Below are 57671 nucleotides of genomic sequence, written 5' to 3'. Positions count from 1 at the left end.
ACAATATCGTGGGACTATTTTTGATAAAGAATTCAAACAAATGATTGAAGAGGTTAATGATGCCAGAGATAATGAGCATCTAGTATTCAATTACTATACTGAAAAACTTTGGAAGGAGATATCTCAATTGTCACAAAAGACAACTAGTTTCTCTAACGCTTATTCAATTATTGATATTCTAGGAAAAAATAAAGATGCCTTCTTTTAATTTAAAGAAGACATCTTTTTTTGATTAATTCTAATAACCTAAACTAACGTTGTGATTAGCTTTATTAACAATTTTTACTGAATTGAGACTGTCGAGAAATTTATTCAATTTTTCGATGGTTTCTTTTGGATTGTAGACAAAGTCTCTTGAATAATCGAGGTTGATTTTTTGACCATTTTTCAAAACTACATCTAAGCTGTTTTGGCTTTTAGCAATGGCGATAGAACTAGAGAATAGTCCTAGAGCTCCAGAAAAAGGAACTGCCATTGGTGTAGTGGCCTGTTTTAAATCGCCATTAACAGTGATTGATTGAATGTCCTTAACGGAAAATGATTTTAAAGGGCTTGATAGAGGCAATAGCATCATTAAGAGAACATTGTCAGGATTATTAACATCGTTGTATTTAATGGTTCCGTCGTTAACTTGCCAATAGTTGAATAATACTGATGAAGCTCTCCAATAGTGTCCCAAGAACACTAATAGAAAGAATGCTGTTCCAAAAATAAAACCGATACTACCTGATGAAAAGATATCACTAAACATGAATCCTATTACTAAACCCATTATAAGACTTACAATAAGAGGTCTGAAACTAACTTTTTTCCCGAATTTCAACATAATAAACATTCCCTTCAAAATACTTTAAATGGCCTGAATATATGACTAAAACTTTGGTACTTTTGATAGCTTAAATATACATCTTTATTATAATACAAATAAAAAAATATCATGAACAACCGTTAATTTATTCTTGAATAAAAAATATTAAATTAAAAATTTAAAGGGTTTCTTTGATGAGGCTCTTGAGTTTGCGAGATTTTCAAATCGAAAATTTTCTGGTTTCACCATTAGAAAAACCAATTTCTCTATTAGCAAAGTTGATGTGGTGAATGTTTTCAGGATTAATGAGACAAGAACGACTGATTTTAAAGAGAAAATCATACTTGTTCTCTAGGTCAGCTAATTTTCCATAAAATTCAAATTTACCATTAGTTGAAAAAATATTGAGTCGATGAGGAATGTCAGAAGCCTCTACAAAAATAACTTCGGATTTGTCTAAATTGTAGACTTGTGTGCCGACTTCAAAAGAGAAACCTCGTTTTTGGACAGTTCTAGTTTCATCAATTAACTGTTGGGCATAAGTTAAAGTGTCGTAGATTTCCTGACGAAAATTCTCCAGTGGCTGATCCTTTTCGATGAAGTCTATTGCGGCAACTTTTCGTTTTAAAGTTAAAGGTGCCAGTTCATCGTGGGTGGTGACAAAAATAATTTTTGCTTGAACATCAACTTTGCGAATCTCTTCAGCCAATTGGATACCATCAATTTTATTCTGTAAGTCGATATCTAAGAAATAGATACCACTTTGAGGTTCTTCTTTCTCAAGATAAGTGAGAACATCGTTGGGATTGTTGGCGGTTAATTCGATTTTGAATAAGTCACTGTGAAAAAGGATATAGTTTTTAATCAAAGTATGAAGTTGTTCAAGTTGAGCAGCATCGTCTTCACAAACAATTATTGGATACATAAGTTAATCCTCCTTGGTGATTAAAATAATATTGAAACGGAACCATTTTTGGCTTTGGTTAGATTGGATGAATAAATTAGAATATTTTTTTCGAAGTGTCCTGATGTGTAATCTATCAAAGTGCTTTTTCTCTTCTGTTGCTGTATTAGGCTGATTGGCAATGGAATTATAAATTAGAAAAGCCAATTGTTGGCCTTCTTGGTTAATACTGAGGTAGATCTCACCGTTATCTTGTTTTTGTGTGAAGTAGATAGCATTATCAATAGCGGTGTCGAGTAGATTGATAAAATCAAAGATGTTGATAGGTAAGTCGTCTAGGTCTTGATTGCAAGTAAAGTGGCAGGCAATATTTTTTTGATTGATAGTGTTGATTTTACTGATCAAGAGACTCTTCAAATAGGAATTGTGAACATTTTTAATATCTTGAAATAGATCCATCGACAGATTATCCAAATAACCATCAGAGTAATTTTCCAATTTGTCTAAAGCTTGATTCATCGCTATGTTATCTTGTTCATCAACAACAGTTTTTAAGCTGAATAGCAAATTTTTATAATCGTGTTTAAAATGACGTAATTTTAATTGGTCACTTTCCAGTCGGTCAGTATAAATTTTGAGATTTTTAACTTGTTCTTCAGCAAATTTATCCTGGTAGGCCTTGCGATTTCGTAGTCTTCGATAAAGGAAAATCATGATGACGAAAATGGATTGGATAATGATGAATAATAGAGTTCCTAAAATGAAATAAGGGTAGTTTTTAAAACTTTGAACGAGAATTAAAATAGTAAAAAAGATTAGATAAACGTACCCTAAAATGATGGTTGTAAGTGGTGTCTTCTTATCTAAACGCTTATTTATATTGAATAAATTGTAAATTAGAATAAAAATAATTGAAATGACGATGATTGATAGATAAATGATAGTTAATTGAGGAAAAGAATTGGCATCTAAATTATCAACAGTAACCAGAATGGCGAAGATAGTCCCAGCTACAAAAATAGCTATGACTTTAACTGCTGCGGTGATAATGAAGACATTGAGCAAGTAATAGTCAATATCTTTAGATTTGCGAAGGTAGAAGTAAGTGAATATATCCAGTGGCGGCTTAGCAAAGGGAAGCAAACTTTCTATAATTGTGAAACCGATAATGAAACTAGGATAGAGAATTAACTTTTTCTTATTAGAAAGGCGATTTTGATAGAGATTACTGAAAAGAAAGAAGAAAAGAAACCAGTTGGAGAAGATGGTGAAAATTCGTGGACTAATAATTGACATGTGCATCACCTCCTAAATCAAGTAGTGTGATGTTGAGATTGAACCAGTCATTATTTTTCCGATATTGAACGAACAGATTGGGATACTTCTTTTTAATATCTTGAACGTTGACCATTCCTAGACCGGAGTGGTTCTTTTTGGTGGTGAAACCCTCTTGCATCATAGTTTGAATTTTAGTTTCGGAGTGAATCGTGTTGTTGATTAAGAAGGATAACTGTTGTTTTTCTTTAACGATAGCGATTTGAATCTGAGCACCGGTTTGTCCTTTAGTAGCCTCGATGGCGTTATCGATTGAAATACCTAAAAGTCGAACGAGGTCAAAAATATTAATATCAACCTCCTCAATGGTATTGCGACATTCAAAGTGACATTTGATATTATCCTGATGAATCAGGGTTAATTTACTGATAAAAAGACTCTTCAAATAGGGATTTTGCACGTTGTTTAGATCCTTGAATAATTGCATTGAAAGATTGTCGAAGTAACCGTCAGAGTACACTTCTAGTTTTTCTAAAGCTTGTTTCATTGCGGTATAATCACCATCACTGGCAACAGATCGAAGTGTTGCGATACCATCTTTGTAACTGTGTTCGAATTCACGAAGATGAAGATGATCTTTTTCAAGTTGGTCGGTATACATTTTTAAATTTTTTAGTTGTTCCTTCGTTAATTCTCTTTTGTACGCCAGTTGTTGCGTTTGACTAGCTTTACCAAAGAGAAGCGCGATAAAAACACATTGAATAATAATGAATGCGAAAACACCGATAGTTAAATCGGAATAGGCCTTATTTTCTTGAATAAAATGCATAAATACGTAAATTGCTATAAATACGTAAATTGCTATAAATAGATAAATTAATAAAAAACTGAGAAGCGATGAATGATCAATCTGCCATTTTTCTTCAATATCAAAACGTTTATAAAGAAAGATGAATACTACTGCGGTAATAAATTTGATTGAAAAGCTGGCGACTACAAAGAGCAGTATGCCTGAAATTGCATGAGTGGAGATCTTATCTGCAATTATTGTATCGGCTAAGGTTTCATAAATTAAACGTATTAGGGATGATAATAGAAGGGGATTTATTAGAGTTAAATTCCATTTTTTATGATGCCAGAGAACTAGATAGACAAAGAAAAACGTGATTAGATATGAATAATCTTTCAAAAGCATTTCTGACAAAAATGACACTAAAATGAATGCCAGTAAATAATATTTTTTAAAATGAAATAGTGAATAGAAAACACTATAAAAAATAAGCCATGCCAATAATTTTCCTATAGTGTAGATTATTGTCCCCACCTGTAATACACCCCTTTATATCGATATATTAATTATTGCATAATATTTAAAGGAACAATTTTTTTGTCGCGAAACGCACGAAATTCATTCATGAATCAAAACTCCCCAATTCAGGATATTGTTCACACTTATCTTTAAAGTAGTGCTATATTCTGGTCAATTAAATGAGAGGAAGTAATATCATGAGCTTTACGATAGGCAAATATATAGTGGGTATTGTGGTAATATTACTTGGTATTTATCAACTTCTTAATTCACGTAAGTATGTTCATGAGATTCAAAAAGACGGTAGTAAGACCACTTCTCATTTTGTAGGATATGCGGTGTGGTCTAGTTTCGTCGTTGGAATATTGATTATAGGTATGGGGATGTCAATTTTATCTATGAGATAGTTACGTCTAAAAAGTAATACGCAACAAAACAATTTCAAGTTGTTTTGTTGCGTATTTTTGTATCTCGAAAAATGGTCTTTTGATAGCATAAAAAGAAAAAGGATGAATCTCATGCGAAGAGGCTTTCGATTGTTGGCGTTAAGTTTAATAGTCTTGATAACTGGCTGTAGTGAGCAAGTAACTGGTAATGATTTGCCTGAAAAAATCAATTTAGAAACTAATTTTAAAACTGGTCTCGAGCAAAAACGATACGACTGGCGACGTCAAATTAGTCAAGTTCGGACAGTTAAACGGCAATATTCTGAAATTACCGATAATTATAAAGGTATTACTTTGGACCAATTCAAACGTCAAAATCGTTATGTGGTTAAAGGAAAAGTTTTAAATTTACAAAAAATCAAATGGTTATCACCACAGCCGGAAACTAAATTAACTTTAAAAATCGATCAGGTAATTAGTGGTAATAAAGGATTGAAAGGGAAGAGAGTTTATTTAAACTTTCCTGGTGGTTTTGGTCGCGAACGTGATATTTACGCCCAACCGACCAAACCAAATAATGAGATATTTTATCAGATTCCTAATGCACCGATACCGGAGATTGGTTCCAAGGTTATTTGCGGATTATTAAGTGATGAACATCATACTAATTCGCAGCTGGATCAACTCTATCTGTCAGATGTCGAACATACTTTTTGGGTAAAAAGAAATGGGCAGTATGAATTGAATAACCCGGCTTTTAAAAAAGTTAAGCGTGATTTAGCTATTTTTCAACTAACAAAAGAATTTAATCGAGACAATATCAGTAAATAAGCTGTTTTGTTTTAGGCGATAGATCTAATTTTTCAGGTGGAAAATCATTTAAAAAGATTTTTAATTTACCAATTGTTTCAGCGGGATGATCAACGTAATCGCGTGATAGATTCAAATTAATAATTTGACCATTATTTAGGAGTAGTTTCACTTCTACTGGATAGTGCATCATGACCATGAGGTTGTATAGAAATCCACCTTCAGTAGCAACAAATAGTGCTGATGAAAGTAAATCATTGGTCATGGGCAATCCAGTGATTTGAATCGATTTAATTAGTTTTTTATCAATTACTTTATAGGTGTTCAATTTAGGGATCAGCATGAGTAGAAGACGTTTGAATGGATTGCTTTTATCGTTATAACGGATAAATCTGTCACTAGAGTCCCAGTAATTAAAGATAGTTGGCAAAACAATTAGGTAGTGACCGATAAAAACTATTCCAAAAACGACAATAGCAATTCTGATACCTAGAGTTTTAGAAATATTAAATCCAAACAGGCTGCCACACAATAAGGCCCAAAATAGACTCATCAATAAAGGCCGATAATTTAGTCTTTTTCCAAATTTCAGCATAAGAGATCAGTTCTTTCTAAACCATATCCATACCCAATTTGCCCCTAATTTACCATAATTATTTGGTTTAGGTTTCATAAATATAAAGGACATTCTGTATAAGAAATTCGTTAGAGAATCTTGCTTAAATAGTTGCATAGCGGGGTATATTTCGATACTGTGTTAGTGTACTAGTACAGTGAGGACGTGTATCTGATGGAATATATCGAAAACATACCAATCTATTTACAAATTAAAGACTACTTGGAGGAAAAGATTATTACAGAGAGTTATTCACTGGGGGAACAAATGCCTTCAGTTAGGCAATTGGCCTTGGAATTGGCAGTGAATTCTAATACGGTTCAGAAGGCTCTCAAAGTAATGATCGAGGAGGGCGTCATTATTACATTACGTGGTAAAGGCAATTTTGTAACTGAGAATGCGGCAATAGTTGAAGAATTGAAGAATCAAATTGTTAGTGAGACCTTCGATTCAACGTACGACAAGCTACATTTATTAAAAATGAACAATCAGGAAATAACCAATAGTTTTTCAAATTACGTGAAGCAAAAGGAGAAAAATTTTGAGTAATGTATTGAAAATTGAAGAGCTCAATTATAAAAAAGGTGGCAAAAAGATTCTTGAGGATGTCAATTTAAAATTAGATAGTGGCAAAATTATTGGTCTCTTGGGTGAGAATGGTGCTGGTAAAACTACTTTGATGCGAATAATTGCCGGTGTTAATTCTGTTTCAGAAGGCGTTATAACGGTAAATGGAAATACTAAAAAAATTCTCATTAAAGAAAATGTTAGTTTGAGTGATCATCTTGATGGGTTTAAAGCTACTAACAAAATCAGTGAAATAGTACATTTTTATAATGCAGTTTATCAAGATTTCTCAATTACAAAGTATGAAGATATTGCTAATTTCTTAGGATTAGACATGACTAAGAAGTTAGCGGCACTGTCTACAGGTACCAGAGGAAAACTGGTTATTGCTTTGACATTGGCTAGATCAGCTAAATTGTATTTGTTGGATGAGCCTCTAAGCGGTATTGATAGTATTTCACGTAAAAAAATCATTAGCAGTATTATTCGCTGGAAAGACGATGATTCGACCATTATTATTAGTGATCACTATGTTACAGCTATCGCCAGTTTATTAGATGAAGTAGTAATTATTAAAAATCAAAAAATTAGAGATTTAATTCCGGTTGAGCAAATTCAATCTGACTATCATTTGGGAATTGAAGCATATTATGAAAAAGTTTATCTAGGGGAAATACAATGACAAGAATGCGAACCTTGAATAACCAATTATTCTTCAATCGTTGGAAGATGATTAATCTAGTGTTCCTAATTAATTTGATGGCCTTTGGTATCGTTATGTTAATAGATGTGGTATCTAACAAGATGACTTTCAAATTAGTTATGTTTGATAAATGGTATATGTATTATATGTTGCTTACTTTCGTTGCTTACCTTGTCACTTGGGTATTATTGGCGAAGGATAACGAGCAAGTACTTTTTAGTAGTAAATATCGGATGATTCCAATCACGGAATGGAAATTATATCTCAGTAATATGTTAAGTTCCCTTTTAGCATTGATTTACTTCTGGTTTTTAGAAGGCATAGTTAATACTATTTTTGGTTCCATTCAAGCAAATCATTTTTTAGTTGGTAATGCTTTAACTAGTATTTTATACACGAAAGCATATTATAAGCTACCTAATGTAGATATGACTGTCAGATCCTTTATTATAGGTTTTCTTTCGATTACTTTGGTTTGGAGCATTGTTACATTAGTACATTTTTTAATCAGTCTAATTTCTGACAAATTTGCTTTGAAAAAGAAGAGGGTTATTAAATATGTTTTATATTTTTTGATTACCTACATCTGTCTTATGATTTTCAATTCCACAGTGTCAGGTGTCTTCGTTTTAATGTATGGTGATGGTTTCAACGTTTTAGAAAAAATAAACAGTATGTTGCTGACTAGTATCTTTATATTTATCGGTTGGATCGTAGTTTTGACTTTAATAAATATCTATTTGTTAAAGAAACATATTGAGACGGATTATTAGGAGGCCAGTGATGAATAGTGCTTTAGGTGTAAGCAAACATTTAATATGGAATAAATTTAAGTTAATGAGTTTTATTTTGTTAGTTAATATCATTGAGTTGGTTCTATTAGTGCCCTTGGATTGGGGATCGATGTTTTTACAAAGTTATCCCTTAGGTAAAGTGATTTTTAGTTCACTGATAGTTTATTTGTTAGGGGCGTTATTCCTAATAAGGGAGAATGAACAGGTCTTTCTTAATAGCAAGTACAGTTTGATTCCTGTCACAGAGATAAAAATCTATTTTAGCAATTTGATTACAACCTTTTTAGCTTATTTATATTTTTGGATTTTAGAAACGAGTATTTTTTTAACAGCTTTTTGGATTATTGATAATGATAGTTTGATTTTTCATTTGCAAAGTATTGTAAAGATGGGACAAATTGATTTAATAATTAAAGCTATTACTATGTCCTTACTAGCAATCATATTAATTTGGACCTTAAGTACCTTTGTTCATTTGGTGTCACAATTGTTACCATTACAAAATCAGAAATTAACTACAGTCATTTTTTATTTGTTGGTCGCCGCGATGGTCTTTTATATTGGTTACATTAATATATGGAATTTAGATACCATGCGAGTTGATTGGTATATTGAAGTGAAAAATCATATTTTTGGTAGGACAGTGGGTTTTGATTTAATTGGAATAGTTGTCCTTACTGTTCTTAATATAATGATATTGAAAAAGTATAGTTCTATAAAATAATATTCGTTCATGATTAAGAAACCCTATATTGAGGTAATTATTTTATTTTCTGATGGGGAATAAGGTAATATGGAATCAATCTAAGAGAAAGGAAGAAATATATGTGAAGTTCAATAATGATTTTTATAAGAGTAAATATTTTTGGCTAGGATTGGTTGGAATTTCTTTCACTGCGGGTTTTCCATGGAGTAATGTCTGTTCAGTTCAGGGGATCTTTTACTTAATAATTATTGTTATAGGGGCTACATCAATGATCGGATCAGTTTTTAATTTCTCTAGATATTTTTCATAACGACTGCATAACGATGATGAATGCAGTAAAATGGAATTAATGAAAGAAGCTGATTCCATGAATGGAAAAATTATTGGTATTTTAGCAATTTTAATTGGAATTTGGCAAATAGCCATCGCTCAAAAAATGTATCAAGATATCAGAAGAACAGTTAAACAACCTAAACTGAGTATCTTTTTTGGAGTGACGGTTTGTCTAATTATCGGCGTTATATTCTTAATGATTGGCGGATCCTTACTGCGATAAAGTAAGTAGAGATTTTCAATCATCAGCGTGATGAATCTAGAATGATTCGTCACGTTTTTTTTATGCTTTGACAACCGATAAGTGCGTGCAAAAAAACCTGATTCGACAATATAATCTGGGTGTGATCAGGAAAGAATTGGAATTAAATTTTGAAAGAAGGTAATTTCTATGATCAAATTTGGTAAAAGAGTAAATTATAGACCCTTAATGATTAGTTTGGTTTTAAGCTTGTTGCCGGGATTCATAGTTTCAATGACGTTAAATAAAGTTGGTGGTTTGATATTGGGTGTCGCTATCTTCCTTATATCATTTATCGGCTATTACTTTAGAATTCTGCCGGTTCTTTTCAATTATTGGGAAGTTGGAAATGGATATGTTCAGTATATCGACCTAAACAGTAATTCAGAACGTTTTAAGGCTTTGTTACTACCATTTTCAATTCACGCGAAGACGATTGATTTTAATTCTATTAAGTCGGTAACTATTCAAGGCAATTTATCTGAATCAGAAGAAATGCCAATGGCAATTCCATATAGTGGCTATCTGGCCGTTATTACGGCAGTTCTTTCAATTATCCATAATCCAGTCGATATAACTTTTATATTGACCGATGGAACTGTAGTTACTGTTAGTGCTGCACGTGACTTGGCTTATGGAAAAGATAAAGCTATTGAAAAGTTAGAGGAAACATTTGATCAAATGTCAGTGGCTAAGATCAAGGTTATTGATCAAACCAATCATAAGGTTAAATTGATTTAAAGGATAAATTGAAGATCATTCTCGTGTCCTTAATGGTTATAATTTAATTAATGAAAAGGGTGTGGGAGAAGTGAATTTAGCCAAGAATATCGTTAAATATCGTAATAGAAATAAAATGTCGCAAGAACAGTTGGCTGGAGCTTTAAATATTTCTAGGCAGTCGATTTCCAAGTGGGAAACGGGTGAAAATTTACCCAGTATTGATAACCTGATTTCTTTAAGTGGATTGTTGGATATTTCTTTGGATGAGTTGATAACTGGGGAACCGTATCTCCATTTTCCATTCAACTATGGTAAACCCAAAAATCATTGGCCACAGATTATTTTAGTGATAGTAATGGTTATTTTTACGGCAAGTTTAACTACACTTTTTGGTAGAACTCCTTTAATAAAAATATTTGATATTATTTTTGGGATTTTAATTTCGTATACTTTTGTGACAAGAATGAGTTTTTATGATTTTAAGAGATATTGTAATTATTGGACTTTACAAAAAAGTGGAATCACTTACGCGGTAGATAGTGAAGACGATATTTCTTTTGGAAAAGATTTCCTTATGCCATTGATAGGGCTTTTGAATATACGTTCAACTAAATTCATATCGTATAAACAAATTAAGAGTATGGAAATATACCTAAAACTGTATGGATATAACCCTAGTAAGGAACTGACGTTAATGGGTGGTGCTGGTATTTCGGCAAGTTCCATGGTGGAACAGTTCGAGTTGAGAATAACTTTATTGGATGGTAAAAAAGTTAATTTGAATCTCAATCAGTATTATTGGAAAGACAGTAAGGAACGAAAGATGTTGGGTACGATTGTTACTTTTCTCAAGCGAAAGCATTTTGAATTCATTGATAAACAAGGAATTGCTGATCTTTTACGAGATGGTGATGGCAGTTTGACTCAAGAACTCTATGAACAACGAGATGAAAATTAAAAAAGAACGCTAATTTTAGCGTTCTTTTTGGTTACCACCATTTGATATAATTAATTTCTTTTTTTCGAATCTGGTAGCCATGTTTTTCATAAAATTGATGAGCAGATTCTCTTTCAAAACCGGAGACTAAACGGATTCCCAAGCTGCCTTCGGATTTGGCCCATTTTTCAGCGGTTTCTAATAAGGCTGAACCAATTCCGATATGTTGATATTGGTTATCAACGGCTAAAGTAATAACGTTCTTGAGACTTTGATGATAGGTGTTTTCATAATCACTCATCTGAATATATCCGACTACTAGTTCATCCTTGCAAGCCACGAATAATTTGCTATTAGGTAAAGATAGAATTTTGGCGACTTGGTTGATAGTTTCGTCTAATGGAAAATCATATTCTAGACTATCGCTATTGATACGGTGAATTGCTTTGGCATCATTAATATTTGCTTCTCTAACATTCATTTTCGGTCTCCCAGCTTGATAATATTTAGTTATGTCCCATCAAATAAATTGCTAAAACGACGAAGAAAGTAGAGATAATCTCTAAATACCAGATAAGAATTACCTCAGATCTAGGGAATTTATGATGAGTTCTCATGCCCGTACGAACTCCCTCAATCATTAAGGCGACAGGCGAATAGACACAAAGGGCAGTTAAACTAAAAGCAAACATGTTGACCCAAGCGTGACCGGCATTCTTTTGAACAAGGCTGAGTGAAAGTGTACCCATTAAAATAATCGTTGGAGCTACTTCAATTGTTTTACGCATAATCGTTTTCCCCCATAATATCGTTTATCCTTATTAGGCTCTCAATAGATATTTTTAGCAACCAATTTTGAACGAAAAATCAATTTGTTCTATACATCGATTCACACGACCATTAAATAGGTGGTTAAGGACAGAAATAAGATAGAGATTATGGCTAAATACCAAATGAGACGTAATTCGGAACGCGAAAATAATTTATATTTTTTCGCTCGAATAGTTTCTACTATTAAGGCTACGGTTGGATAAATACATAGTCCTAATAAACTAAAAGCAAAAGGATCAATCCATGAGTTTCCATCGGATCTTTGAATAAAGCTAAAGATTAATATGATAAACAGAATAAAAGTTGGACTAACTTCGATAATTTTACGCATGAGGATCGCCCTCTTGAGATAATTCTTCATTTTCACCGCTATTAAGCATCCAGAAATTTTTTTAAGCAAACTATATCGTTTAAAAAGTGAATTCGTTTTGTACATTGTTTAAAATGTAAAACATGTTATACTAAAAATGTAAAAAGAGTTTGACATTTTTACGGAGAATACAATGAAAAATATAATTAAACAAAAGCGAAAAGAATTGAAACTATCACAAGATGAGTTGAGTAAACTAGCAGGTGTGACTAGGCAAACTGTTAATGCCATTGAAAATGATAAGTATGATCCTTCTTTAAGCCTAGCTTTTCAGTTAGCCGCTATTTTACATATTCGAGTCGACGAATTATTCAGATTTGGAGATGAGCGTGATGACCAATACTAAAAAATATTTCTTCAAGAGAGCTATTTTAGTAACTCTTTTAGCAGTATTCTTTTTACTATGGTTATTGTCCAAAGTGACTTTGAAACAGGATCTATCACCAATTTTCTTTATATTGATAACCGTTCTTTTTATTTATCAACAAAAGCGGTTAGATAAAGGTGGCAGCACGAATATCTTTAAAATTGCCCGAGATGGTTTTCCTCAAGGGTTAAAACATGATGATGAACGTGAAGCCAAGAATGCTTTAACAGCTAGTTTCTTTAGTCAAAGATTTACGGCTGGTTTCATTGTTTTAGCAATTGGAATCTCATTGATTCTGACAAGCTATAAATTGATTGACGAAAGTATCTTTAATATCAATGCCTTTGGCATTTTAGGAACAGCAATATTGATAGTACAAGAGTGGAGTTTCTACTATGAATATAGCCGCTTGGACAAATAAATAATTAAAAAAATAAGAACGACTTCTATTAAGATATTCCAAACATATCTAATAGAAGTCGTTCTTTTAATTTATATTTTTAGTTCTTTCTTATTGAAATTATCCATATCGTTGATCAGCTTATTAACTTTTTCAATACTGCCAACGTAAACGCCACTAGCTAGTGGATGTCCGCCACCGCCGTATTTTTCAGCCATGCCGTTAATTGAAATTGACTTAGAACGTAAATTGACGCGGAAACGATTCAAATCTTTTTCGCTGACAACGATCCAAGTTTTAACTTTATCAATTCGACCAATTAATGGAACTGCGTGATCAAGTTCGCCATCGTCTAAATGGAATTGATCCAAAGTATCTTTACGAATCACAATGTAACCAAAACCGGAATCGGTTATCTGCAAGTTGTCTAGAATGTAGGCTTCCAATCTAGCCACTTGCAGAGACATCTGATCTTCTTGCAAACTGATTTTAGAAATATTGATCCCCGTTTTAGCTAATTTAGCAGAAGTAATCAATGTACGATAACTTGTCTCACCATTTAAGAAGCGAACAGTATCACCGATAATTCCTGAATATAGCTTGGCCGCAATTTCTTTAGTGAGATCGAATTCAGCAATCTCTTCAGTAAAGGAAAAAATCATTTCAGCACAACTAGAGAAAGTGTCGTCGACCCAATTCATATCACCGAAGGGATCAACATTGGGATGATGATCAATTTTAATGATTTCAGCGGCCTGTTTATAAGCACCATCATTGTCGATTCTTCGAGCATTGGCAGTGTCGACCGTGATAACCAAGGCATCTTTAAAAGTAGAGTCAGGAATATCCTGCATTTGACCAATCCAATTTAGAACTGGTAAATCAATTCCAGTGACATAAATATCTTTTTGAGGGAAGACTTCTTGAAGAATGGCAGCTAAGCCAGTTTGTGAGCCAATCGCATCTGGATCTGGATTACGATGTCTAAGGATAATAATTGTATTATACTGTTCAACCTTTTTTAAAATGTCATTGATCATAAGACTACACCCCAACGATTATTAAATTAATTATGAATCAAACTTACCTAAAATTAACCTTTGAACGTTAGATAAGTCAATAAAAAACTCTAAATAAAAGAATATCCTAAAGGATACTATATCACTTAGTCTAACGACGACTTACAAAAATGTAAGGAAATGTAAGAAGAATCGCACGACCCAAATTACCCGAGCAGTTATGATAGATATATCAAATGGAGGGAAGAACAAATGCAAAAAATTGTCGATGTACAAAACGTTGAAAAGATTTATGGAAAAGCTGGGGAAAAACAATTCAAAGCTTTGTCCGATGTTAATTTTGAAGTTAAGCCTGGCGAATTCGTTGGAATTATGGGTGCTTCAGGTTCAGGTAAAACAACTCTTTTAAATATCCTATCTACATTAGATACACCAACAAGTGGTCAAGTTGAGATTGCTGGTGAAGATATTACTAAATTAAATAACAATCAAATGGCTGATTTTCGTGCCAATAAAATTGGTTTCATTTTCCAAGATTTTAACTTGCTAGAAAATTTAACAGCCTATGAAAATATTGCCTTACCATTAGCTTTACAAAATACTGCTGTTAAAAAAATTAAACCAGCTGTTCAAAGTATTGCTGAAAAATTAGGTTTAACTGATATTTTAAATCATTATCCAACTGAATTATCAGGTGGTCAAAAACAAAGAGTTGCCGCCGCTCGTGCTTTGGTTCATGAACCATCAATCGTCTTTGGTGACGAACCTACCGGTGCTTTGGATTCTAAGAGTGCTAGAGCTTTACTAGATACTCTAACTAAGATCAACCGTGAAGATGACGTTTCAATTCTTTTAGTAACACATGACCCATTTTCAGCCAGTTTCTGTGATCGTATTTTATTCATCAAAGATGGTGAAATTGGTCAAGAACTAAAGAAGGAAGAGAATTCACGTGCTGAATTTTATCAAGAAATCCTAGATTCACTAGGAACATTTGCAGAATAGGGGAGGAAAATATGTTAAATAAATTAGCTTTGAGCGGAATTAAGCATCGTCTCCGTGACTACACCGTTTTATTTTCAGGTTTGATGATTGCATCAGCCATCTTCTATATGTTTATGTCTCTAGCAACTAATCAAGCCTTTCTAAGTTCTAATTCTCCAGCCGCTGCTACTAGCTTTATCTTCGGTTTCGGAATTGTTCTACTAGCAATTATCACGATTGTTTATGTTAATTACGCTAATACTTTCTTGTTGAGTATGCGTCAAAAAGAGTACGGGATGTTTATGATGCTTGGTGCCAAGAGTAGTAAGATCTCACGTATGATTTTCGTTGAAACATTCGCCATCGGTGCCATTTCAACCTTGATCGGTTCAGCTATTGGTGTTTTAGCTACAGGCTTTGTTGGTCGTTGGTTGATTAATTTACTAGATATGAAAGTTAAGCATTTTAGTAGTTTTTATTTACCAGCTTTACTTTGGACTTTGTTGTTCTTTATCATAATCTTTATGTTTTCCGCTATTAGAAATTCAGTATCTCTACGTCGTACTAAGGTTCTAACTTTATTAAATCGTGACAGCCAACCTGTCAAAATCAAACGTAACGGCGTTATGAAAGCAGTCCAAGCTTTACTTGGTTTAATCTTGCTTGCAGTTGGTTACTTCACCATGTACTTTTCTGGTCATAATCCTGGCTTTATCTATCTGGGTATTCCAATTGCCTTGGTAACAATTGTTGCTGGTACTTACTTTACAATCAATGCTTTCGTAACAGCTATTATTGTGATGCTAAAGAGAAACATCAAGTACTCACAAAAAGGTTTGAATAATTTTACTCTTTCACAATTAAGTTTCCGTATTAATGATTACACTAAGATCCTTTCAATGGTTTCAATCATGTTTGCTTTAGCTTTAGGTGCTATTACTGTTGGTTTAGGCTTCAATAACCAAATTGATAACGTCGTAAATGGTCAAAATTATTATGATGTGCAAGTAACAAATCCTAATGCTACACAAGAGAAAAATATTAAGCAATTGAGTATTCAAAAGAAGGATACTTATAACTTTAAATCTGATGGTAAAGATGTTTACTATCGTAGCAGTCAATTCAAGAGTCAACCAATTGGTTATGCCAACATGAATGTTGATACGATGATTTTCAAATTGAAGAAATCATCTAATCCTGCTAATAACTCTAATGCTAGATATGAATTAATGAATACACGTCTTCCAAAATATAGAACTATGGAAGCTAAGTTTGTTAGTGATGCTCAGTACGCTGCCATCAAAGGCCAAGAATCAACAACCGTATTGATTAAAACTACTTCGTTCAAGAATAATTTACCAACAATCAAACAAATTTCAAAAGACGAAATTAAACGTTTCCCAGAACTTAAAAATGCTGGTGGCGATAAGTATTCTGCTTATACACTAGTTAATGGCTTCTTCTCTGGACTAGAGTTTATGGGCTTCTTCTTAGGAATTGCTTTCTTAGCAATGTTAGCTAGTTGTTTGATGTTTAAGATTCTTTCTGGAGCTAATGGTGACGTTAAACGTTACAACATGCTTTATAAGATTGGTACAAGACAAAAAGTCTTACGTAGTACGATCAATAAAGAAATTGGTGTGTTGTTCTCAGTTCCAGCCATCTTAGGTATTATCCATGTATTAATTGGTTTACAGCTATTTGTTAAACTTTTGTATAAACCTTATACGAATATTGAGATACCATTCGCAATTTTCTTAGTTCTATATTTAGGCTACTACTTCCTAACAAGATATCTTTATAAGAAAATTGTTCTTAAATAGCAGTTTCAGTTCCTTCCGGGGAACTGCGATCGACGGGTATACACCTATCGATCGCAGCTTTCCGGAAACGGAAAGCACTTCCCCCCAATAAATAATTTCAATCGTTAGACATTTCTAACACCCTTAATAAAGTAGAGTAGGGATCACTCAACAAATCCTCAAATCTACAATTCAAAAATAGCAAAGTCACGATGGTGATTTTGCTATTTTTTTGCGAATTTTGTCCAAAAACGTCTTGCTCGAAAAAAAAATATTCTAATCTCTTTATATTATTTATGGATATGATAACATTAATCTAATGGTATTTTGAAACTATATTTTAAGAAACACAATGTCCAATAGTAATTTCACAAAAGAAATATTAGTTGCCAAAATAGAAAATACAGATTAAAATTTTCTTAATAAACAAAAAGAAAATTTAACAATAAGGAAAGGGGAACTAAATTATGTCAATGATTGAATTCCGCGACGTGCAAAAATATTATGGAAATTTCCACGCATTGAAAGATATCAATTTAAAAATTGATAAGGGGGAAACCGTTGTATTAGTTGGTCCCTCTGGATCAGGTAAAAGTACACTGGCTCGTACAGTCAATGGTCTAGAAACAATTCAAGAAGGACAATTGATCGTCAATGGCCGTGATATTTCCGACAAGAAGACTGATATTAACCGAATTAGAAAAGATGTAGGGATGGTTTTCCAACATTTCAATCTCTATGCTAACAAGGATGTACTAGAAAATGTGATGTTGGCTCCAAGAACTGTTTTAAAGCTTAACGAAGAAGAGAATAAGAAAACAGCGATGGCTTTATTAGACCAAGTTGGCTTGGCTGACAAAGCTCATAACATGCCTTCACAAATCTCTGGTGGTCAAAAACAACGTGTTGCGATTGCTAGATCACTGGCTATGAAACCTCGTTGCATGCTATTCGACGAACCAACAAGTGCCCTAGATCCAGAAATGATTGACGATGTATTAGGTGTTATCAAATATGTTACTAGTCAAAGTGATATGACATCATTGATCGTTACTCATGAAATGGGCTTTGCTCAAGAAGTTGCGAACCGTGTTATTTTCATGGACAACGGCCAGATTCTTGAAGATGATCCAACAGATGTTTTCTTCAAGCAACCAACTAATGATCGTGCAAAGCAATTCCTAAGTAAAATTATCCAACATTAAGGGGGAATTAATGATGAAACGTCTAAAATATCTAACTCTAATTATCACTTCATTGCTCCTAGTGTTGGTTCTAAGTGGCTGTGGTTCAAAACCACTGTCAGATCAAAATGTTCTAACTAACGCTAAAGAAAGTAAAACTATTACTTGGGGTGTTAAAGCTGATACAAGATTGATCGGTTTGGTCGATGTAAAAGATGGCAAGGAAAAGGGATTCGAAATTGATTTAGCCAAGGCTATCACTAAGAAAATGTTAGGCAAGGATGCTAAGGCAAAGTTTGTTACAGTTACTTCTCAATCCAGAATTCCGCTATTGAAGAATGGTAATATCGATGCCATCATCGCTACAATGACCATAACGCCGGAAAGACAAAAAACGATTGATTTCTCTAACTCATATTTTGATGCTGGACAGTCAATCCTAGTCAAAGAGAATTCACCAATTAAAAAAGTTGAGGATTTGAATGATAAAACTATTATCGGTGTAGTTGGTTCTAACTCAGTTGAAAATGTTAAGAAGTTTGCCCCAAAAGCTCGAGTATTACAGTTACCTGATTATGCCCAAGCTCTAACAGCTTTGAAGTCAGGTCAAGGCGATGCTTTAACAACCGATAACGTTATCTTAGCTGGTATGGCCGTAAACAATCCCGGTTATGTCTTAAGAGGTAAGGCCTTTACTACAGAACCATATGGTATCGGGATTAATAAAGGTCAAAAAGATTTTAGAGAGGCTATCGATAAAGCCTTAAGTGAAGTAGAAAAAGATGGTACTTACAACAAATTAATCATGAAGTGGTTTGGTAATGTACCTGGATTCAATTACAAGGAGGTGCTACGTCATGATTAATCTTTTAACTCATAATTGGAACTCCTTTATCACTGGATTCGGTTGGACTGTTTTATCCAGTGTGTTGGCTCTGTTCTTCAGTTTAATTATTGGTTCGTTAGTAGCCATCCTTGAGGTACTTCCGAATAAGTTTTTAAGAATCATTGGAAAAATTTATGTGGAGATTTTCCGTAATATTCCACTGTTAGTTATTACAATGTTTTTCTATCTAGTTATTCCGCTTTACGTAGTCAAAATTAACGGCTTCACAGCGGGAACAATAGGTTTAACGATTTATACATCAGCCTTCATCGCTGAAACAGTTAGAGCTGGTATCAATTCGGTTGATATCGGTCAGATGGAAGCTGCTCGTTCGCAAGGGATGACTTTTTGGCAAGCTATGCGTTATATCGTTTTACCACAAGCCTTCAAGTTAGTAATTCCACCATTGGGTAATCAATTTGTTAATTTGGTTAAGAACTCTTCAGTTCTAGCCTTCGTAGCCGGGTTCGATTTGATGTATCAAGGAAATGCGATTGCATCGCAAACTTTCGACACAGTTAATACTTATTTGATTGTCGGATTGTTTTACTTGATCATAACTTTACCAATCAGTTACTACATGCAATATCTCGAAAGAAAATTAGCTTAGGAGGAGAACATTATGCAAAATTGGATGAATGCTTATTCATGGGTCAACATCAGATTTCTTCTCCAAGGTTTGGAAGTCACGATTTTGATCTCCGTTATATCGGTGTTACTGAGTTTTATTATCGGCTCGGTTTTGGGAATCATTCGTTATTCGAAAATTCGCTACGTTTCCAAAATTGTCGGAGTAATCATTGATGTAATCCGTAATTTACCATTGCTACTGATTATCTTCTTTGTTTACTTCGGTTTACCAGCCTTTGGGTTTAAGCCAGATACGATTCCAGCCGCAATTTTAGCGATGACCGTCTTTGAATCAATGATGATTGCTGAAATTATTAGATCAGGAATTATGGCGGTTGATATTGGTCAAATGGAAGCCTCTCGATCAATGGGAATGACTTATATTCAAGCAATGTGGCACGTTGTTTTACCACAAGCCTATAAGAAAATGATTCCAGCAATGGTTAGTCAATTTATTTCTTTGATCAAGGATACTTCTTTGGCCACAATCATTGTGGTACCAGAATTAATGCAACATGGACAAGTAGTTTACGGACAAAATCCAAATTACATTATTCCTGTCTTTGTCATGATGGCTCTAATGTACTTCGTGGTCTGCTACGCCTTGTCTTTATTGTCCAAGTATATTGATCATAAAATGGCTTAATTTAAATTATTAGTTGACAGAATAAAAAAAGCCGTTTATAGTGAGTGTCAATCAAATAAACAAATATAAGTGTCTGAATCAAGTAGTGATGTATCTGGGCGTAAGAAAGCCGGTGGTTGATGCGAACCGGTCAGGATGCATTTATGAAATACCAGGCATGACTTGGTTTTCCAAGCGGAAAAAGAGATCCGTTATTCTCAAGAGTGGAGAGGTGTTTTTTGAATACTTCTCAAGCTGGGTGGTACCACGGTAAATCGTCCCTGTTGCATAGTTGCAGCAGGGACTTTTTTTATACCAAGGGGTAAGTAAAATGATGATAAATACATGCGGGGGCAATCCTCGATATTAATTCTTCAAGAAAATTAAAACAAAATTTGGAGGAATTAATTATGAATAAGAAGAGTATAAATTTTAAAGAAGCCATCATCATGTTGGCAGTAATGTTAGTTATTTTGGGAGTAGGGGTTATCAAATTTGGACTTTCACCACAGACTCCTGTTCTAGTAGTAATCGGATTATTAGTTTTATGGGCTAAGCTTCGCGGCAGCAGTTGGGATGATATTTCTGACGGAATTGTCAGTGGAGTTAAAAATGGTATCATTCCAATCTTTATCTTTATTCTGATTGGTACTTTGATTGGAACTTGGATTGCAGCCGGAATTATTCCATCAATGATGGTAGCTGGTTTCCATATGATTTCCGTTCGTTGGTTTATTCCATCAGTATTTCTAGTTTGTGCTTTGATTGGAACTTCAATCGGTAGTGCCTTTACAATTATTTCAACAATCGGGATTGCACTTTTCGGTATGGGACAAACTTTAGGCATGAATCCTGCTTTAGTAGCTGGAGCCATCATTTCTGGAGCCATCTTTGGTGACAAGACTTCACCACTTTCAGATTCAACTAACTTGGCCGCTGCCATTGCGGAAGATGATTTATTTGCTCACATCAAGAATCTAATGTGGACAACAATTCCTGCTTTTATCATTTCTTTAGTACTTTACGCAATAATTGGTAACAGTGGTACTAATGCCGGTATGGGCAAAATTAATACAACATTGAATGTTTTAAATAGTAATTTCGTAATTTCATGGTGGGCCATTCTACCAATCGCATTGTTATTCATTTGTGCCATTATGAAAATTCCTGCTATTGCAACTTTGATTTTGAACGTTACTGTAACTGTAGGTATGATCTTTATTGAAAAACCAAATACACCAGTTAAGGATATTGCCGGTTTCATTGAAAATGGATTCGTATCTAAAACAGGAAATGCCAGTGTTGATGCTTTATTAACTCGTGGAGGAATTACTTCCATGATGGGTACAGTCTCATTGATTTTTCTAACATTGTCTTTAGGTGGACTATTAATGAAGTTTGACGTTATCCAAACAGCCATGGCACCATTGGCAGAACGTCTTAAGACACCGGGATCAGTCGTAACGGCGACAATTCTTTCTGGAATTGGCGTTAACATCTTTGTTGGTGAACAATACTTATCAGTTATTTTACCTGGTAAAGCCTTCAAAACAACCTTCAATAAACGTGGTTTAGATAATTTAGCATTAAGCCGTGTACTAGAAGATGGTGGTACAGTAATCAACTACCTAATTCCATGGGGCGTTGCCGGAGCCTTTGCGGCCAATACCTTAGGAGTACCAACATTATCATTCTTACCATTCTGTTTCTTCAGTTTACTTTCACCAATTCTTTCTATTATTAGTGGATTCACAGGAATTGGTTTAAGAAAGCTTCCTGAAACTGATAAGGCGAGCAGTGACAAAGTAGTTACAGCTTAATTAATCTAAAAAATAGAGCAGAAATGCTCTATTTTTTTGTTTTTAGATTTGACAGAATGCCAATTAATCGTAAGCTTAAGACTGTTAAGCTTAGAAAGACAAGCAAATTTAGGGAGATTATTATGAAGAAAATTAAAATAGCTATTTGGGGAATTAACGTTGTTTTAATTGCAGTTATTCTTTTTCTAGTTTTGGGAAACGGCTTCAAGAATAATGACAATAAAAATGATTACAGCACTTATACTGTTCAACGAGATAATACTAATTATTTCAATGGTATTGTCCAAGAAACTGACAAAAAAGTAGTTAGCGATGAACCCAAATCACAAGACGAGACTTTAGTCGCAACACATGTTACGAACGGTCAACGCGTTACTAAGGGTCAGGTACTATTCAGCTTTTACAAAGACATGAGTAGTGACATCAACAGTGTTAACGCTGAGATTCATCAGGCACAATTGGCCATTCAAGAGTACAATTCATCAGATAAAAAGACAGATGATCAGATTGAATTGAGCAAGAATCAAGAGATGTTATCGGAAGCTCAAGCTAAGCTGGCTAAACTTAATCAAGCACAGAACCGTCAAGTAACAGCACCAATCGATGGTACTTACTATAAGGATGATACGGGGCGTGAATTCATTTATGGTGCTCCAGTTATTCAAGGTAACGTCAACGAGTATAGTTTGGATAAGATCAAGGTTGGCGATGACGTAACAGTAGTTGAGAACGACGGAACTAAGATTTCGGGTAATTATGAACAAAAGGATAGTATTCCTTACAGTACACATAATGTTTCTTACTATCATTTCCGCGTTTCAACAGAAGAGAAGTTGCCATACGGGATGCACGTTCAATTGAAGACTGAATCAGACGGTTACAAAATTCCAGAAAGTGCCGTTTGGTCTGGAGATACAGTTTATCTTTTGAAGAATAATAAAAAACATAAACGTACACTTGCTATGACGAAAAAGGGTCACTATTACTATGTAATGGACGGAATTAAAACTGGCGACAAATTAGTTTTGAAATAGGACGGTGGAGTAATGCTAAAAGTTACTAATATAGGTAAGACTTATGGCAAATTCACCGCTCTGGAGAATATCAATCTGGAAGTGGCTGATGGAGAGTTTCTAGCTATCATGGGTCCTTCTGGATCAGGTAAATCAACTTTGATCAATATCTTAGGATTATTGGATCAAAGTTATACTGGTGAATATTTGCTGAAAAATAAAAATTATAAAACGGTCAGTGATAACTTTCTGTCACGTATTCGAGGCGACCAATTAGGATTCGTCTTTCAGAACTTTAAATTGTTGACGACTTATAATGTTTACGAAAATATTGAAGTACCGCTTATTTATAGTAAGAAAGAACAAAATAATAAGCGTGAATTAATTGAAGATGTGATAGAAAAAGTTGGTTTGAAGGGGAAAGAAAAGAATCTTCCTTCTGAATTATCCGGTGGTCAACAACAAAGGGTTGCGATTGCCAGGGCTATTGTCAATCATCCTAATTTGGTAATTGCTGATGAACCAACAGGTGCCTTAGATTCAAAGACCAGTAAGGAAATCATGGATATTTTTACTAAACTTAATCAAGATGGCACAACGATTATCATGGTAACTCATGATAGTGAAGTAGCTGAATACGCTATGAGAACTGTATATATTCGTGATGGTCGTCTATATAACGATGAAAAGAGCGTGAAAAAATCATGACAGATAAAATTTTGATCGCTTTTAAATCCATTGGGAAGAATAAGAATCGTAATTTTCTAACCATGTTAGGAATCATTATTGGAATTGCCAGCGTTATTTGTATTTTGGCAATTGGGGATGGCTTTGCACATACTGTGACTAAAGGTATGGGTAATCACAATACTCGTAACAAAGTCGTTATTATGTACCAACCAACCACAGATGATAATACTGATGGAGGATTCACTAATAATGATGAAGCCGTTTTGGAGAAAATACCTGGAGTTGAACAGGTTAAATTAGCTAGTAGTGTCGTTGAAGCGGGTGCTAAAGCTCAATATAAGACTAAGAATGTAACAATGAGTTTGAATAAACAACCCAAACATTTGAAATTAGCAAAAGGTGATTATTTTCAAATGAGTGGAGCTTCAAACGGAGTTTATATTTCAGAAGATTTGGCCCACAAATTGTTCAAAAAGAATGTGCTAAACCGTTTGATTTCAATTGATGGCACAGTTTTTGTTGTTCAAGGAATTTATCACATCAGTGATATGAATTATCGTCCAGATGCTTATGTTTCTAAGACAATCTTTAAACAACTGTTTGCTAACCAAATTTCCAAAGATGAAGCTCGTTTGTCAGTTGCACCTAAAGCTAATAAGAAATGGATTGGCAAAAGAGCAGTTAAACAAATGAAAAAGATGGGTGAACAAAAGAATATTGGTACCTATGAAGTTTCTAACCCTGACCAAGTAAGTAAGCAATTTACGAAGATTTTAAATGATATTACTTACTTCATTGCCTTCATTGCTGGAATATCATTATTGATTGCTGGTATTGGAGTTATGAATGTGATGTATATAACGGTGTCAGAACGTCGTAAAGAAATTGGAATACGTCGAGCTTTCGGTGCTACTTCGAATGATATTAGAAATCAATTTTTGATTGAGAGTGTCGTTTTATGTGTAATTGGGGGAGTTATCGGAATTATTTTCGGATACTTATTAGTAGCGATAATTAATGCATTCTTACCATTCAAAGCCGTTATAACGGCCTATGCATTAATTCTCTCCTTATCAGTATCGACTGCAGTTGGTTTGATCTTCGGATTCATTCCATCAAATAAAGCTGCTAAATCAGAATTAGTAGGACTCTTGAAAGAAGAATAGGGGAAAATATGAAAAGATTATATGAATTAGATAAGGTGTCACGCTTCGGGATATTCCTGATATACTTCTTTATGACAGTTGCTAGTATGCTAGTGACTGATTCTAATTTGAGCCAGATGCCAGCAATGGGTAAGTATTTGAAATTAGTTCTCTTTGCTTTAGGAGCATTGATAATTTTTGCAATTATCTATGGTTTGTTTGTCCTATTGTTAAAGAATAATAATAATTACAAACCAGCTTTATTAGTTAACATGGCGCTATGCTTGGCTCTAGATGGATTGTTGTCAGCAATAGTTTATCTTATTGCTGGTAAAAGTAATATTTGGGTCAACGGGATTGTTGGGTTTATTAGTTTAGGTGGATTAGCACTTCTTAACTGGAAGACTTTAGAAGTACCACAGTCTGATAAAATCAAAATCACAGTTTTAACAGCAATCGTGTTTGTTCTGTCATTATTTTAAAAGGTGAGATAAATGAATGATTATTCGCAAATTAAAACAGAGTTAGATCGTTTAAATATTCAATTTCAATTAATCGAACATCCAGCTGTTTTTACGGCTGAAGAAGCTGATAAATATGTTGCCAATATTCCTTGTATGAGAACTAAGTCATTATTTTTAACTGATAAGAAAAAGACATCTTATTACTTAGTTTTTGTAAGAGATGATCAACGATTGGATATGAAAAAATTTGCGCAGATAGTAGACAAAAAGCATCTCAAGTTTGCATCGGATCAATCTTTATTAGAAAAATTGAGAATTAAATCAGGTTCCGTTTCTATTTTTAGTTTGTTGAATAATGAGACTAAAGATGTACAAGTTTATTTTGAAAAATCAGTTGTGAGTGGATTGCCATTGACCTTTCACCCGAATGACAATACGAAAACAATGTTGTTAAAACCAGAAGATCTATTTAAATTTTTGAAGAGTATTGGATTTTCTTATCAAATAGTTGAATTGTAAAAAGTCAGGGCAGATTGTCTTGGCTTTTTTGCTACAGTCCATGCGATAATGCCGGTAAAGGGGTGAGATGATGAAAAAGGTACTTTTGTTTTTAGCTTTAGCAATGCTAATTTTTCCATTGTCTGCGTGTAATAATTCAAAACCATCTAATGCTGACAAAGCGGATACCTCAGTAAAAGAGACTGGTTTAAATAAAAAAACGATTAGTCAAAATAGAGTTGCTTGGCAGAAGAAAACTTCAGGACTCAAGTCGGTCTATAAAGATGGTTATTCGGGAGATTATATTGGTGTAGCTTTTAACATGAAAGAATTGCTGAATCAGGCCTCCAATGATAAAAATTATGCTGTTGTTGAGGGGACTATTTGTAATTTAGAATCGATGAAGGGTCCCAAAGGGGTGTCACTGACTAAAACGACCATCTATGTCGACAAAGTCATCAGTGGGAAAAAATCTCTCAATAGAAAAGTTATTCAAGTTCCATTAAAGGGTGGAATAATTTCCACGGATGATTATTATCTTGATGCCACTACTAATAAAACTAAGCAAAACTTGCTAGTACAAGAGAAATTAGCACCATTGCCCAAAATTGGTGCGCAAGTAATTATTAGATTAACGAAAGTGGATTTTAGTGAGAAGAATTCATTTAACAATTATTTAGAGAAAGCACATTTTAGTACTCAAAAGTCATATCAACCAATGTTGGAACGGTTCAATTATTGGATCAAAAATCCGAGTGCTAAAGAGTTTGTCTTGGCTAATAGTTTATACGAAAATCAACAAGAAATTTCTGAAGAATATCGTGCCGCACAGTTCCAAAAATTGACCGATCAACTCAACGAAAAATTTAATAAATAAAACTTTTTCCTTATGAATTTCTAACAAATAATTCTGTATTTTATATAAACAAAAAGCGGTACAATAACGCTTTCTTCCGTGCGATAATTGGTGCGAGGAGAAATTGCGATGAGAAAAACACTAATGATTTTGACCTTGTTAGTATTCGTATTACCGCTTTCCGCATACAGTGTTAATACAATTAAAAATTCTTTCTATCATAATTCTAAAGATAGTTACATTACAATAAAAGAAAACCAGCGTAAATGGAAAAAGCAAACTGCTAAAGCTGATATTGTTCACAGTGAAGGTAATAGTAGGGAGAAAGTTCCTGTTGGAATTTCTTTGGATAATCTAAAAAATTACAATAAAGCTGTTATCAAAGGGACTATTTATAATTTGGAAAAGATGCGGAGCCCTAAAAGTATGGCTTACACCAAGGCTTCAGTTCATATTGATAAAGTTATTAGTGGCGACAAGTCTTTGAAAAATAAGATCGTCTATTTAGCTTTAGATGGTGGTTTAGTTTCATTTGACGATTGGTATAGTGAAAGTAAGCATAAAGCGTATGGTCACAATATGCTAGTTAAGAATGATGAATTTCCTTTGCCTGCAATTGGATCCAAAATTATCACAGGTTTGATTCCAAACAACTTGGATGAGCCGATTGAATTGAACAATGATTTAAAACGAAGTGGTTTTACTAGTAAGAATTCCTTTGCTATCAATACACCACAGTATAATTTCTGGGTAAAAGAACCTAATGCCAAAGAGTATCGTTTAAATAATCCGACATTACGTAAGAAAACCGTTAATGGTGATTATTTGGCAGAATCTTTACAGCAATTGACCAAAGAAATTAACAAAAAATTTAATGACGAGAAACCAAAAGAGCACCGGTAATCATAGATTACTGATGCTCTTTGTTTAGTTATTCATTAATTCATTTAGTAACTCTTTAGCTGATTCGTGAAGGCTGTCTTTAGATTTGTCGTAGCCTAGATGAGTGTAAATTTCTCCAACGTAAACTTTATCTTGATAGAGTTTATTGAAGACTTTGTCGATAATTGGACGTGTACGTTCTTCTTCCTGTACTGGTCCAAATGGATTGGCGAAGAAAGTAGTACTCATTCCAACTTCATCTGTTGTTCCCAAAGCCTTACGTTTTCCAGAAATGAAAGTAGCTTTAGCTTTTTCTTCATCAGGGAATTGATGCAATCCAATTTCGGCATCGTAATTATTAGCGTAAACCCACATGTCGATGGAATGATGTTCAACCACATGTTTGTAGGTATTAGCAGGTAAAATAACACGAGCGTTTTTCAATTCTGGATTCAAGTAGATACCTCGATCCATATTATTGAAAGCTACGGAACTGCTTAGATCATCAAGACGGACGAATGCACCCGTTTCAGTACCTTGGGCATAAACATTACCTTTTTCATCAAAGGCAAAACTACCCATGTCGTCAAAAATTGTCTCGATGTTAATGATTTCATCATCAGCAACTTCTTGTAGAGCCTCGATGGATTCAGACTTGCCGGCACCAGAATCTCCGAAGAAGACAACAGATTTAGTTTTACCATTTGAAAAACTAATTTTAACCATTGAACCGTGAATTGGTAGTCGATCTTCGTAAATCATATGGAGATTATGAAGAGTTAAACACATCTTCTTCATGTAACCGAAATAAGTTGTTTTATCGTTATAAGGAACTTCGCCGACCCAGATATCGTTAGCTTCATCATGATAATAATGACTGACGCCACCTTCAGTTTCACTTAAACCAAATAGTAAAATTTCGTCTGGCTTTTGGCCTGCAATACTTTCTCTATCAGCGACTTCGAATAAGTTGGCTAAAGCAATGCCACTGACGAAATAGTCACGATGGAAGTAAATGAAAGTTAGACTCTCACCAATTTTGGCAGGGAAGCAATACCAATCTTGTTGAGTACCATCGAATTTTTCAAGAGGATTGTCGAGTACTTCGCTGAAAGTACCCTCACGTTTATTACTCTTAGTATGCATCATCATTGGCGGACGAAGCATTAGGGTATCTAGGAATCTGATGCTTTCGAGTGATTGATATTTTTGAGGGGTATTCCATTTAATAGTTTGGGTAAGGACACAAGCGTTAGTTCCAGCATTTACTTGACGATAAGTGCGGTTGGTAAAGCCTTGAAGTTTTTCTTCAATTGCACGGTAAAGATGAATAACGACTTCGTTAAAGTGATTATCAATATTCATGAAGTCACTTTTGGCAATGGCGCTATCATGTTTATTGATCAAAGAGACTCTGAAGTAGGAACGGTAGTATGAATAAAAATCTTCGATACTTTTCAGAATTTGTTCGTTACCATATTTTTCATAGTTATCTTTATCGTCAATCAAAATGGCTTTCAAAATATTGATATAAGTCTTGGCATCTAGACCTTCGACCTTATTGGTAACAGCTAATTGGCTTTCGTCTAAATATAAATGAACAAGATTGTAAAATCCCTGACTATTAATTAGTTGAAAAACATCTTGAATGTATTCTTCATTGTAATTAATCACAGCGACTGAACGGTCTGGATTTATGTAAAAGGCGTTAGATTCAACGGCCTTGGATGATAATTCTGACATACTAGGTTCTCCTTTCAATTCGTGAACTTAGGTAACAGTTTATATTAATATTCTGTAAACTGGTAGTACAAAATTAAAATCAATTTAATAAAAAATGTAGCTTGTGACTGATACATAAGGAAAAATATATAGAAAAATATTTTATTCGAAGAAAAAAGTTATTTTATTAGAAGATATGTAATGCTATCAAAAATTCCGTCTTCCACAAAAATTGAAAATGCTGGTGGAACGCTGTGGGCATTTTGGATCTTCAAGATCAGCCTCATTGTAACCGGCAAAGCCGCTAACAATGACCTCACAGCTGACCGCATTTTCAACTTTTGTTCCAGACTAGTAAACGGTTCTATTTATTATTTTTATAATAAAAAAAGCAGCATCCATTTAGAAAACAATAGGACGCTGCTTTAAATTTTAAAATTGTTTATTCACCTAAGATTTGGCTGTAACTTGTAACGGTATTAACACCATTATCACGTTCAAGCATTGTTAAGCTTGAGTTCTTAGGACTTTGTGTTAAGTCGAATTTACCATGACCATAACGCTCTGTAATAGAACGGATAGTTGTTCCATGTGTAACCAATAGAATCTTGTCACCATCTTTAGCAACTTGATCAATCTTTTCAAAACCACGATCAACTCTAGTCCAGTATTCCTCAGCGTTTTCAGCATCGTGGAACGGATCAGCGTCTTTCATGAAGTCTCTTGTAGCATCAAGTCCATATTTAGAAAGGATATCACCAAAAGTTCTTTCACCATGTGGTTGACCAACGATGAACCAAGCTTCAGAAGAATTCATACCTTCGAAGTAGCCGTAGAATTGTTCTCTGAATTCCATTAATTTAGTGGGATTAAGTTGTTCACGGTTCTTATTGTCATCAACGATCAACTTGCAAGTGTCAATTGCTCGACGTGCGTCTGATGAAAAAGCAGCATTAAAGTCAACATCTTTTAAAGCTTTAGCAGCTTTCTTAGCAACTTCTAGACCCTCAGGTGCAAGGGGAGTATCAGACCAACCTTGCATTTTATTGTATTTATTAAACCAAGTTTTACCATGGCGAATCATGTAAATTTGGTATTTAGCCATTAGTGCCCTCCTCAAAGTTTGTAAGTTAATTTTACTACACTAGAGAAGAGATTGATTGTATTTTGTAACTCGGTTAACACCATTATCACGTTCTAGCATTGTTAGACTGGCATTTGCCGGTACGTCATTTAATTCAAAATCACCGGCTTTGTAGCGATATGCTAATCCTAAAATAGTAATACTGTGAGTCACTAATAGAATTTTGTCACCATCTTTGGCAATTTGATCAATTTTTTTAAATCCACGTTCGATTCGATTCCAATATTCAGTGGCATCTTCAGCATCGTGTAATGGATCAGCTTCTTTAACGAAATCCATTGTGGCATCAAAGCCATAATTTTGAACGATTTGAGCAAAGCTTTTGGCATGATGTGGTTTACCTATAACGAACCATGATTCATCAATTCCACGACCTTCATAGAAGCCATAAAATTGTTCTCTAAATTCTGACAGTTCCTGAGGTACTAAATTATTTCGGTTTCTTCTGGTAATAATACGACAAGTGTCAACGGCTCGTTTCATATCCGAAGTCAGTGCAGCTGCAAAATCAACATTCTTCAGTGATTCAGCTGCTTTTTGTGCGACTTCAACACCATCATTAGTTAAGGGTGTATCGGACCAACCCTGCATCTTCTGATATTCGTTGTACCAAGTTCTTCCATGTCTAACTAAATAAATTTGATATGCCATTATACATGCCTCCTAGCACAACAATTCTACTATAAACGAAGCTCATCTTTAGTAATTTTGCTTGTGATTGTGTAAAGTAAACTTATGAGTGGATTTGGAGGTAATCATATGAAAATAGCTGTAATTGGAGCAAATGGTAAGGAAGGTTCCTTAATCGTTAAAGAGGCAAAGGAACGAGGATTGGATGTTACTTCTATCGTTCGCAATAGTAAGAAGTCGCCAACTGATAAGTATTTAGTTAGGGATGTTTATAGTTTGCAAGCCGAGGATGTTAAAGATTTTGACGTATTAGTTGATGCTTTAGGTTTCTTTGGTCCTAATGTTAAAGAATATGTACCAGCCACAAAGCATTTAATTGAAATTTTGAATGGTAGTGCAACAAGATTATTGGTCGTTGGTGGGGCAGGATCGCTCTATCTTGATTCAAACCATACCAAACAACTTTATCAACAAGATGATTTTCCTGAAGCTGTTAAACCTTTGAGTGAGGAAATGGGTAAGTCATTAGATGAACTACGCCAGAGCTCAATCAATTGGACTTTCATTAGTCCAGCGGCATCTTTTGATGCTAAAGGCGAACGTACAGGTAAGTACGTTTTAGCCGGTGAAGAATTGACTTTTGACAAAGATGGTAAATGTGAAATTAGTTATGCAGATTTTGCAATTGCTATGGTTGATGAAATTATTAATGCAAAACATCAAAAAGAACGCATTAGCGTTAGATGGTAGGTAAAAAGATGAATATCCTTGTAACTTATACCAGTATGACAGGACGTAATGAGAAAATTGCAAAACATTTAGTTGATTATTTGGAAAAGCATGACGCTGATGTAACTTTAGAACAAATGATTGAGACCGATGCTTTTGCTTTGGACAGCTATGACGCCGTTATAGTTGAAACATATACTTATAACGATGGAGAAGTTCCCGATGAAGCACAAGATTTCTATGATGATCTAAAGGATGTTGATTTGAATCATACGAAGTTTGCTGTCTTAGGTTCTAGTTCAAAACAGCACATTCATTTTGGACGTGCAGTCGATTATTTCACTATGCAACTTAACTCTAGTAATGGTGAACAAGTTGCCGATTCCGTGAAGATTGATCAAGATCCTGATGAGGATGATTTCAAACGAGTTGATCAATTAGCAGATTATGTTTTAAAAAGCTTAAAATAACGAAATAATAGGCGAGATAATCAGGATTGATTATCTCGCCTTCTTTTTTATACGTAATTTTGAAATTCAGTTTTGTTGTGAACTTTCTCGGAGAAATCAGTAAAGATCTGTTTTGATAAATCAATTCCACGGCTCTTTGTGATGTACCAGGATAGGACTTGAATAGGAAGTCCACCCAAGAATGGAACTTTGGTTTCATCAGCAATGTTCATCAGATTCAAAACTTTTTCTGAATTGTTTGGTTGGTCAGTATAATTGATTTCAAAAATGTGTTTAGTATATTGACTCTCATATCTGATCAACGAATCAGCTTTACTTTTAACGTTTGGTTTAGCATTAGTTGTAATGAAGAATAGTCGGTGTTCAGGGTTGATTGATAGATAAGGACCATGCATGAAGGCTTCCAGTTCATTGCCATCTGCTGGAACACGAACAGTTTCTGTGAATTTAGTTTCCAATTCTTTAATTGATCCCACGCTAGGACCATAGGCGATGCCAGAAAATTGATAAGCGTTTTGAAAGTCGGATTCATTTTCCTTGAAGAAATCAGTTGTTTTAGTAATTGTTTCATCAAAATGAGCGACGATATTCCTGAATTCCTCTAGTTCTGTACTTTCTTGATCTGTAGAGATTAGACCTTTTTTGACACCAACTCTCAATCCCAAAAGCATCAGACTCAAAACAGTAGCAGTAAATCCTAGTGAGACATAACCAACTTGTTCACGGCCAGTAAGTATATCAAGTGTTCTTTGACAAGCATCTGATAACTCTTTTCCTGGTTGACTAGTTACACCGATAGTATAGATGTTTTCTTCAGATAATTTCTTGATAGCATCAATGGTTGAAGTACTTTGACCACTTTGCGAAATACCAACAGCAACCTCTAAATTAGGGTCAACCATGTCGTAATTGCTGTAGTTATAGGGTTGTTGCAAATCAACAAGCACATTGGCCTTTTTCTCGATGTAATATTTAGCGCTTAAAGCGGCGTTATAGCTAGAGCCAATTCCTAATAACAACCAAGATTGGCTAGTTAACAATTTGCTGTCAATTACAGCATCAATTTGTTGAGGATAGGTATCCAAGATTTTAGTCATTACTGAGGCTTCTTGATTTATGTAGGTTAACATTGTTGGGTTATTCATTGTTTTTTCTCCCTTATATATAAATTATTCTGTTTTTTTGGCGCCACACGATTCACGAATTATTAGTTCTGGAAAATGGGTTTCTTCTGTATTTTCAAGCACATCATGATTCATTAATTGAAATAAATAATGAAGTGCTATTTTTCCCAGAGATTCGTTATGTTGGTTGACGGTTGTTATTCTAGGTACCATGAATTCACCATTAGGAAAAGAATCACAACTACCGACTGCAATATCATCAGGGGATTTTAAATTATGATCCTGTAAAGATCTAAAAATACCCCAAGCGACACGATCGTTTATGGCTACTACTGCATCAGGTAAGACTTCAATCGAATCGAATAAATGATTCATACCGTCATATCCAGATTGTGAATAATAGTCATTAAGAATAATCAATTTATCATCAATCTGAGAATAAATATTCATGATTTTTTTAAATGCTGTCAATCTCTGGGTAGTAACCTTAATTCCAGGCTCACCGCCAATAAAGGCTATCCTTTTATGTCCAAGTGCTAATAAGTGTTGGGTGATTAATTCAGCGCTGAGGAATTGATCTCTTTCTACAAATAGAGCTTTGCACCCTTTTACTTTTTGACCAATAATAACGATTGGTATTTGCTCATTTAATTCATTTAATGAATTTAAGTAGGTCTTATCGACAAGATCACGGTCAATTTCACCACCTAATAGTAAAACTCCATCAACATGTCGTTCAGAAATGTTTTTAAAGGCTTCAATCTCCAATTGGACATTGACTTCTGGAGCGTTTTTACTGGCGGTCATAGTGTTGATTAAGAGAAGCGTATAATTATTTTTACGACTGATGACTTCGATTTGAGATATTAAATCAGTGAAGTAAGGATTGTTGATGTCTGATACTACCACGGCCAAAGTTTGAGTTTTGTTGGAAACCATACCACGAGCTAACATGTTAGGCTGGAAATTATTATTGGCTATTACTTTTTTGATTCTTTCACGTTTTTCTTTGGAGACGGAAGGACTGTTATTTAATACACGGGAGACCGTAGAGACTGATGTATCAGCCATTTTGGCTATTTCTTTAATAGTAATATTATTTTTCATAATTATAACCTCGTTGAATTAAATAAAGTGTAAAACAAACGAAAACAATAGACAAGATAAATTTGGTAAGGTTTCCAAAAACATGGTTGACATAATTATTGCATAGAATTAAGATTTAATTGTATTTGAAAGCGCTTAAACAAAAATAGGAACGTTTCCAAAAAAGGAAAAGCATATGAATAAAGACACAATATTGGCCATTGATATAGGAGGAAACAAAATTCTAATTGGTGAAACTGATTTGAATGGTGAAATTTTAAATAGAATTAAACAGCCATCTAATATTTCTTCTCAAAGAGCTGCCATTGAACAATTAATTGATATTATTGATGAATACATGGATAATTATGTTGTTGGTAATATCAAAGCAATATCTATTGATACAGTAGGACGGGTTAACAGCTATGATGGTATTTGGTATGAAATAGATCCCACTAACAAAGAGAAAATTAACATTTCTGAAATAATTCAAAGTAGATTTCAACTTCCATGTTATGTATTAAATGATTTGGTGGCAGCGACAGTAGCTGAAAATTTGCTTGGAATTGGTAACGCTACCAAAAATTTTATCTATTTAAGTATCGGAACTGGTATTGCGGGTAGAGCTGTTACTGATGGAAAAATTATTTTTGGCAAGGATTATGATGCTGGTGAATTTGGTCATATGGTCGTGGATTCGGAAAGCAATGTCAAATGTATTTGCGGTCGTAAGGGATGTGTAGAGCCATTGGCTTCAGGTCTGGGCATGTCTAACAGAGCTCATGAATTATTAGAGGATTATAAAACCAACCTAAAAGTATTACCAAATGAACGAGTATCGGCTAAAGATTTATTTGATGCTTATGATCTGAAAGACCCTCTAGCTTTAGTAGTTGTCAATCAATCGCTCCAAGCCACTAGCAATATGGTTATGAATCTTGTGAGAATTATGAATCCTCAGGCAATTCGATTTGGTGGTGGAGTAACTACTGGTGGATGGTATTTAGAACATTTACAAAAATTCTTGGAACCACAAACAATGCGATTTGTTAAATATGGTGTTAAGAATTCAAAATTAAATCCTAACTTAATAACTTTAAAGGGATGCGCATTATTTGCTATCGAAAAGCTAAATAGTAAGGAGCAAAGAATATGTCAACAGTCGATAAACTATTAGAACAAACTAACTTGCTTCACCAATTAATAAAAATTCCTGAAGGTATTGATTCAAAAGAAATGGTTAAAAAAATTTCTAGAAAAAAAGTAATTGGTCCATCTAAAGAAAACGAATGGAAGCACGTGGGTAGAGGTAGTTTGGAGAAAGAATCAGACGGTGGTTTTATTTTAGAATCTCCCACAAGATTTGATACATGGGCTCCAGGAGATCCTACTGATGGAGATTATGTTGGCTATGGAAATACTAAAGCAACGTTAATGATCGACCATGAAAACTGGGAAAACTATAATCGCATATCATTTGTGATTGATTCTGAATGCACCAATGTCATTAATCCTAATGTAATTTTTGAAATTCATAATCAAGGTAAACAAAGAATACCTGATCAATACAATCGAGAAGGTTATCATGTTATCAACTTGAGTAATCATTTAAAAAAGACGTACTTTTTGAATATATCAGATTTACCAAGAGATGAGATTACCGAAATTGATTTTAATTGGGAAGCTAACGGTTCTTATATGAACATTTCGGGTAAATATAATGTCAAAATTAAAGAAATTGAGTTACAGAAAATTGATGATTATGTAACTACGCAAGGCTGGACACCAGATGGTATTAGTTACTCTCATGATGGTTACGAAAATGGTGAAAGCAAGATTGCGGTAATAAATGATCGAAATGATAGTAATGAATTTTCTATTATTGATGCTAATTCTAAAAAGAATATTTATAACGGAAAAATAAGACAAATTCAAAATGATATGGGAATTTTTAAGGTGCTGGATTTTTCTGAAGTAAAAAAATCTGGAGATTACCAAATCGTATGCGGAAGTCTAGCAACAAGATCATTTAGGATTGGTTCATATAGAAATATCTGGGAGAATACTGTTCCTAAGGTCTTGAATTTTATATATGGAGAACGTTGTGGTTTTCCGATACCGGGAATTCATGGGACCTGTCATGAAGATGTAGTGGCTCAAAAAGATAATAAAACTATTAGTTATAATGGAGGTTGGCATGATGCGGGTGATTTATCACAACAACTAATTCATACAGCAGAAGCAACTCAAGCCTTATTTAAGATGGCTGAGAATGTTAAAAATACAAAATTATCAAAAAGGTTAGTTGAAGAGGGATGCTGGGGAATAGATTTTATTCTCAAAACGGACTTTGGAAAAGGATTTCATGCTACTAGTGCTGGAGTATCTAGGTGGACTGACAATAAGATTGGAACGATGGATGATGCTACTGCACGTGTCCATGATAATCCTTATGAAAATTTTCTGTTGAGCAGCATTTTAGCTGATATTGTTCAACAGAATAATTTGGATTTTGAGATGCAAAAACGCTTGGCCGATTTGGCAGTTTCATATTTTGAAGTGGCGTTGAATAAATTTAAACGAAGTCCATATGAAGAAGAACCGGTCATGTGGGAACATACCTACAGTACTTCTAAATCAATTTATGATGCAACTATCGTTATTGCGGCAGGTCACTGTTATCAAATAACGAACGATGGACGATATTTGAGTGTACTGATTGAATTTATGAATCGTATGATAAATTGTCAGGAATCTGATGGAATTACTTTAACTGATAAGACTATCCTAAAAGGAATGTTTTACCGCGATGCTAAACATAAAGTATTTCAACATTTTAATCATCAGGCTCGTGAGGCCTTGTTTGTCCAAGCTTTTGAGATATCCTTGAAGCTCCCTGTATCGGATGTTTTACATGATATTTGGTGTGAACGTGCAAGAGATTATGGCAGTTATTTATTATTCCTAAAGAAATTCACTTATCCTTATCCAATGATTGCAAGTGGCGTTTATTTTGAGACGGAAAATTTGGATAAAGAAAGTTTCAACAAACAGCATCTCTTAATTGATAACACTGCGTATCAAGATTACAAAGAACAATTGAAACAAGGAGTACAAATTTCTAAAGGACTTTATGTTAAAAGATTTCCGGTCTGGTTCTCTTTTAGGGGTAATAATGCTGTACTTTTATCAATGGGGAATTCAGCGGCAATTATGGGAAGAGTTCTTAAAAATAATGACTTGCTAAATTTAGCCAATGGACAATTACGCTGGATTATAGGGAATAATCCGTTTGATCAGTCATTGATGTTTGGCGAGGGTCATAATTATCAACAAGAGTACTCCACTTCATCAGATGATATGATAGGAGAATTACCTGTAGGAATTGAAACAAAGGGTAATAAAGACGTACCATATTGGCCACAATTCAATAATGCAACGTATAAAGAAGTTTGGATAGTTTCGGCTACGAAATGGCTATCCACCGTTTCGGAACTTTTAAAGTAAAAAATTGGAAATCTTAAATAGATTTCCAATTTTTTATTTATTTAGTAAATGAGCTCCACATGATTCACGTATTATTAGTTCAGGCAAATCGTTTGTTTCAATTGTTTCGAAGTCCTTGTTTTCAATTAAATTAAACAAGTAAAACAGTGCAATTTTTCCAAGTTTTTCATTATGCTGATTAACAGTTGTAATTCTGGGAATCATAAACTCACTACCTGGAAATTCATCACAGCTACCAAGGGCAATATCAGTAGGCACTTCTATTTGATGATCTTGTAAGCAACGGATAGCTCCAAAAGCCACTTGATCGTTAATGGCCACTATGGCTTCTGGAAGAGGCTTTCTGGAATTAAGCAACTCAGTTATAGCGTCATATCCCGACTGAGTATAAAAATCCGTTAAGATAACTTGCTGATTTTTAGATGGAGAATAGATATTTAGAACTTTTTTAAACTCGTTAACCCTTTGACTAGTGACCCTAATGCCGGGCTGGCCTCCGATGAATGCTAAATTTTTATGCCCCAAAGCTAATAAGTGTCTAGTAATAATAGAAACACTCTGAGATTGATTTCGTTCCACGAACGTTGCATTACAACCGTTAACCTTTTGACCAATAATAACGACAGGAATGTGTTCGTTCAAGATATTTAAGGCTTCGATATAATTTTTATTAATTTCTTCTTTATCAATTTCCCCACCCAAAATAAGAACGCCGTCAACCTTACGTTCCTCAATACTTTGAAAAGCGTCAATTTCAATTTGCACACTATTTTTGGAATTATTACCAGCAGTCATGGTGTTAATTAATAGAAGTGTGTATCCAGATCTATGAGCGATCTCACCGATTTGGGAAAGTAAATCAGTGAAATAAGGATTGTTAATGTCTGAAATTACTACTGCTAAGGTATTTGTTTTTCTGGAAACCATACCACGAGCCAGCATACTTGGTTGGAAGTGTGTTTGTTCAATGATATTCTTGATTTTTGCACGTTTAGCAGGAGATACAGAAGGACTATTATTTAGAACTCTAGATACAGTAGATACTGAGGTACCAGAAAGTTTGGCGATTTCCTTTATTGTTATGTGGGCCATGTGAGTCACTCCAATCTATAAGAATAATTCTAGACCTTATATAATATCATGACAATAATTTTATTTGGTAATGTTACCAAATATATATTGACACTGAATAGTAAGGTGATACAATGAATTTGTTGAATGAAAGCGCTTATTTCGACTATTAAACAATTTGGAAACGTTACTATATAAAATTTAAGGTTCAAAAAGACTTATTGATATTATAAATTGTGAGATTGAATAATTAGCACATTAGGAAAAATTTTTACTTTAATATTACTAAGGTTTCAAGCTCTAAGGGTTAATTTACAAAATTATATTTTTACGACAGAATTTTATTTTAGTAATGAATATATTTTTTTAAAATTAATTGGTAACGTTACCAATTAATAATGAAATTATTTAATTTTGAATCTAAAAATTGGTTATACGGAGTGAAGGTTCCAAATTGTATAAGAGGATAACAAATTATGTTATTGAGAATAAACCTTAAAGTTTCGAAATAAGTATAATTCTCAGAACTAAATGAGGAAAAAATAAGAGGAGTTTTATCATGAGTAAAAAAATGGGGCTAGTTTTGATGAATTTATTTCAAAACATTTGTTGCCTATTGCTGAAATATTAAGTCAGTTTAAACCCTTGAAGGCTATCCGTGATGGTATTGCTATGAGTATGCCATTAATCATTGTTGGATCAATCTTCTTAATTGCAGGGAGCTTTCCTATTGATGCTTGGACTACATGGATTGCAGCTACGTCGATTCGTGGTATTGCAATAGCAGATTTATTTAATAAGATTGTTAATGCTTCATTTGGCCTATTGGGAGTTATCAGTTGTTATGGTATTGCATCTAGCTATGCAGCATATCATGAAACTGATGGTCAATCAGCTGGTATTATCGCCATTGCTTCATATTTCGCCATTACACCTAGTATTTTTACTAGTGGTAAAGTGATTTCAGAAGGAATGCCTTATGATTACCTTGGTTCGAAGGGATTATTCATTGCCATCATTATTGGTTTAATTACTGGTGGTATTTTCCAATGGTTTATTAATCATGATATTCAAATTAAAATGCCAGAAACAGTGCCTTCAGCTGTATCAAAAAGTTTTAGTGCATTGATTCCCGGAGCTGTAATCATTTCATTGTTTGGTTTAATTTATGCAATCTTTGGATGGTTAGGTTTAGGAAACGTTCATGATTTATTACTCCATGTATTATCTAAACCATTAGGATTTTTAGGTGGAACTCTAGGCGGAACATTGATAGCTGTATTCCTAAACAGTGCTTTCTGGTTCATCGGTATTCATGGTTCAAGTATTGTTAATAGTATTATGTCACCAATTTGGTTAATGAATACTGATGCTAACCGTGTTCTTTTTAAAGCTGGTAAATTAACTTTAGCTCATGGTGGAAAAATTATTGCCGCTCCATTTATTGATAACTTTGTTTACATGGGTGGTGGTGGTGCCACTCTTGGATTAGTATTGGGTATTGCAATTTTAGTAAGTATGAAAAAGGCAAGTAAACAACTACAAGTTTTAGCACCAATTACTGTAACTCCAGGTATTTTCAATATTAATGAGCCAACCATGTTTGGTATGCCTATTGTTTTGAATACGAGTTTGATAATTCCTTTCCTAATTGCACCAATGTTCAATGCATGTACAACTTATTTTGCAATGGCCATGGGAATAGTTCCATTATGTATCGGAGCGGTTGTTCCTTGGACAATGCCTCCAATTATTTCCGGATTCCTTGCAACAAACAGTTTTATGGGATCAGCACTTCAGGCCTTTAATCTTGTTATTGATATTCTAATTTATCTACCATTCTTAATGGCACAAAATAAGCAACAAAAGATTCAAGAAGCTGCAGCCGAAGGCATAGATTTATCTAAAGAAGCATAGAAAATTAAGCTCTAGTAAATGGAGAGGAAGATAAAAATGGGAAAATTAGGGGTATCTGTTTATCCTGAAAGATCAACTTATGAGAAAGATATGGCATATCTAGATTTGGCTGCAAAGTATGGCTTTAAAAGGGTCTTTACTTCATTACTAGAAATAAAAGGTAATAAGGATGAAGTTCTATCAGAGTTCAGGAAGGTAGTAAATCATGCCAATTCCTTGGGTATGCAAGTAATTATTGATATAAATCCAGGCCTTTTCAAACAATTAGGAATCAGTTATGACAATTTATCTTTTTTTCATGATTTGGGAGCCTGGGGTATTAGATTGGATGTAGGTTTCAATGGTTTGGCAGAAGCTCAAATGACGCATAATCCATATGGACTAAAAATTGAAATTAATATGTCTCAAGGTACTAAACAAATTGATAATATCATGTCATTTTCACCTGATAAAGATAATCTTTTAGGATGCCATAACTTCTATCCACATCGTTTTTCAGGTTTAGGAGTAGATTTTTTTAAGCAAACGACAGAGTCATTTAACAAGTATGGAATTAACACGGCAGTCTTTGTTAATTCTCAAAATGCCACATTTGGCCCATGGCCAACACAAGATGGATTACCAACAATAGAAAATCATCGTGGATTAGAAATTGCAACCCAAGTTAAACATTTGGTACTTATGGGTTCTATTAATGACATTATTATTGGAAATGCTTATGCAAGTGAAGATGAATTAAAAGAAATGAGTGAAGCCTTTAATTCGCTTTATCCAGTTATAAAAGTTTCTCCCATTTCTGATATAACTCCGTTGGAACGTGCAATAGTATTTGATAATCAACATACATATCGTGGAGATCGTAGTGAGTACATTATAAGAAGTTCTGAAATGCGTATGAAATATGCTAAAGAGGATATTCCAGCACATAATACTAGTGATATCAAGCGCGGAGATATTTTGATTGATAACAATGATTATGGACAATATAAAGCGGAAGTAGAGATTGCTTTGCAATCGATGCCTAACGATGGACGTGCAAATGTGGTGGGGCATATAACTGAAAAGGAATTATTCTTGCTTGATTATCTAAAACCTTGGAGTAATTTTAATTTGAGTAATGAAGATAAATTATAGAATCTATGGAGATGTTGAATTATGGAAAAATTAACAATAATGTTAGCTTGTGGAAACGGTATGTCAACAAGTTTACTTGCTAAAAGAATGCAAGATGCCGCTGATAAACAAGGATTAGATGCAGTAGTATTTGCGGGAGCAGTTAAAACAATTCCTAGTGAAATGGATAAGAAACATCCGGATGTAGTATTGATTGGACCTCAAGTAAGATATGTAGTTCCTGAATTGAAAGAAAAATTAGATGTACCCGTTGAAATGATCAATACTATGGATTACGGAATGATGAATGGTGAGAATGTCTTGGAAACTGCTAAAAAACTTGTTGCAGCAAGTAAGTAATTAAATTAAGAAAAGAGACTAATTGAAATGGAATATGCAGCTGAACTTTTTCCAGTATTATCTGAATATAATAATGATTCCCTAGGTACATTATCTAAATTAAAGGATATGGGTTATAGAGGAATTGAAATGTTTGGTGTGTCAAAATTTTCAGCTGATGAATTAAAACAAATAATCGATCAAAGTGGCTTAGTATTAACAGGATATCAATTACCATGGAGAGAGATGCAGGCGTCAACTTTAACCTCTACGATTAATTATCAACAGAGACTTGGTAATAAACATTTAATTATTGATGCTTTAGGTGGTCCATGGGAATCAGGTCACAAAGTTACGGAAAATACTGTTGAAATGTGGAAAAAGCATACTAAAAGAATTAATGAAATCAATAAGGAACTGATTGATTGTGGTATGGATCTAACATATCATACGCATGCATACGATTATGGTGAACCAATAGAAAATACGGTTCCATCCTTGGAAATTTTATTAAAGTATATAGATGATAGTGTGGGAATTGAAGTTGATACAGGAAATTGTATTGAAGGTGGCCAATCACCTGTGGTATATATAAATAAACTAAAAAATCGAGTTCAATTTGTACACTGTAAACCATATTCCAAGTTGTTACGATATGATGTGCCTTTAGGATCAATTAAGGATGAAAATAAATGGTCTGACATTAAAAAAGCTGCCGAATGTAGTGGTACTGATTGGTTAGTAGTTGAGCCGGAATCAACAAAACTAGGAAATATATTTGATGTAATGAATGATTCGTTAAAAGAATTAATTAAGTATCAATAGTATTTGGTGGTATTTTGGATAATACAAAATAATTAATAATAGGACATATCAAAATGCCCTATTTTTTTGTCTTGTTTAGGCTTTTTTACTCCTATATCATGTAGATATACAAGTAAAAAGGGGGTTAAGGGGATGGAAACCATCATGGTATTAATTTTGATGGCATCTTTAGTTGCTATTTTTGTTTATGCTTTTAAATGGTTTAAACATAGACAAAATACTAAAGTCAGACAACGTGATCAAAAGAAATTATTGATTAGTGTTGCTATTATGGTTATTTCTTTTATCGCAGTTGGAGTTACAGGAGAGAGTACGGAAAAGAGTTCTAGTTCCGATAGTTCCGCTAAGACGGAGAAGGTGTCTAAGAAAACCGAATATGTAGGCAAAGACAAATACAATATTGCGAAAAAAGAGAATGTGGCTTTGATTGCTAAAGAGAAGAAATTGTCTAAGCAAGAAGATAAACTACAGAATCAACGGGATGATATAGAGACTAAAGAGGCCGAGGCTAAGCAAAAAGCTGAAGAGGAACAAGCCGCTGCTAAGAAGCAAGAAGAAAAGCAGGCCAAGGAAGCTCAGAAACAACAAGAGGCCGCTCAAAAGCAACAACAAAAACAGGCTCAAGAAGCACAACAACAGCAACAAACTCAGCAGCCACAACAAGAACAATCGCAACAATCTAGTTCTCAACAAGGGGATATGAACACAGCCAGTTCGGGAACAATTATTGGTAATTCAAGAAGTCACATTTATCACGTGCCTGGTCAGCGAGGATACAATATGAATTCGTCTAATGCTGTCCGTTTCAATACAGAGCAAGATGCTATCAATGCTGGTTATAGGAGGTCTAAAGTCTAATGAAAAAAATTACTAAATTATTAGTTTTGTTGGCGTTAGTTCCTTCTGTAACGGCTTGTGCTAATGAAAGTCAGGCTGCGGAAAACAGTCATAGTAAAGTAGAAATAGTAAAGAACTATTCTTATCAAAAGAAAACTAAGAAATTAGTAGCTAAGAATAAGAAGCTTAAGAAGTCAATTGAGTCGTTGCAAGATAAGATTTCAGATGATCAAAAATTTATCGATAAGCATAACAATAAGACAACTCAAAGTACATCTAATACATCTGATTTAGCTAATCTAGATTATAATGGAACTCAAGAAATTATCGTCAATGACAATAAGCCCAATTTTTCACAGGAAGATTTGAGCACAGCTAAAGGTGCTTGGGATCAATATGGTGACTTGGATAATTTGAATCGGGTAACAGCTGCTAATGCTTTGTTGAACGTATCAAAAATGCCATCAGCTAAGAGAGAAGCATTACATTGGAATCCAACTGGGTGGCATAATAAACGGATTAGCGGTGGTTGGTTGTACAATCGTAGTCATTTGATTGGTTACCAATTAACAGGTCAGAATAATAATCCTAAGAATCTGATGACAGGAACACGTTCATTAAATAGTCCAGAGATGTTGGCCCATGAAATGGATATTGCTTATTATTTAAAACAAAGTAGTTCTCACTATATTAGATATCGTGTCACACCAATCTTTAGAGGAGATGAATTGTTGGCTCGTGGTGTTCAGATGGAAGCTCAATCCATTGGTGACAATGCAGTTCATTTCAACGTTTATATATTCAATGTTCAATCAGGCGTTACTATAAATTACGCAGATGGAACGAGCAAAGTTGGTTAAAAATAAAAAATCGGTCTAATCAAGACCGATTTTTTTATTGATTGAATCTACGAGCTGGATTCAAACTGTCTTGTTTGTGACCTTTAATGATTTCATCTTCTAAGGTAATTCGACGTTTCAACTCATCTAAGTTATTTTGAGCCTGGGTGACGTTATCTTGAGCCTTTTGTTCCTGTTTAATAAGTAATTTATGTCTCTTAATCAAAGCGCCTTTGCCATTTTTTTGACTCAGTTCGATATATTCTTTAATTTCAGCAATAGGCATGCCTAGTTCACGAAAAAATTTAATGCCTTCAAGCCAAGTTATTGACTCATCATCAAATACACGTTGATTTTCAATATTTCTCTTTAGAGAGGGAATCATATTCAGTTCCGCATAGTAACGAATTGTGGCAACAGGTAGGTTAACTTTTTTACTAGCTTCAGAAATTTTGAACATATGATCACACCTTTCTTGATGCGACCTTATGATGACACCTTTTCGAGTTAAAAGTTTAATAATGTACGTTATGGAGAAATTAAATTTGTACAAAAGTTAAACTATACTTAAAAAATATATTTGGCTAATATAATATTTTTAGAAAAAAGTGTTTAAAGACAATAGTTATCAGCGTCAGCTATTGTATAATACAAACTGAGGTGATAAAGGCATGATTAATACACCATATACTTTTCAGGATACTGATGCGTTTAAGAGTACCGAACGCTTAATTATTAAAGGTCGTTTCTTTGCGACGGCAGTTTCTGATTCGTTTAATACATTTAAACCTAAAAAAAGAAATATTCATAAAATATTAAATATCAAAAATAAGTTGTTAGTTCCCGAACTATTGGAAGTTAAACGTCAAAGAATGTCAAAATCTGTCTTCGCATTCTTCCGTGGAACTGTTGATGTGATGCATTACGATCTTTCACGAAATGAGAATAGTGGGATTCGTGTTTTGGTCGGAGGGGATGCTCATTTAGGAAACTTTGGTTTCTATGGCTCATCTGAGGGACAGTTGTTATTTGATATGAACGACTTTGATGAAGCCCATTTAGGTCATTGGGAATACGACTTAAAACGTCTATTAGTAAGTGCGCTTTTAGTTGCTCGTTCACATGGCTTTGATGAAAATGACGTTCAAGAGTACCTTTTAACGGTCGTTGATACTTATTTTGATACGTTGAAACACATGACAAAAATTTCAGAAATGAAACGTTTTATTTTGCCTAATACACTTCAAAATATTACGGAAATATTCGGTAAGCTTAAAGATAATGAAGAGTATTTCCAAGAATCTTTTAACAATATGATTGCTAAAAGTATCAAGAAGGCTCAAAAGAGTAACTCCAAATTGGTTATTGAAAAATATACTGAAGTAAATGATGGTCAACGTCGTTTTGTTGAGAATAAACCAGTCACACAACACATAAGCAAAAAAGATTATAAGAGTGTTGCCCATGGATACGAAAAGTATAAGAAAAACCAACGCAGCGATGTTAGACTGTTCTTAGAAGACTTTAAAATTATTGATATTGTCCGCCATAGTGTCGGCGTCGGCAGTGTAGGTACACTTTGCTATTTAATTTTGTTGAGAGATTTGGATAGTAACTACTTAGTTTTACAAGCTAAGCAAGCTTTACCTATCTATAACAATGACGAGTTGTATTTTGATAGCAAGGTTAGTCAGGGTCAGAATATTGTAAACAGTCAATTGATCCTGCAAAGTGCTTCCGATCCATTCTTGGGAGCCTTTGATACTGAGCAATATAGTTTTTATATGCGTCAATTTAAGGATATGAAATCATCTATTAATTTAGATAAACTAGATTTTGAATCTTTCAAGGATTATACAAAGGTTTGTGTTATTCTCCTTGCCAGAGCGCATTCACATTCACCAAACTATCCTTTAATTATTGGATTTGGTGAAGAATATGCTGACATAGCTAACTCATTAATGAATTTTACCAACAGTTACGCTCAACAAGTGGAGTACGACTTTGAATCATTTCAGAAGGATTTAAAAGATGAAGGGTAGTCATTAAATGAAACGGAAATTTTATAATCGCGATTTAAGCTGGATACTATTTGATAACCGAGTAATTGATCAAGCCTATGATAGTGATGTACCACTTTTAGAAAGACTACGTTTTTTGTCCATTGCTTCAAATAACTTAGATGAATTCTTCCGAGTAAGAATGCACAATATTGATAGTATGGTTATTAATAATAAAACTGAAAAGAGAACTGATCTAACTGGTGACGAAGTTCTTAATTTGGTTTATGAATTTAACTCTAGAAATATTGCTAAGCAGTACAAAAAATATGAAGCATCAATGCAAGACGCACGTGATAGAAAATTATTCTATATATTAAAGTACGATGAATTGAAAGATTCTGAAAAGAAGACTGTCAAAAAGTATTTTAATAAAAAAATCTTGCCACGGCTTGATATGCAGAGATTTTCTAAGACTTACAAGTATCGTCGCAATTTGAATTTGTTGATGGAGACGCCACATCATATTTACACTAGTCCAATTCCAGAAGATCTAGATCGTCTAGTGGAAACTGGTATCGAGAATCACTATATTTTGATTGAAGATGTTATTCGTAATGTCGCAACTGATTTAATTAGAAAATATAAGATCAAGAAGACTTATGTTTTCCGTGTTACTTATGATCAGAACAAGCCATACGACTTTTTAAGTAAAGATATGACTGACGATGAATATTTGAATAAGATGATCAATTACGTTGATACTAGAGAATTGCGTAATATTATGCGTGTGGAATTTGCTTGCAACGGTGAAAGCCATAGTCGTGAGTATTTTGCTAAGCTATTTGATGTCAGCAAGAAGAGTGTTTACAAAATACCTGGTCCTGTTGATATTAAGTTTTTGAATACACTTTTCAAGCGTTATCGTGATCATAAGGAATTGATTTTCCCAGCTTTTAAGGCATTGAAGTGGAATCCATCCAAGAATATTTTGGATTATTTGAAACATTCGTCATTATTAGTTCAGTATCCTTATGATTCTTACAGTGTTTTCATTAATTACTTAGAAGCGGCTGTTCATGATCCAAAGACGACTAAGATTTTCATTACAATTTACCGTACTGAAAAAGATTCCGATTTGTTGAGGCTTTTGAAAGAAGCTGCGGAAAAAGGTATCGAGGTTACCGCTATTGTTGAACTGAAGGCTAGATTTGATGAAGTCCATAATATCGAAGTAACGAAATTCCTACGTGAAGCAGGCGTTCAAGTCTTATTCGGTGACAAAGTTAATAAAGTCCATTCGAAAATCTGTTTGGTATTACATGGCGACAATAGAGGGTATGTTCAAATTGGTACTGGAAACTACAATGCAATCACAGCTAATGGTTTCTCCGATTTGAGCTATTTTACAAGTAATCAGATGTACATCGATGATGCTGTGAGATTCTTTGACCACTTAGTTAATGAAACTAAAGTTGAATATAATCTACTAGTGACATCACCAGATGGCATCAAGAAAATGATAATTGAAAATATCCGTTTGGCTACTGAAGCATATTTGCGTGATGGTCAAGGTGGAGTCTTCATGAAAGTTAATGGTTTAACTGATGTTGAGGTTATTAATGCTATTTATAAAGCTGCTCGACAAGGTTTGCCATTTAGAATGATTGTTAGAGGTCCATGTTCATTGAAGATTGGTATCTGTGGACCAAAAGAGGATATTCGTGTAAAGAGTATCGTGGGGCAGTTGTTGGAACACAGTCGAATCTTCAAATTCCAATATGGTAGTGACCATACGGATGTTTGGATTTCGTCAGCTGATATGATGACTAGAAATCTTGATCGTCGTGTTGAATTGGCTGTTCCAATCGTTGAGGAAAAATCAAAATTGAAATTAAATAAGATTATCAATACCTTCTTGAAGGATACAGAGAATTCTTATTGGTTAGATTCCGATGGCGATTATGTCAAAGAAGAGAAAGACAATGGAATTTCTGCACAACAGACTTGGCTAAGCCGCTTGAAGTGGAGAAAGTACATTAAAACAAATTAAATTTGGGGATTTATATAGAATTCGTCGTGAATTCTATTTTTTTGCCTTTTTAAATAAGGTGTAAATTCAATAGTTTGATTAACGCGGTTAAAATTCCTAAATATTATTATGTACACCCGATTACTCTGTCTAATTCTCAAGTACAGTCTTTAAAGAATAGAGCTGGGATTCATGGTATTAATATTCAGGTTTTAGAATTACATTTTGATGGTCATAATGGTGACCATCTTTTAGTGTATAGCGAAATAGGCGAGGAAGTTTATTTAGTTGCGATTGGTACACATAGTGATTTATTTAGAAAATAGTTAAATTTTTTAATTGATTGTATAAAAATAACCACCCATTTCTGGGTGGCTATTTTTGTTAGATTTGAAAGACTAAGTTTAACATGTTTTCTTAGTTATTGCTAAGTTTGGATTTTTTTGTTTGATAACAATAATAACCAAACTTCTATGCAATATAGCGGAAACGCGTTCCACAAGGGCAACCTCCTGTGGTTTGCTACGATACCGGAATCACACGCCAAGTGCGCGTGTAATTCCGATATCTAGGCAAATCCTCGGAGACTGAGCGCCCTTGTTCCACGCTCTTTTGAAACGAGCTGCGCAGGGGTAACCCATTGTGGTTTGCTACAGAACTGAAATCATCCGCAAGTTCAGCGGCTAATTCCAATTCTTAGGCAAATCCTCATGGGTTGACCACCCCTGCTACGCTCTCTAATCTTTGAAATTGCCGCTTTCGACGTCTTTAATGAATTGTTCCAAATGGTCGAAGTAAACTGGAGCATTATCGATCATATGATGATGTCCTCCATTTGGTGTTGTTACTAGGCGTGCATGTGGAATTTCTTTTTGCATGATCTTAGCTGTTGCGATTGGCATTGTTTCATGTTCACCAAATGTCAACAATGTTGGCACTGTAATTTCTTTAAGGTGTTTTCTGAAGTGCCAGTCTTTTAACTTACCTGTGATAACGAATTCGTTGTCACCTTGGAATGTGTTGTAAACGGCTGTGGCTGTTGTGTCGACTAAATGTCTGATGGCTGTTGGTTGTTTACGATCAACATATTCAGCATTTAAAATATCAACATAGCTTTGATATGTAGGATCTGATAAGTCGTTTTTGGCTTCGATATCTTGCATATATTTAACTTTGTCAGGTCCCAATGTGTCTAGACGGCATTGGTTAACGCTCTTAACGTATTCATCAATTTCGTCGACCATACTTGAGATGATGGCACCTTTAAGGTGTTGTCCATATTTAGCAGCGTACATTTGAACTAATGCGCCACCCCATGATTGTCCGATTAGATAAAAGTTATCTAAACCTAGCTTTTGTCTAACTTCTTCAACTTCTTCTAGGAAGTAATCGTATGTCAGATATTTTTTAGCGATTTCGGGGTCGCTATAGTCGGGTTGATCTGAATACCATGATCCTAGTTGATCGTACATGGTTACTTGAACGCCTAAGTCGGCTAATTTTTCACCGAAGTTTTCCCAGTATTCGTGGTTTCCACCGGGTCCACCGTGGAGGCATAGCAATTTGATGTCACCATGACCTTGAGTGTTAGTCCAAAGATGATAGCCATTGTCTAATGTTAAAATTGTTGTTCCTTGTTTCATAAGATAAGTCACCTTCCTGCAAATGATAGTTATAAGTATATATCTATATCTAAGGTTATTTCAAATATTCTATAATATAATTTTAATAATTCTAACGAAAATCTTATTTTTATTATGAGAAATTATGATGTAAATATTTTAAATGGATATAACATATATGATAAAATTGGTATACATTTATAAAGGGGCGATATGATGAAAAAGTGGGTTATTAGTCTATTGTCTGTGGGGATGCTTTTAGGAATATTTGGCATGTCAGGAATCAGTGATTCAGATTCACCAAATACAGTTGAAGAAACAGTTCAAGCAGATACTAGTAGTAATAATGAACGAACAATTAATTATGTAGTTTATCGGGGAAATTCTAGTTTACTCTCACCAATGGATGCATTCTTCACCAAGAGTGCAGATATAACATCCAATGATGATGGTAGCTATAAGGTTACATTGACGGCAGAAGTTTCCAATTTAACTAGTCTAAAAGTAACGACAATTGATAATCAACAACCAAGTGTTTCAAGCACATACACTAAGAATGCTAAAAAGTATCTTGATATCAGTTTTAATATTAAAAGTTTGAGTGAGTTGGACAAACCAATTTCAGGAACTGTACAGACGAAATTGTTAGATCTTAATGTTGATAAGGCGACAGTTAATTTTAAATTTGATTCCAGTAGTTTAGATGGTCAAAAATCTAATACATTCTTGAATAGTCTGAAATCAATCACTGATGCGGAAGATGAAACAAAGTCAGTTTTGGCTGATGCTAAAGATACCGCTAATAGTATTAAAAATGATTTGAGTACTGATAATGATAACGACATTATTACGGCACCTAAAACTACCAATTCACAAACAGCAAGTACAACTAATAATAATCAAACAGATAATGATAAAACGGTTATTAAAGAATTAACTTATAAAGTTGCTAAAGATGATGGCGACGGGGCGATGATTTCACCATACTTTACAAATACAGCTAAGGTGATGCAAAATCCTGACGGTACTTATTATGTAGAGATGACGATCAAGTATCCTAAAAAGTTTGGTAACAATGCAATTCAATTGAATTATATTAATAATGAAAAACCAACTAATTTGAGTTTTACCAGTTCAGGGGACAGTAATTATCTCAAATTTGATTTTCCAATTAATAATTTAAGTGATTTAGGCAAAGTGATTCCTGGTAATGCAACTTTGAATTTGCCTGATTTTAATCTCGACAAAGATTTGAATTTTGATTTGAACTTTGATGGTTTTAATCCTTCAGATATTTCAGGAATTGTAAGTAGCTCTGACGTATCCGGATTGTTATCAGATTTGAGCAGTTTAAGCAATTCTAAGAATATCAAGACTGACAAAACTACTAATGACAATAAGGCACTCGGCACGTTACCTCAAACAGGTGAGGAAACGAATGCAGCTTTGGGTATTATTGGTGGTTTGCTTTTGATACTTTGGATTGTTTTGTTGAAAACAACATATTTGAAGAAATAATCTTGGATTTGGTTAAAATTTTTGCTCCAGATTAGTGGGTGATTTCTTTCCAAATCTTTTAAATAAAATGACGGCATCTGTTTAGGACGTACTGTGCACACTTATCCTAAATGGGTGCTATTTTAGATTTTTAAGTCAATAAAGTAGTCATGCTCCAATAACATTGTATGATTAAGAAAAAATCAATTTGAGGGTACCGCGATGGATAGTTTAGATGAAAAAGATGTTGTGGCCCTATGTGGTCAAGTGGGAGCAGTGCTTCTAGAAAATGGAGCCGAAACTTCACGGGTAGAAAATACTGTGGAGTATATCGGTCGGGCAGTAAATTTACCGATAGTTTGTCATGCAACGATGACGGCTGTTTTTGTGAACTCGGAAAAAAGTGCTACAACGAGAATTTTTAAAGTTCGTGTGGGTGATTTCAACCTTCAAAAAGTTGATCGAATCAATACGCTGTCACGTGAATTTTCCCAGCATAAAATGACCTTCAAAGAATTAAAAGAAGCTGTGACTGATGTTGAGTTCGACACATCAGATTTTAATTTATTTGAGAAATGTTTGGGGGCAGGTTTAGTCTCAGTCGCACCGATGTTGTTGTTTAAGGCAACTTGGTTTGATTTGTTCCTGTCATTTTTTGTCGGTATCTTGGGATATCTAGTGGCAAGAGTTGTTGGACAGCATTCTAAAATTCCTTATATTGCTGTAGCTATGGGTGGTTTGAGCATTAGTGTCTTGGCTCATATTTTGCTAGATGTGGGAATTGCTTCAAGTGCTAACAATATTATTATTAGTGCCTTAATGCCTTTGGTACCAGGAGTTCCAATGACCAATTCATTACGAGAGATTATTGAAAAAAACACTATTTCCGGTTTAGTCAGAGCAACTGACGCCATTATGGCGGGAATCTCGATTGGTAGTGGTGTGGTTATTGGTCAAATCTTGATTAAGGCTGTCTTGGGAGGGTAAAAATGCAAATACTATTAGGATTTATTTTTGGCTTTTTATCTAGTGTTGGTTTTGGTATTGTGACCAATAATCCTAGAAGAACTTTGATGCCGGCAGGTTGGATCGGAGCAATTGCTTGGGTCATTTATATCGTTGCTGGTTGGTATGACCATGGAGTAATCATGCCGAACCTTTTGTCAGCAGTTGTTATTGGACTATTAGGTAATTTAGCCGCCATTTTGGTTAGAGCACCAGTAAATATTTTTTATGTCCCTTGTTTAGTCTCACTAGTTCCAGGAGCAATTATTTATGACAGTATGAAAAATTTTACTTTAGGGTATGATAATTTAGCTGCACACGGATTGATTAAAGCTTTAACAGTTGGATTGTCTTTAGCAATTGGATTCATTATTGCCGAAGCCATTTCTAATAAAATCTATCCACCTTTAAAAAAACATTTAGAACAAAAAAACCGCTGATATTGTGTCAGCGGTTTTTATTTTCCTGAAGGGGGAAAATTTATTATTCAGTTTCTTTGGCTTCTTCGTTCTTACTGTTGCCAGATTGTTGTTTCTTCCATTCAGCATTAGTCATCAAATCATCAACGTTTAAAGTGATTTTATCTACTTCTTTACCGGTCATTTCTTTGACTGAACGAGCAATACTATTCACGATTCTATCAAAAATTTGAGGTGCTGGTTTGCCATATTCCAATATGGCTTTCAGTTCGAACGATAACTTGTCATCATCATTATCAACGTTCACACCCTTGGTAGGATTATCAATAAAACGGTCAGTTAGGTTACTAATGGCACCGCCATTTAGAGAGAGTACACCATCAATTGAATGAGCTGTTTGGCTAGCAATTTTTTCTAAAACTTTATCTGAAAAGTTTAATTCCTTTTGAATTGAATTTTCCTGATGATTGTTTGTTTGAGTGTTAGTCATATTTTTTCCTCTTTTCTAATTTACACGGTTATTGTCGTTATTTTTATTCTGTTGTTGCCATTCTTTTTTAGTCATGACATCGCTGATATAAACGTTAGTTTCGATTACTTTAAGTCCAGTCATACTTTCGATGGCTGAACTAACTTCATGGAGAATATTTTCAAAAACTTGATGTGCGTCTTTGCCATATTCCAAGATGATTTCTAAGTCTAAAGCAGTTTGTTTTTCGCCGACATCAACATCGATACCTTTAGTGATATCTTCTTTACTACGAATTTTGTCAGCAATATTGTCGAAGACGTTACCATTCATGGAGAGAATACCGTCGATATCACGGATTGCCATCCCAGCAATTTTAGCGATTACGTCTTCATTAAATTTCAATTTACTATTCTTTATTAAATCGGCGTTTAGCGGTTGTACTGCCATGTTATTACTCCTTTATTTGTAAAATTTTGGTAATTTTAGATCTTAATGAAGATTTGTCTTCGGCAGATCCAGTTATGGTAGCAATCAAGTAGCCAACCATTCCGGCCAGAACTATTAATAATAAATTTCCAAAGCCTAGAACTATCCAGATTGCGACCAGAACACTTCCAACAATGGAGCCAATTATGCCTCTTTTCATATTCTTATCCTCACACAACTTTTACTTTGCCACGATTTAAATTAGGTTTTAAATCAACAGTTGTTTTCTTAATAGGAATACTTAAATGTTTGGCCAATTGTTCATTAGCGATACGTTTAATATTTTCACCTTGGCGGTGTAAATTCTGTTCTTCAGTACTAAGCGCTGAAATGAACATTTTAGCTTGGCGATTCTTGCCTAAAATTTTGAGATCAACATCGACATCGGTAAGGTTAGGAATTTCTTTGATTTTATTTTTGATTATTTTTTCAATGGAGGCCTTAGAAATTCGTAATTTACCATTAGCAGAGTCGAAACGAACTTCTTGGTGTTTAACAGGTACGAAAATTCCATACATCAGTAGAACCAAGAAAATCAGAGTGGAGATACCGGCGAAAACCAGTGAAGTGTAGAGTAGAAAGTCTCGTGGAAGTTGAAAACCTTTAATTACTTCTACTACTGGTTTAAGTGGATAAGCTAAGGCAATGAACCAAAGTACTTGTAGTAATCCTAGTATGGAAGCAACTATTAGAATACCTTTCGATATTTTTTTCATAAATTTCCCCTTACTAACTTCTTCTCATACTGCTGAAAAGCCAAGTGGTTAATAATACAACGACTATAGCTCCAACAATAGCTGGTACGATTGCCATACCTGCAACGTTTGGACCCCAAGCTCCGAGAAGTGTTTCACCAAGCCAAGCTCCAACTAAACCTCCAATAATATTACCAACCCAGCCCCAAGGCATATCGCGATTGATAATCATACTAGCAATAGCCCCTATAACGGCGCCAACTATAATAACCCATATAGTATGTAGCATTTTAACCATCCCTTTCTTTCAAGAAAATTACTATTTCCTTTTATTTATAAGTTCATCTTAAAGAATTACTTGTGAACTTGTCCACAAATAACTAATGGAAATTATAAATAAAAAATGATTCAAAAATATGATCAAACTTGATAGACATCAAGTTTTTTAATGTTCATTCTCAGTAGAATATGTCTTGTAAGTTGAGAGAGCGAAGCAAAGATGTCCAGCTCTTGAGGATTTACATGATATTTGGAATTGCACACAAGGTGGGCGAGGCCGAATATTAGGTAAACCGCAGAGAGTTATCTTTGCGTAGATCGTTTAATGAGAGAGCGAAGCAAAGATGTCCAGCTCTTGAGAATTGTTCAGGAAGATTAGATAAATACGAGAAGGGAAAATTAAAATGAATAAGCTAAATATATGGATACAGAAACATCAAAATAAATTAACAGCTTCAATCGCCATTTTAATTGTAGTAAGTTTGATTGCTAAGTTTTTATTGAAACTACCAACGCTTAGTACAGTTGCAATGATTATTGCCAGTATTATCGGAGCCATTCCAGTGGCTCTACATGCAATATCCGCATTACAGAACAAAGTTATCAGTATTGAATTACTAGTAACAATTGCAGTTGTCGGAGCCTTTATCATTGGAGAATATGAAGAATCAGCTGTAGTTACATTCTTATTTCTTTTTGGTAATTTCTTGGAACAAAAGACTTTGGAGAAGACTCGTTCTTCCGTTAAAAGTTTAACGAAGATGGCACCAACTACAGCCGAATTGGTCAACGAAGATGGCACAACTGAAGAGGTTGATGTTGATGATTTGGATGAAGGTGATCACGTTGTTGTTAAGCCTGGTGGTCAAATTCCTGTCGATGGAAAAATTATCGATGGTACAGGTTATATGAATGAAGCCTCAATTACTGGTGAATCAACTCCAGTTGAGAAGAGTATTGGTGACAATGTTTTCGCTGGTTCGATCACTGATAACGGAACAATAACTATCGAGACGACATCCGTGGGTGAAGATACTACCTTCGGTAAGATCATCGAATTAGTTGAGGAAGCACAAGATAGTCAGTCACCTGCCGCTCGTTTTATTGATAAATTTGCGACTTATTACACACCAGCTGTATTGATCATCGGTATCTTAGTTTGGGCAATCACACAAAACTTTCCATTGGCTATTACCGTTCTAGTTCTAGGATGCCCTGGTGCCTTGGTTATCGGTGCTCCCGTTTCAAACGTTGCCGGAATTGGTAATGGTGCTAAGAATGGTATTTTGATGAAGGGTGGCAATGCCGTAAATACCTTCTCACACGTTGATACTTTGGTACTCGATAAGACTGGTACTTTGACAACCGGGAAAATGTCAGTTACTGATGTAGTCAATTTTGGTAAAGATAAGAATGAAATGATGGCTTTACTTTCAGCTGTTGAAAATACTTCAGACCATCCTTTGGGTCAAGCTATCGTGAAGTACGCTCATGATTTAGGTGTCACAGATGATGTTAAACTACCTGAATTAGATACCGTTAAGGGTCAAGGGTTAGTCAGTCAAAGTGATGAATTCAAGATTTTAGTTGGTAACGAACGTTTGATGAAAGCCAATAACGTTCAAATTACTAAAGAACAGAGAAAAGCTATTAATGCTCGTATGAACGATGGAGATTCTGTCGTATTGATGGCTCTTGATCAAGAATTACGTTTAGTCGTTGGTGTGAATGATCAATTGAGACCAGATGCTAGAGAAGGACTTCAAGCATTAAAAGATGCTGGTTTAAAACGAATCGTAATGTTAACTGGTGATAATAAGGTCGCTGCTCAACGTGTTGCCGAAAGATTGCCAATTGATGAAGTACATGCCGAATTATTACCTGAGGACAAAGTTGAGTTTGTTAAGAAGTTTAAAGAACAGGGTAATACCGTAGCCTTTGTTGGTGATGGTATTAACGATAGTCCTTCACTTGCTACAGCTGATATCGGAATTGGTATGGGTACTGGGACAGATGTCGCTATCGAAACCTCAGATATCATTTTGGTTAAGTCCAGCTTTGATGCTTTGGCACATGCTTACAAGTTATCTAAGAAGACCGTCGCTAATACAAAAGAAAATATCATTATTGCAGTTGGAACAGTTGCCTTATTATTGCTCGGTTTAGTTGTCGGTGTAATTCATATGGGTAGCGGAATGTTTGTCCACGAACTAAGTATCTTAGTAGTTATTTT

64 protein-coding genes (2 of these 64 running past the window's edge) are annotated in these 57671 nt (G+C 34.3%); 43 read left to right on the top strand and 21 right to left on the bottom strand.

Translation table 11 applies throughout. The features are described 5' to 3' along the window. Window positions 1–208 carry the 3' portion of a hypothetical protein gene (locus tag LKACC16343_RS09210; protein ID WP_056950869.1) on the top strand. 140 nt of this gene lie to the left of the window's left edge, so only the last 208 of its 348 coding nucleotides appear in the window; the start codon falls outside the window, past its left edge; the stop codon is at window positions 206–208. 30 nt (window positions 209–238) lie between these two features. Here the strand turns inward: LKACC16343_RS09210 and LKACC16343_RS09205 are convergent, their stop codons facing one another. The 4 genes from LKACC16343_RS09205 to LKACC16343_RS09190 all read right to left on the bottom strand — a co-directional run bounded on the left by LKACC16343_RS09205 (window position 239) and on the right by LKACC16343_RS09190 (window position 4182). Further along, a complete protein-coding gene (locus LKACC16343_RS09205; protein WP_143444232.1) occupies window positions 239–772 on the bottom strand; it encodes a hypothetical protein in 534 nt (177 codons plus the stop codon). Window positions 773–1028: 256 nt separating this feature from the next. Continuing rightward, window positions 1029–1733 carry a response regulator transcription factor gene (locus LKACC16343_RS09200; protein WP_056950873.1) on the bottom strand — a complete coding sequence of 235 codons (705 nt, stop codon included), beginning with the start codon at window positions 1731–1733 and terminating at the stop codon, window positions 1029–1031. Window positions 1734–1736: 3 nt separating this feature from the next. Continuing rightward, complete coding sequence (locus tag LKACC16343_RS09195; RefSeq protein WP_056950875.1) at window positions 1737–3008, bottom strand: ATP-binding protein; 1272 nt, start codon at window positions 3006–3008, stop codon at window positions 1737–1739. Continuing rightward, a complete protein-coding gene (locus LKACC16343_RS09190) occupies window positions 2995–4182 on the bottom strand; it encodes a GHKL domain-containing protein (RefSeq protein WP_234032511.1) in 1188 nt (395 codons plus the stop codon). Before LKACC16343_RS09190 ends, LKACC16343_RS09195 begins: the two co-directional genes overlap by 14 nt. 311 nt (window positions 4183–4493) lie before the next feature. On the opposite strand from LKACC16343_RS09190, the gene LKACC16343_RS09185 reads away from it, so the two are divergent. Next, complete coding sequence (locus tag LKACC16343_RS09185; RefSeq protein ID WP_025085039.1) at window positions 4494–4703, top strand: hypothetical protein; 210 nt, start codon at window positions 4494–4496, stop codon at window positions 4701–4703. A gap of 111 nt (window positions 4704–4814) precedes the next feature. Further along, window positions 4815–5513: a hypothetical protein gene (locus LKACC16343_RS09180; protein ID WP_143444225.1), complete on the top strand. Its 699-nt coding sequence runs from the start codon at window positions 4815–4817 to the stop codon at window positions 5511–5513. On the opposite strand, the gene LKACC16343_RS09175 is transcribed toward LKACC16343_RS09180, so the two are convergent. Continuing rightward, on the bottom strand, window positions 5503–6045 hold the full coding sequence (locus LKACC16343_RS09175; protein ID WP_143444222.1) for a hypothetical protein: 543 nt from the start codon (window positions 6043–6045) through the stop codon (window positions 5503–5505). The genes LKACC16343_RS09180 and LKACC16343_RS09175 overlap by 11 nt on opposite strands. Window positions 6046–6282: 237 nt before the next feature. Between LKACC16343_RS09175 and LKACC16343_RS09170 the strand changes: the two genes are divergently transcribed. The 7 genes from LKACC16343_RS09170 (at window position 6283) to LKACC16343_RS09135 (ending at window position 11133) form a co-directional block, all read left to right on the top strand. After that, the gene (locus LKACC16343_RS09170) at window positions 6283–6657 is read left to right on the top strand and encodes a GntR family transcriptional regulator (protein ID WP_056950883.1); all 375 of its coding nucleotides are present in this window, start codon (window positions 6283–6285) and stop codon (window positions 6655–6657) included. Continuing rightward, window positions 6650–7357, top strand: coding sequence for an ATP-binding cassette domain-containing protein (locus LKACC16343_RS09165; protein ID WP_056950885.1), 708 nt, complete (start codon window positions 6650–6652; stop codon window positions 7355–7357). The genes LKACC16343_RS09170 and LKACC16343_RS09165 overlap by 8 nt, the downstream gene beginning before the upstream one ends. Next, entirely contained in the window at window positions 7354–8151 is a 798-nt protein-coding gene (locus tag LKACC16343_RS09160) for a hypothetical protein (protein WP_056950887.1), read from the top strand. Before LKACC16343_RS09165 ends, LKACC16343_RS09160 begins: the two co-directional genes overlap by 4 nt. 10 nt (window positions 8152–8161) lie before the next feature. Beyond that, window positions 8162–8896: a hypothetical protein gene (locus LKACC16343_RS09155; RefSeq protein WP_056950889.1), complete on the top strand. Its 735-nt coding sequence runs from the start codon at window positions 8162–8164 to the stop codon at window positions 8894–8896. Window positions 8897–9218: 322 nt separating this feature from the next. Then, the gene (locus LKACC16343_RS09145) at window positions 9219–9434 is read left to right on the top strand and encodes a hypothetical protein (protein WP_056950893.1); all 216 of its coding nucleotides are present in this window, start codon (window positions 9219–9221) and stop codon (window positions 9432–9434) included. A gap of 168 nt (window positions 9435–9602) precedes the next feature. Further along, window positions 9603–10193: a hypothetical protein gene (locus LKACC16343_RS09140; RefSeq protein WP_056950894.1), complete on the top strand. Its 591-nt coding sequence runs from the start codon at window positions 9603–9605 to the stop codon at window positions 10191–10193. A 70-nt stretch (window positions 10194–10263) separates the two neighbouring features. Beyond that, a complete protein-coding gene (locus LKACC16343_RS09135) occupies window positions 10264–11133 on the top strand; it encodes a helix-turn-helix domain-containing protein (RefSeq protein WP_056950896.1) in 870 nt (289 codons plus the stop codon). A 31-nt stretch (window positions 11134–11164) separates the two neighbouring features. Here LKACC16343_RS09135 and LKACC16343_RS09130 read toward each other — a convergent pair whose 3' ends face one another. Next, window positions 11165–11593: a GNAT family N-acetyltransferase gene (locus LKACC16343_RS09130; protein WP_056950897.1), complete on the bottom strand. Its 429-nt coding sequence runs from the start codon at window positions 11591–11593 to the stop codon at window positions 11165–11167. A 25-nt stretch (window positions 11594–11618) separates the two neighbouring features. Further along, window positions 11619–11900, bottom strand: coding sequence for a LasU family protein (locus LKACC16343_RS09125; RefSeq protein ID WP_056950900.1), 282 nt, complete (start codon window positions 11898–11900; stop codon window positions 11619–11621). A 546-nt stretch (window positions 11901–12446) separates the two neighbouring features. Between LKACC16343_RS09125 and LKACC16343_RS09115 the strand changes: the two genes are divergently transcribed. Both LKACC16343_RS09115 and LKACC16343_RS09110 read left to right on the top strand, forming a co-directional pair. Further along, window positions 12447–12659, top strand: a complete 213-nt coding sequence (locus LKACC16343_RS09115; RefSeq protein WP_056950903.1) for a helix-turn-helix transcriptional regulator — start codon at window positions 12447–12449, stop codon at window positions 12657–12659. Further along, window positions 12646–13101 carry a hypothetical protein gene (locus LKACC16343_RS09110; RefSeq protein ID WP_056950906.1) on the top strand — a complete coding sequence of 152 codons (456 nt, stop codon included), beginning with the start codon at window positions 12646–12648 and terminating at the stop codon, window positions 13099–13101. Before LKACC16343_RS09115 ends, LKACC16343_RS09110 begins: the two co-directional genes overlap by 14 nt. Window positions 13102–13172: 71 nt before the next feature. On the opposite strand, the gene LKACC16343_RS09105 is transcribed toward LKACC16343_RS09110, so the two are convergent. Further along, a complete protein-coding gene (locus tag LKACC16343_RS09105) occupies window positions 13173–14120 on the bottom strand; it encodes a DHH family phosphoesterase (protein ID WP_056950908.1) in 948 nt (315 codons plus the stop codon). 231 nt (window positions 14121–14351) lie between these two features. Between LKACC16343_RS09105 and LKACC16343_RS09100 the strand changes: the two genes are divergently transcribed. The 14 genes from LKACC16343_RS09100 (at window position 14352) to LKACC16343_RS09035 (ending at window position 27599) form a co-directional block, all read left to right on the top strand. Beyond that, complete coding sequence (locus LKACC16343_RS09100) at window positions 14352–15104, top strand: ABC transporter ATP-binding protein (protein WP_056950910.1); 753 nt, start codon at window positions 14352–14354, stop codon at window positions 15102–15104. Window positions 15105–15115: 11 nt separating this feature from the next. Further along, a complete protein-coding gene (locus LKACC16343_RS09095) occupies window positions 15116–16906 on the top strand; it encodes an FtsX-like permease family protein (RefSeq protein WP_056950912.1) in 1791 nt (596 codons plus the stop codon). 446 nt (window positions 16907–17352) lie between these two features. Further along, entirely contained in the window at window positions 17353–18090 is a 738-nt protein-coding gene (locus LKACC16343_RS09090) for an amino acid ABC transporter ATP-binding protein (RefSeq protein WP_056950914.1), read from the top strand. A gap of 13 nt (window positions 18091–18103) precedes the next feature. Then, entirely contained in the window at window positions 18104–18934 is an 831-nt protein-coding gene (locus LKACC16343_RS09085; RefSeq protein WP_087721286.1) for a glutamate ABC transporter substrate-binding protein, read from the top strand. Beyond that, the gene (locus LKACC16343_RS09080) at window positions 18927–19565 is read left to right on the top strand and encodes an amino acid ABC transporter permease (RefSeq protein ID WP_056950918.1); all 639 of its coding nucleotides are present in this window, start codon (window positions 18927–18929) and stop codon (window positions 19563–19565) included. Before LKACC16343_RS09085 ends, LKACC16343_RS09080 begins: the two co-directional genes overlap by 8 nt. Window positions 19566–19577: 12 nt before the next feature. After that, a complete protein-coding gene (locus LKACC16343_RS09075) occupies window positions 19578–20231 on the top strand; it encodes an amino acid ABC transporter permease (RefSeq protein ID WP_056950920.1) in 654 nt (217 codons plus the stop codon). Between the two features lie 389 nt (window positions 20232–20620). Further along, window positions 20621–22030, top strand: a complete 1410-nt coding sequence (gene nhaC, locus LKACC16343_RS09070; RefSeq protein WP_056950921.1) for a Na+/H+ antiporter NhaC — start codon at window positions 20621–20623, stop codon at window positions 22028–22030. 122 nt (window positions 22031–22152) lie between these two features. Further along, window positions 22153–23064, top strand: coding sequence for an efflux RND transporter periplasmic adaptor subunit (locus tag LKACC16343_RS09065; protein WP_056950923.1), 912 nt, complete (start codon window positions 22153–22155; stop codon window positions 23062–23064). Between the two features lie 12 nt (window positions 23065–23076). After that, window positions 23077–23751, top strand: a complete 675-nt coding sequence (locus LKACC16343_RS09060) for an ABC transporter ATP-binding protein (protein WP_056950925.1) — start codon at window positions 23077–23079, stop codon at window positions 23749–23751. After that, window positions 23748–24899: an ABC transporter permease gene (locus LKACC16343_RS09055; RefSeq protein WP_056950927.1), complete on the top strand. Its 1152-nt coding sequence runs from the start codon at window positions 23748–23750 to the stop codon at window positions 24897–24899. Before LKACC16343_RS09060 ends, LKACC16343_RS09055 begins: the two co-directional genes overlap by 4 nt. An 8-nt stretch (window positions 24900–24907) precedes the next feature. After that, entirely contained in the window at window positions 24908–25360 is a 453-nt protein-coding gene (locus LKACC16343_RS09050) for a hypothetical protein (RefSeq protein ID WP_056950929.1), read from the top strand. Between the two features lie 12 nt (window positions 25361–25372). Then, window positions 25373–25861, top strand: a complete 489-nt coding sequence (locus LKACC16343_RS09045; RefSeq protein ID WP_056950931.1) for a prolyl-tRNA synthetase associated domain-containing protein — start codon at window positions 25373–25375, stop codon at window positions 25859–25861. A 67-nt stretch (window positions 25862–25928) separates the two neighbouring features. Further along, entirely contained in the window at window positions 25929–26717 is a 789-nt protein-coding gene (locus LKACC16343_RS09040) for a hypothetical protein (protein ID WP_143444218.1), read from the top strand. A gap of 108 nt (window positions 26718–26825) precedes the next feature. After that, on the top strand, window positions 26826–27599 hold the full coding sequence (locus LKACC16343_RS09035; protein WP_056950934.1) for a hypothetical protein: 774 nt from the start codon (window positions 26826–26828) through the stop codon (window positions 27597–27599). 24 nt (window positions 27600–27623) lie between these two features. On the opposite strand, the gene LKACC16343_RS09030 is transcribed toward LKACC16343_RS09035, so the two are convergent. Then, a complete protein-coding gene (locus tag LKACC16343_RS09030; RefSeq protein ID WP_056950937.1) occupies window positions 27624–29321 on the bottom strand; it encodes a radical SAM protein in 1698 nt (565 codons plus the stop codon). A 180-nt stretch (window positions 29322–29501) separates the two neighbouring features. Between LKACC16343_RS09030 and LKACC16343_RS14175 the strand changes: the two genes are divergently transcribed. Continuing rightward, a complete protein-coding gene (locus LKACC16343_RS14175; protein ID WP_143444215.1) occupies window positions 29502–29729 on the top strand; it encodes a hypothetical protein in 228 nt (75 codons plus the stop codon). Between the two features lie 13 nt (window positions 29730–29742). On the opposite strand, the gene LKACC16343_RS09025 is transcribed toward LKACC16343_RS14175, so the two are convergent. Both LKACC16343_RS09025 and LKACC16343_RS09020 read right to left on the bottom strand, forming a co-directional pair. Further along, window positions 29743–30405, bottom strand: coding sequence for a histidine phosphatase family protein (locus tag LKACC16343_RS09025; RefSeq protein WP_056950939.1), 663 nt, complete (start codon window positions 30403–30405; stop codon window positions 29743–29745). Window positions 30406–30444: 39 nt separating this feature from the next. Next, the gene (locus tag LKACC16343_RS09020; protein WP_056950941.1) at window positions 30445–31095 is read right to left on the bottom strand and encodes a histidine phosphatase family protein; all 651 of its coding nucleotides are present in this window, start codon (window positions 31093–31095) and stop codon (window positions 30445–30447) included. 108 nt (window positions 31096–31203) lie between these two features. On the opposite strand from LKACC16343_RS09020, the gene LKACC16343_RS09015 reads away from it, so the two are divergent. Further along, window positions 31204–31824: an NAD(P)-dependent oxidoreductase gene (locus LKACC16343_RS09015; RefSeq protein ID WP_056950943.1), complete on the top strand. Its 621-nt coding sequence runs from the start codon at window positions 31204–31206 to the stop codon at window positions 31822–31824. A gap of 8 nt (window positions 31825–31832) precedes the next feature. Next, entirely contained in the window at window positions 31833–32273 is a 441-nt protein-coding gene (locus LKACC16343_RS09010) for a flavodoxin domain-containing protein (RefSeq protein WP_056950945.1), read from the top strand. A 47-nt stretch (window positions 32274–32320) separates the two neighbouring features. Here the strand turns inward: LKACC16343_RS09010 and LKACC16343_RS09005 are convergent, their stop codons facing one another. Beyond that, entirely contained in the window at window positions 32321–33418 is a 1098-nt protein-coding gene (locus LKACC16343_RS09005; protein WP_056950947.1) for an SIS domain-containing protein, read from the bottom strand. A gap of 24 nt (window positions 33419–33442) precedes the next feature. Further along, window positions 33443–34504 (bottom strand): LacI family DNA-binding transcriptional regulator, encoded by a 1062-nt coding sequence (locus LKACC16343_RS09000; RefSeq protein WP_056950950.1) that lies wholly within the window; start codon window positions 34502–34504, stop codon window positions 33443–33445. A gap of 175 nt (window positions 34505–34679) precedes the next feature. Here LKACC16343_RS09000 and LKACC16343_RS08995 point away from each other — a divergent pair, with 175 nt between their 5' ends. Then, the gene (locus LKACC16343_RS08995; RefSeq protein ID WP_056950952.1) at window positions 34680–35660 is read left to right on the top strand and encodes an ROK family protein; all 981 of its coding nucleotides are present in this window, start codon (window positions 34680–34682) and stop codon (window positions 35658–35660) included. Continuing rightward, window positions 35636–37990: a glycoside hydrolase family 9 protein gene (locus LKACC16343_RS08990; protein ID WP_056950954.1), complete on the top strand. Its 2355-nt coding sequence runs from the start codon at window positions 35636–35638 to the stop codon at window positions 37988–37990. Before LKACC16343_RS08995 ends, LKACC16343_RS08990 begins: the two co-directional genes overlap by 25 nt. Window positions 37991–38023: 33 nt before the next feature. Here LKACC16343_RS08990 and LKACC16343_RS08985 read toward each other — a convergent pair whose 3' ends face one another. Then, window positions 38024–39082 carry a LacI family DNA-binding transcriptional regulator gene (locus LKACC16343_RS08985; RefSeq protein WP_056950956.1) on the bottom strand — a complete coding sequence of 353 codons (1059 nt, stop codon included), beginning with the start codon at window positions 39080–39082 and terminating at the stop codon, window positions 38024–38026. A 573-nt stretch (window positions 39083–39655) separates the two neighbouring features. On the opposite strand from LKACC16343_RS08985, the gene LKACC16343_RS08980 reads away from it, so the two are divergent. From LKACC16343_RS08980 to LKACC16343_RS08955, 6 genes are all read left to right on the top strand, one after another. Then, window positions 39656–40978 (top strand): PTS sugar transporter subunit IIC, encoded by a 1323-nt coding sequence (locus tag LKACC16343_RS08980; RefSeq protein ID WP_056950958.1) that lies wholly within the window; start codon window positions 39656–39658, stop codon window positions 40976–40978. 36 nt (window positions 40979–41014) lie between these two features. Then, window positions 41015–42112 carry a DUF871 domain-containing protein gene (locus tag LKACC16343_RS08975; protein ID WP_056950960.1) on the top strand — a complete coding sequence of 366 codons (1098 nt, stop codon included), beginning with the start codon at window positions 41015–41017 and terminating at the stop codon, window positions 42110–42112. A gap of 21 nt (window positions 42113–42133) precedes the next feature. Next, complete coding sequence (locus LKACC16343_RS08970; protein ID WP_056950961.1) at window positions 42134–42451, top strand: PTS sugar transporter subunit IIB; 318 nt, start codon at window positions 42134–42136, stop codon at window positions 42449–42451. Window positions 42452–42478: 27 nt separating this feature from the next. Continuing rightward, complete coding sequence (locus LKACC16343_RS08965; RefSeq protein WP_056950964.1) at window positions 42479–43255, top strand: sugar phosphate isomerase/epimerase family protein; 777 nt, start codon at window positions 42479–42481, stop codon at window positions 43253–43255. 132 nt (window positions 43256–43387) lie between these two features. Further along, window positions 43388–44113 carry a sunset domain-containing protein gene (locus LKACC16343_RS08960; protein WP_056950966.1) on the top strand — a complete coding sequence of 242 codons (726 nt, stop codon included), beginning with the start codon at window positions 43388–43390 and terminating at the stop codon, window positions 44111–44113. After that, window positions 44113–44952: a DNA/RNA non-specific endonuclease gene (locus LKACC16343_RS08955; protein ID WP_056950968.1), complete on the top strand. Its 840-nt coding sequence runs from the start codon at window positions 44113–44115 to the stop codon at window positions 44950–44952. Before LKACC16343_RS08960 ends, LKACC16343_RS08955 begins: the two co-directional genes overlap by 1 nt. 34 nt (window positions 44953–44986) lie before the next feature. On the opposite strand, the gene LKACC16343_RS08950 is transcribed toward LKACC16343_RS08955, so the two are convergent. Beyond that, window positions 44987–45391 carry a MerR family transcriptional regulator gene (locus tag LKACC16343_RS08950; RefSeq protein ID WP_056950971.1) on the bottom strand — a complete coding sequence of 135 codons (405 nt, stop codon included), beginning with the start codon at window positions 45389–45391 and terminating at the stop codon, window positions 44987–44989. Between the two features lie 211 nt (window positions 45392–45602). Here LKACC16343_RS08950 and LKACC16343_RS08945 point away from each other — a divergent pair, with 211 nt between their 5' ends. Then, window positions 45603–46973, top strand: a complete 1371-nt coding sequence (locus LKACC16343_RS08945) for a DUF2252 domain-containing protein (protein WP_056950973.1) — start codon at window positions 45603–45605, stop codon at window positions 46971–46973. 7 nt (window positions 46974–46980) lie between these two features. Beyond that, window positions 46981–48984 (top strand): polyphosphate kinase 1, encoded by a 2004-nt coding sequence (ppk1, locus tag LKACC16343_RS08940; protein WP_056950975.1) that lies wholly within the window; start codon window positions 46981–46983, stop codon window positions 48982–48984. Window positions 48985–49700: 716 nt separating this feature from the next. On the opposite strand, the gene LKACC16343_RS08930 is transcribed toward ppk1, so the two are convergent. After that, a complete protein-coding gene (locus LKACC16343_RS08930) occupies window positions 49701–50606 on the bottom strand; it encodes a proline-specific peptidase family protein (RefSeq protein WP_056950979.1) in 906 nt (301 codons plus the stop codon). A 192-nt stretch (window positions 50607–50798) separates the two neighbouring features. On the opposite strand from LKACC16343_RS08930, the gene LKACC16343_RS08925 reads away from it, so the two are divergent. The 3 genes from LKACC16343_RS08925 (at window position 50799) to LKACC16343_RS08915 (ending at window position 53527) form a co-directional block, all read left to right on the top strand. After that, window positions 50799–52103: an LPXTG cell wall anchor domain-containing protein gene (locus tag LKACC16343_RS08925; protein WP_082604474.1), complete on the top strand. Its 1305-nt coding sequence runs from the start codon at window positions 50799–50801 to the stop codon at window positions 52101–52103. 201 nt (window positions 52104–52304) lie between these two features. Continuing rightward, the gene (locus tag LKACC16343_RS08920) at window positions 52305–53069 is read left to right on the top strand and encodes a threonine/serine exporter family protein (protein ID WP_056950982.1); all 765 of its coding nucleotides are present in this window, start codon (window positions 52305–52307) and stop codon (window positions 53067–53069) included. Between the two features lie 2 nt (window positions 53070–53071). After that, the gene (locus LKACC16343_RS08915; RefSeq protein WP_056950984.1) at window positions 53072–53527 is read left to right on the top strand and encodes a threonine/serine exporter family protein; all 456 of its coding nucleotides are present in this window, start codon (window positions 53072–53074) and stop codon (window positions 53525–53527) included. A 43-nt stretch (window positions 53528–53570) separates the two neighbouring features. Here the strand turns inward: LKACC16343_RS08915 and LKACC16343_RS08910 are convergent, their stop codons facing one another. From LKACC16343_RS08910 to LKACC16343_RS08890, 5 genes are read right to left on the bottom strand one after another with little or no spacing between them, the layout of a single operon-like run. Then, entirely contained in the window at window positions 53571–53996 is a 426-nt protein-coding gene (locus LKACC16343_RS08910) for an Asp23/Gls24 family envelope stress response protein (protein WP_056950986.1), read from the bottom strand. Between the two features lie 15 nt (window positions 53997–54011). Next, complete coding sequence (locus tag LKACC16343_RS08905) at window positions 54012–54425, bottom strand: Asp23/Gls24 family envelope stress response protein (RefSeq protein ID WP_056950988.1); 414 nt, start codon at window positions 54423–54425, stop codon at window positions 54012–54014. Between the two features lie 4 nt (window positions 54426–54429). Beyond that, window positions 54430–54624: a hypothetical protein gene (locus tag LKACC16343_RS08900; protein ID WP_056950990.1), complete on the bottom strand. Its 195-nt coding sequence runs from the start codon at window positions 54622–54624 to the stop codon at window positions 54430–54432. Window positions 54625–54634: 10 nt separating this feature from the next. After that, window positions 54635–55180 carry an alkaline shock response membrane anchor protein AmaP gene (amaP, locus tag LKACC16343_RS08895; RefSeq protein WP_056950992.1) on the bottom strand — a complete coding sequence of 182 codons (546 nt, stop codon included), beginning with the start codon at window positions 55178–55180 and terminating at the stop codon, window positions 54635–54637. A gap of 13 nt (window positions 55181–55193) precedes the next feature. Beyond that, window positions 55194–55448: a GlsB/YeaQ/YmgE family stress response membrane protein gene (locus tag LKACC16343_RS08890; RefSeq protein ID WP_056950994.1), complete on the bottom strand. Its 255-nt coding sequence runs from the start codon at window positions 55446–55448 to the stop codon at window positions 55194–55196. Between the two features lie 394 nt (window positions 55449–55842). Between LKACC16343_RS08890 and LKACC16343_RS08885 the strand changes: the two genes are divergently transcribed. After that, on the top strand, window positions 55843–57671 hold the 5' portion of the coding sequence (locus tag LKACC16343_RS08885; protein WP_056950996.1) for a heavy metal translocating P-type ATPase. The gene runs 73 nt beyond the window's last position; 1829 of the gene's 1902 nt are visible here — the first part of the coding sequence; its start codon is at window positions 55843–55845; its stop codon lies beyond the right edge, outside the window.

Source organism: Companilactobacillus bobalius (genome assembly GCF_002179915.1).
Taxonomy (GTDB): domain Bacteria; phylum Bacillota; class Bacilli; order Lactobacillales; family Lactobacillaceae; genus Companilactobacillus; species Companilactobacillus bobalius.
The sequence above is the reverse complement of the archived record's forward strand: the minus strand, read 5'-3'. Positions and strand labels throughout refer to the sequence as shown.

Coding starts and splice junctions, on each gene's coding strand:
- LKACC16343_RS09010 (WP_056950945.1), top strand. CDS start 31,833: ATGAATATCCTTGTAACTTATACCAGTATGACAGGACGTAATGAGAAA.
- LKACC16343_RS09050 (WP_056950929.1), top strand. CDS start 24,908: ATGAAAAGATTATATGAATTAGATAAGGTGTCACGCTTCGGGATATTC.
- LKACC16343_RS09075 (WP_056950920.1), top strand. CDS start 19,578: ATGCAAAATTGGATGAATGCTTATTCATGGGTCAACATCAGATTTCTT.
- LKACC16343_RS09130 (WP_056950897.1), bottom strand. CDS start 11,593: ATGAATGTTAGAGAAGCAAATATTAATGATGCCAAAGCAATTCACCGT.
- LKACC16343_RS09100 (WP_056950910.1), top strand. CDS start 14,352: ATGCAAAAAATTGTCGATGTACAAAACGTTGAAAAGATTTATGGAAAA.
- LKACC16343_RS09020 (WP_056950941.1), bottom strand. CDS start 31,095: ATGGCATATCAAATTTATTTAGTTAGACATGGAAGAACTTGGTACAAC.
- LKACC16343_RS08990 (WP_056950954.1), top strand. CDS start 35,636: ATGTCAACAGTCGATAAACTATTAGAACAAACTAACTTGCTTCACCAA.
- LKACC16343_RS08915 (WP_056950984.1), top strand. CDS start 53,072: ATGCAAATACTATTAGGATTTATTTTTGGCTTTTTATCTAGTGTTGGT.
- LKACC16343_RS09195 (WP_056950875.1), bottom strand. CDS start 3,008: ATGTCAATTATTAGTCCACGAATTTTCACCATCTTCTCCAACTGGTTT.
- LKACC16343_RS09140 (WP_056950894.1), top strand. CDS start 9,603: ATGATCAAATTTGGTAAAAGAGTAAATTATAGACCCTTAATGATTAGT.
- LKACC16343_RS08965 (WP_056950964.1), top strand. CDS start 42,479: ATGGAATATGCAGCTGAACTTTTTCCAGTATTATCTGAATATAATAAT.
- LKACC16343_RS09080 (WP_056950918.1), top strand. CDS start 18,927: ATGATTAATCTTTTAACTCATAATTGGAACTCCTTTATCACTGGATTC.
- LKACC16343_RS08950 (WP_056950971.1), bottom strand. CDS start 45,391: ATGTTCAAAATTTCTGAAGCTAGTAAAAAAGTTAACCTACCTGTTGCC.
- LKACC16343_RS08910 (WP_056950986.1), bottom strand. CDS start 53,996: ATGACTAACACTCAAACAAACAATCATCAGGAAAATTCAATTCAAAAG.
- LKACC16343_RS09035 (WP_056950934.1), top strand. CDS start 26,826: ATGAGAAAAACACTAATGATTTTGACCTTGTTAGTATTCGTATTACCG.
- LKACC16343_RS08890 (WP_056950994.1), bottom strand. CDS start 55,448: ATGCTACATACTATATGGGTTATTATAGTTGGCGCCGTTATAGGGGCT.
- LKACC16343_RS09090 (WP_056950914.1), top strand. CDS start 17,353: ATGTCAATGATTGAATTCCGCGACGTGCAAAAATATTATGGAAATTTC.
- LKACC16343_RS08920 (WP_056950982.1), top strand. CDS start 52,305: ATGGATAGTTTAGATGAAAAAGATGTTGTGGCCCTATGTGGTCAAGTG.
- LKACC16343_RS08945 (WP_056950973.1), top strand. CDS start 45,603: ATGATTAATACACCATATACTTTTCAGGATACTGATGCGTTTAAGAGT.
- LKACC16343_RS09160 (WP_056950887.1), top strand. CDS start 7,354: ATGACAAGAATGCGAACCTTGAATAACCAATTATTCTTCAATCGTTGG.
- LKACC16343_RS09145 (WP_056950893.1), top strand. CDS start 9,219: ATGGAATTAATGAAAGAAGCTGATTCCATGAATGGAAAAATTATTGGT.
- LKACC16343_RS08970 (WP_056950961.1), top strand. CDS start 42,134: ATGGAAAAATTAACAATAATGTTAGCTTGTGGAAACGGTATGTCAACA.
- LKACC16343_RS08900 (WP_056950990.1), bottom strand. CDS start 54,624: ATGAAAAGAGGCATAATTGGCTCCATTGTTGGAAGTGTTCTGGTCGCA.
- LKACC16343_RS09125 (WP_056950900.1), bottom strand. CDS start 11,900: ATGCGTAAAACAATTGAAGTAGCTCCAACGATTATTTTAATGGGTACA.
- LKACC16343_RS08975 (WP_056950960.1), top strand. CDS start 41,015: ATGGGAAAATTAGGGGTATCTGTTTATCCTGAAAGATCAACTTATGAG.
- LKACC16343_RS09060 (WP_056950925.1), top strand. CDS start 23,077: ATGCTAAAAGTTACTAATATAGGTAAGACTTATGGCAAATTCACCGCT.
- LKACC16343_RS09205 (WP_143444232.1), bottom strand. CDS start 772: ATGGGTTTAGTAATAGGATTCATGTTTAGTGATATCTTTTCATCAGGT.
- LKACC16343_RS08985 (WP_056950956.1), bottom strand. CDS start 39,082: ATGGCCCACATAACAATAAAGGAAATCGCCAAACTTTCTGGTACCTCA.
- LKACC16343_RS09200 (WP_056950873.1), bottom strand. CDS start 1,733: ATGTATCCAATAATTGTTTGTGAAGACGATGCTGCTCAACTTGAACAA.
- LKACC16343_RS08960 (WP_056950966.1), top strand. CDS start 43,388: ATGGAAACCATCATGGTATTAATTTTGATGGCATCTTTAGTTGCTATT.
- LKACC16343_RS09085 (WP_087721286.1), top strand. CDS start 18,104: ATGAAACGTCTAAAATATCTAACTCTAATTATCACTTCATTGCTCCTA.
- LKACC16343_RS09155 (WP_056950889.1), top strand. CDS start 8,162: ATGAATAGTGCTTTAGGTGTAAGCAAACATTTAATATGGAATAAATTT.
- LKACC16343_RS09185 (WP_025085039.1), top strand. CDS start 4,494: ATGAGCTTTACGATAGGCAAATATATAGTGGGTATTGTGGTAATATTA.
- LKACC16343_RS09025 (WP_056950939.1), bottom strand. CDS start 30,405: ATGGCTAAATACCAAATTTACATGATTCGCCATGGTAAAACTTGGTTT.
- LKACC16343_RS09180 (WP_143444225.1), top strand. CDS start 4,815: ATGCGAAGAGGCTTTCGATTGTTGGCGTTAAGTTTAATAGTCTTGATA.
- ppk1 (WP_056950975.1), top strand. CDS start 46,981: ATGAAACGGAAATTTTATAATCGCGATTTAAGCTGGATACTATTTGAT.
- LKACC16343_RS08955 (WP_056950968.1), top strand. CDS start 44,113: ATGAAAAAAATTACTAAATTATTAGTTTTGTTGGCGTTAGTTCCTTCT.
- LKACC16343_RS09110 (WP_056950906.1), top strand. CDS start 12,646: ATGACCAATACTAAAAAATATTTCTTCAAGAGAGCTATTTTAGTAACT.
- LKACC16343_RS09065 (WP_056950923.1), top strand. CDS start 22,153: ATGAAGAAAATTAAAATAGCTATTTGGGGAATTAACGTTGTTTTAATT.
- LKACC16343_RS14175 (WP_143444215.1), top strand. CDS start 29,502: ATGCTATCAAAAATTCCGTCTTCCACAAAAATTGAAAATGCTGGTGGA.
- LKACC16343_RS08995 (WP_056950952.1), top strand. CDS start 34,680: ATGAATAAAGACACAATATTGGCCATTGATATAGGAGGAAACAAAATT.
- LKACC16343_RS09030 (WP_056950937.1), bottom strand. CDS start 29,321: ATGTCAGAATTATCATCCAAGGCCGTTGAATCTAACGCCTTTTACATA.
- LKACC16343_RS08905 (WP_056950988.1), bottom strand. CDS start 54,425: ATGGCAGTACAACCGCTAAACGCCGATTTAATAAAGAATAGTAAATTG.
- LKACC16343_RS09005 (WP_056950947.1), bottom strand. CDS start 33,418: ATGAATAACCCAACAATGTTAACCTACATAAATCAAGAAGCCTCAGTA.
- LKACC16343_RS09170 (WP_056950883.1), top strand. CDS start 6,283: ATGGAATATATCGAAAACATACCAATCTATTTACAAATTAAAGACTAC.
- LKACC16343_RS08930 (WP_056950979.1), bottom strand. CDS start 50,606: ATGAAACAAGGAACAACAATTTTAACATTAGACAATGGCTATCATCTT.
- LKACC16343_RS09105 (WP_056950908.1), bottom strand. CDS start 14,120: ATGATCAATGACATTTTAAAAAAGGTTGAACAGTATAATACAATTATT.
- amaP (WP_056950992.1), bottom strand. CDS start 55,180: ATGAAAAAAATATCGAAAGGTATTCTAATAGTTGCTTCCATACTAGGA.
- LKACC16343_RS09040 (WP_143444218.1), top strand. CDS start 25,929: ATGATGAAAAAGGTACTTTTGTTTTTAGCTTTAGCAATGCTAATTTTT.
- LKACC16343_RS09015 (WP_056950943.1), top strand. CDS start 31,204: ATGAAAATAGCTGTAATTGGAGCAAATGGTAAGGAAGGTTCCTTAATC.
- LKACC16343_RS09055 (WP_056950927.1), top strand. CDS start 23,748: ATGACAGATAAAATTTTGATCGCTTTTAAATCCATTGGGAAGAATAAG.
- LKACC16343_RS09095 (WP_056950912.1), top strand. CDS start 15,116: ATGTTAAATAAATTAGCTTTGAGCGGAATTAAGCATCGTCTCCGTGAC.
- LKACC16343_RS09175 (WP_143444222.1), bottom strand. CDS start 6,045: ATGAGTCTATTTTGGGCCTTATTGTGTGGCAGCCTGTTTGGATTTAAT.
- nhaC (WP_056950921.1), top strand. CDS start 20,621: ATGAATAAGAAGAGTATAAATTTTAAAGAAGCCATCATCATGTTGGCA.
- LKACC16343_RS09190 (WP_234032511.1), bottom strand. CDS start 4,182: ATGCTTTTGAAAGATTATTCATATCTAATCACGTTTTTCTTTGTCTAT.
- LKACC16343_RS09000 (WP_056950950.1), bottom strand. CDS start 34,504: ATGAAAAATAATATTACTATTAAAGAAATAGCCAAAATGGCTGATACA.
- LKACC16343_RS09115 (WP_056950903.1), top strand. CDS start 12,447: ATGAAAAATATAATTAAACAAAAGCGAAAAGAATTGAAACTATCACAA.
- LKACC16343_RS08925 (WP_082604474.1), top strand. CDS start 50,799: ATGATGAAAAAGTGGGTTATTAGTCTATTGTCTGTGGGGATGCTTTTA.
- LKACC16343_RS09045 (WP_056950931.1), top strand. CDS start 25,373: ATGAATGATTATTCGCAAATTAAAACAGAGTTAGATCGTTTAAATATT.